The organism is Paractinoplanes rishiriensis, from assembly GCF_016862375.1.
Lineage (GTDB): Bacteria > Actinomycetota > Actinomycetes > Mycobacteriales > Micromonosporaceae > Actinoplanes > Actinoplanes rishiriensis.
Window position 1 is genome coordinate 1 of the sequence record NZ_BOMV01000101.1, and the last position, 57,059, is coordinate 57,059.

At 68.9% G+C, this 57,059-nt stretch carries 51 protein-coding genes and 1 pseudogene (1 of these 52 running past the window's edge); 25 read left to right on the forward strand and 27 right to left on the reverse strand.

The window, feature by feature from the left end:
- Positions 1–123: 123 nt before the first annotated feature.
- Both Ari01nite_RS43560 and tal read right to left on the reverse strand, forming a co-directional pair.
- Positions 124–1,401 carry an ANTAR domain-containing protein gene (locus Ari01nite_RS43560; protein ID WP_275410934.1) on the reverse strand — a complete coding sequence of 426 codons (1,278 nt, stop codon included), beginning with the start codon at positions 1,399–1,401 and terminating at the stop codon, positions 124–126.
- A gap of 257 nt (positions 1,402–1,658) precedes the next feature.
- The gene (tal, locus tag Ari01nite_RS43565; protein ID WP_203789901.1) at positions 1,659–2,765 is read right to left on the reverse strand and encodes a transaldolase; all 1,107 of its coding nucleotides are present in this window, start codon (positions 2,763–2,765) and stop codon (positions 1,659–1,661) included.
- Positions 2,766–3,247: 482 nt separating this feature from the next.
- Here tal and Ari01nite_RS43570 point away from each other — a divergent pair, with 482 nt between their 5' ends.
- From Ari01nite_RS43570 to Ari01nite_RS51145, 7 genes are all read left to right on the forward strand, one after another.
- Positions 3,248–3,799, forward strand: a complete 552-nt coding sequence (locus Ari01nite_RS43570) for a hypothetical protein (protein WP_203789903.1) — start codon at positions 3,248–3,250, stop codon at positions 3,797–3,799.
- A 398-nt stretch (positions 3,800–4,197) separates the two neighbouring features.
- Positions 4,198–5,223 carry a fatty acid desaturase family protein gene (locus Ari01nite_RS43575; protein ID WP_203789905.1) on the forward strand — a complete coding sequence of 342 codons (1,026 nt, stop codon included), beginning with the start codon at positions 4,198–4,200 and terminating at the stop codon, positions 5,221–5,223.
- Positions 5,224–5,257: 34 nt separating this feature from the next.
- Positions 5,258–5,791 (forward strand): hypothetical protein, encoded by a 534-nt coding sequence (locus Ari01nite_RS43580; RefSeq protein WP_203789907.1) that lies wholly within the window; start codon positions 5,258–5,260, stop codon positions 5,789–5,791.
- A 142-nt stretch (positions 5,792–5,933) separates the two neighbouring features.
- Positions 5,934–7,169 carry a low temperature requirement protein A gene (locus Ari01nite_RS43585; RefSeq protein WP_203789909.1) on the forward strand — a complete coding sequence of 412 codons (1,236 nt, stop codon included), beginning with the start codon at positions 5,934–5,936 and terminating at the stop codon, positions 7,167–7,169.
- A gap of 599 nt (positions 7,170–7,768) precedes the next feature.
- Complete coding sequence (locus Ari01nite_RS43590) at positions 7,769–8,770, forward strand: Acg family FMN-binding oxidoreductase (RefSeq protein ID WP_203789911.1); 1,002 nt, start codon at positions 7,769–7,771, stop codon at positions 8,768–8,770.
- A 273-nt stretch (positions 8,771–9,043) separates the two neighbouring features.
- On the forward strand, positions 9,044–9,238 hold the full coding sequence (locus tag Ari01nite_RS43595) for a hypothetical protein (protein WP_203789913.1): 195 nt from the start codon (positions 9,044–9,046) through the stop codon (positions 9,236–9,238).
- A gap of 350 nt (positions 9,239–9,588) precedes the next feature.
- Positions 9,589–9,717 (forward strand): hypothetical protein, encoded by a 129-nt coding sequence (locus Ari01nite_RS51145; RefSeq protein WP_275410932.1) that lies wholly within the window; start codon positions 9,589–9,591, stop codon positions 9,715–9,717.
- 199 nt (positions 9,718–9,916) lie between these two features.
- Here the strand turns inward: Ari01nite_RS51145 and Ari01nite_RS43600 are convergent, their stop codons facing one another.
- Positions 9,917–10,204: a hypothetical protein gene (locus Ari01nite_RS43600; protein WP_203789915.1), complete on the reverse strand. Its 288-nt coding sequence runs from the start codon at positions 10,202–10,204 to the stop codon at positions 9,917–9,919.
- A 583-nt stretch (positions 10,205–10,787) separates the two neighbouring features.
- On the opposite strand from Ari01nite_RS43600, the gene Ari01nite_RS43605 reads away from it, so the two are divergent.
- Positions 10,788–11,819 (forward strand): diacylglycerol/lipid kinase family protein, encoded by a 1,032-nt coding sequence (locus Ari01nite_RS43605; protein WP_203789917.1) that lies wholly within the window; start codon positions 10,788–10,790, stop codon positions 11,817–11,819.
- Between the two features lie 124 nt (positions 11,820–11,943).
- Here the strand turns inward: Ari01nite_RS43605 and Ari01nite_RS43610 are convergent, their stop codons facing one another.
- Positions 11,944–12,126 carry a hypothetical protein gene (locus Ari01nite_RS43610; protein WP_203789919.1) on the reverse strand — a complete coding sequence of 61 codons (183 nt, stop codon included), beginning with the start codon at positions 12,124–12,126 and terminating at the stop codon, positions 11,944–11,946.
- Positions 12,127–12,627: 501 nt separating this feature from the next.
- On the opposite strand from Ari01nite_RS43610, the gene Ari01nite_RS50490 reads away from it, so the two are divergent.
- Both Ari01nite_RS50490 and Ari01nite_RS43620 read left to right on the forward strand, forming a co-directional pair.
- A complete protein-coding gene (locus tag Ari01nite_RS50490; protein ID WP_239163520.1) occupies positions 12,628–14,268 on the forward strand; it encodes an AbfB domain-containing protein in 1,641 nt (546 codons plus the stop codon).
- 101 nt (positions 14,269–14,369) lie between these two features.
- Positions 14,370–16,118 (forward strand): RNA polymerase sigma factor, encoded by a 1,749-nt coding sequence (locus Ari01nite_RS43620; RefSeq protein ID WP_203789921.1) that lies wholly within the window; start codon positions 14,370–14,372, stop codon positions 16,116–16,118.
- 7 nt (positions 16,119–16,125) lie between these two features.
- Here the strand turns inward: Ari01nite_RS43620 and Ari01nite_RS43625 are convergent, their stop codons facing one another.
- The 5 genes from Ari01nite_RS43625 to Ari01nite_RS43645 form a co-directional block, all read right to left on the reverse strand.
- Positions 16,126–16,353, reverse strand: coding sequence for a DUF8691 family protein (locus Ari01nite_RS43625; protein ID WP_203789923.1), 228 nt, complete (start codon positions 16,351–16,353; stop codon positions 16,126–16,128).
- Positions 16,350–16,946 (reverse strand): DUF2306 domain-containing protein, encoded by a 597-nt coding sequence (locus Ari01nite_RS43630; RefSeq protein ID WP_203789925.1) that lies wholly within the window; start codon positions 16,944–16,946, stop codon positions 16,350–16,352. The genes Ari01nite_RS43625 and Ari01nite_RS43630 overlap by 4 nt, the downstream gene beginning before the upstream one ends.
- A gap of 86 nt (positions 16,947–17,032) precedes the next feature.
- Positions 17,033–17,713 carry a hypothetical protein gene (locus Ari01nite_RS43635; RefSeq protein WP_203789927.1) on the reverse strand — a complete coding sequence of 227 codons (681 nt, stop codon included), beginning with the start codon at positions 17,711–17,713 and terminating at the stop codon, positions 17,033–17,035.
- Positions 17,714–17,824: 111 nt separating this feature from the next.
- Complete coding sequence (locus Ari01nite_RS43640) at positions 17,825–20,533, reverse strand: winged helix-turn-helix domain-containing protein (protein WP_203789929.1); 2,709 nt, start codon at positions 20,531–20,533, stop codon at positions 17,825–17,827.
- A 120-nt stretch (positions 20,534–20,653) separates the two neighbouring features.
- Positions 20,654–21,718 carry a LacI family DNA-binding transcriptional regulator gene (locus tag Ari01nite_RS43645; RefSeq protein WP_239163521.1) on the reverse strand — a complete coding sequence of 355 codons (1,065 nt, stop codon included), beginning with the start codon at positions 21,716–21,718 and terminating at the stop codon, positions 20,654–20,656.
- 157 nt (positions 21,719–21,875) lie between these two features.
- On the opposite strand from Ari01nite_RS43645, the gene Ari01nite_RS43650 reads away from it, so the two are divergent.
- Positions 21,876–23,666, forward strand: coding sequence for an RICIN domain-containing protein (locus Ari01nite_RS43650; protein ID WP_239163522.1), 1,791 nt, complete (start codon positions 21,876–21,878; stop codon positions 23,664–23,666).
- A 40-nt stretch (positions 23,667–23,706) separates the two neighbouring features.
- Here Ari01nite_RS43650 and Ari01nite_RS43655 read toward each other — a convergent pair whose 3' ends face one another.
- Positions 23,707–23,871, reverse strand: a complete 165-nt coding sequence (locus tag Ari01nite_RS43655) for a hypothetical protein (protein WP_203789931.1) — start codon at positions 23,869–23,871, stop codon at positions 23,707–23,709.
- 6 nt (positions 23,872–23,877) lie between these two features.
- Positions 23,878–24,393 carry a hemerythrin domain-containing protein gene (locus Ari01nite_RS43660; RefSeq protein ID WP_203789933.1) on the reverse strand — a complete coding sequence of 172 codons (516 nt, stop codon included), beginning with the start codon at positions 24,391–24,393 and terminating at the stop codon, positions 23,878–23,880.
- A 194-nt stretch (positions 24,394–24,587) separates the two neighbouring features.
- On the opposite strand from Ari01nite_RS43660, the gene Ari01nite_RS43665 reads away from it, so the two are divergent.
- From Ari01nite_RS43665 to Ari01nite_RS43675, 3 genes are all read left to right on the forward strand, one after another.
- The gene (locus Ari01nite_RS43665; RefSeq protein WP_203789935.1) at positions 24,588–25,601 is read left to right on the forward strand and encodes a glycosyltransferase family 4 protein; all 1,014 of its coding nucleotides are present in this window, start codon (positions 24,588–24,590) and stop codon (positions 25,599–25,601) included.
- 154 nt (positions 25,602–25,755) lie between these two features.
- A complete protein-coding gene (locus tag Ari01nite_RS43670; protein ID WP_203789937.1) occupies positions 25,756–26,895 on the forward strand; it encodes a glycosyltransferase in 1,140 nt (379 codons plus the stop codon).
- Positions 26,892–28,010: a glycosyltransferase gene (locus tag Ari01nite_RS43675; RefSeq protein ID WP_239163523.1), complete on the forward strand. Its 1,119-nt coding sequence runs from the start codon at positions 26,892–26,894 to the stop codon at positions 28,008–28,010. Before Ari01nite_RS43670 ends, Ari01nite_RS43675 begins: the two co-directional genes overlap by 4 nt.
- Here Ari01nite_RS43675 and Ari01nite_RS43680 read toward each other — a convergent pair.
- Entirely contained in the window at positions 27,962–28,408 is a 447-nt protein-coding gene (locus Ari01nite_RS43680; protein WP_203789939.1) for a hypothetical protein, read from the reverse strand. The genes Ari01nite_RS43675 and Ari01nite_RS43680 overlap by 49 nt on opposite strands.
- A 418-nt stretch (positions 28,409–28,826) precedes the next feature.
- On the opposite strand from Ari01nite_RS43680, the gene Ari01nite_RS43685 reads away from it, so the two are divergent.
- Positions 28,827–29,189 (forward strand): STAS domain-containing protein, encoded by a 363-nt coding sequence (locus tag Ari01nite_RS43685; RefSeq protein ID WP_203789941.1) that lies wholly within the window; start codon positions 28,827–28,829, stop codon positions 29,187–29,189.
- Between the two features lie 249 nt (positions 29,190–29,438).
- Positions 29,439–30,584: an alpha/beta fold hydrolase gene (locus tag Ari01nite_RS43690; RefSeq protein ID WP_203789943.1), complete on the forward strand. Its 1,146-nt coding sequence runs from the start codon at positions 29,439–29,441 to the stop codon at positions 30,582–30,584.
- Here Ari01nite_RS43690 and Ari01nite_RS43695 read toward each other — a convergent pair.
- From Ari01nite_RS43695 to Ari01nite_RS43735, 9 genes are all read right to left on the reverse strand, one after another.
- The gene (locus tag Ari01nite_RS43695; RefSeq protein ID WP_203789945.1) at positions 30,573–31,046 is read right to left on the reverse strand and encodes a DUF5994 family protein; all 474 of its coding nucleotides are present in this window, start codon (positions 31,044–31,046) and stop codon (positions 30,573–30,575) included. The two genes, Ari01nite_RS43690 and Ari01nite_RS43695, sit on opposite strands and share 12 nt — an antisense overlap.
- A gap of 261 nt (positions 31,047–31,307) precedes the next feature.
- Positions 31,308–33,518 (reverse strand): transketolase, encoded by a 2,211-nt coding sequence (gene tkt, locus Ari01nite_RS43700; protein WP_203789947.1) that lies wholly within the window; start codon positions 33,516–33,518, stop codon positions 31,308–31,310.
- 656 nt (positions 33,519–34,174) lie between these two features.
- Positions 34,175–35,062, reverse strand: coding sequence for a TolB family protein (locus tag Ari01nite_RS43705; protein WP_203789949.1), 888 nt, complete (start codon positions 35,060–35,062; stop codon positions 34,175–34,177).
- Positions 35,063–35,200: 138 nt separating this feature from the next.
- A complete protein-coding gene (locus Ari01nite_RS43710) occupies positions 35,201–36,451 on the reverse strand; it encodes a serine/threonine-protein kinase (RefSeq protein ID WP_203789951.1) in 1,251 nt (416 codons plus the stop codon).
- Between the two features lie 26 nt (positions 36,452–36,477).
- Positions 36,478–38,652: a bifunctional polysaccharide deacetylase/glycosyltransferase family 2 protein gene (locus Ari01nite_RS43715; protein WP_203789953.1), complete on the reverse strand. Its 2,175-nt coding sequence runs from the start codon at positions 38,650–38,652 to the stop codon at positions 36,478–36,480.
- Positions 38,649–38,930, reverse strand: a complete 282-nt coding sequence (locus Ari01nite_RS43720; RefSeq protein WP_203789955.1) for a hypothetical protein — start codon at positions 38,928–38,930, stop codon at positions 38,649–38,651. The genes Ari01nite_RS43715 and Ari01nite_RS43720 overlap by 4 nt, the downstream gene beginning before the upstream one ends.
- A gap of 175 nt (positions 38,931–39,105) precedes the next feature.
- Complete coding sequence (locus Ari01nite_RS43725; protein WP_203789957.1) at positions 39,106–39,996, reverse strand: TolB-like translocation protein; 891 nt, start codon at positions 39,994–39,996, stop codon at positions 39,106–39,108.
- Between the two features lie 79 nt (positions 39,997–40,075).
- Positions 40,076–41,398 carry a nucleoside permease gene (locus tag Ari01nite_RS43730; RefSeq protein ID WP_203789959.1) on the reverse strand — a complete coding sequence of 441 codons (1,323 nt, stop codon included), beginning with the start codon at positions 41,396–41,398 and terminating at the stop codon, positions 40,076–40,078.
- A 46-nt stretch (positions 41,399–41,444) separates the two neighbouring features.
- The gene (locus tag Ari01nite_RS43735; RefSeq protein ID WP_203789961.1) at positions 41,445–42,452 is read right to left on the reverse strand and encodes a Gfo/Idh/MocA family protein; all 1,008 of its coding nucleotides are present in this window, start codon (positions 42,450–42,452) and stop codon (positions 41,445–41,447) included.
- Positions 42,453–42,927: 475 nt separating this feature from the next.
- Here Ari01nite_RS43735 and Ari01nite_RS43740 point away from each other — a divergent pair, with 475 nt between their 5' ends.
- Positions 42,928–43,812 carry a sugar phosphate isomerase/epimerase family protein gene (locus Ari01nite_RS43740; RefSeq protein ID WP_239163524.1) on the forward strand — a complete coding sequence of 295 codons (885 nt, stop codon included), beginning with the start codon at positions 42,928–42,930 and terminating at the stop codon, positions 43,810–43,812.
- A 13-nt stretch (positions 43,813–43,825) separates the two neighbouring features.
- Complete coding sequence (locus Ari01nite_RS43745) at positions 43,826–45,940, forward strand: PQQ-dependent sugar dehydrogenase (RefSeq protein ID WP_203789966.1); 2,115 nt, start codon at positions 43,826–43,828, stop codon at positions 45,938–45,940.
- A gap of 136 nt (positions 45,941–46,076) precedes the next feature.
- Here Ari01nite_RS43745 and Ari01nite_RS43750 read toward each other — a convergent pair whose 3' ends face one another.
- The 3 genes from Ari01nite_RS43750 to Ari01nite_RS43760 all read right to left on the reverse strand — a co-directional run bounded on the left by Ari01nite_RS43750 (position 46,077) and on the right by Ari01nite_RS43760 (position 48,509).
- Positions 46,077–46,448, reverse strand: a complete 372-nt coding sequence (locus Ari01nite_RS43750) for a hypothetical protein (protein ID WP_203789968.1) — start codon at positions 46,446–46,448, stop codon at positions 46,077–46,079.
- 236 nt (positions 46,449–46,684) lie between these two features.
- Positions 46,685–47,113 carry an SPRY domain-containing protein gene (locus Ari01nite_RS43755; protein ID WP_203789970.1) on the reverse strand — a complete coding sequence of 143 codons (429 nt, stop codon included), beginning with the start codon at positions 47,111–47,113 and terminating at the stop codon, positions 46,685–46,687.
- A 97-nt stretch (positions 47,114–47,210) separates the two neighbouring features.
- Positions 47,211–48,509, reverse strand: a complete 1,299-nt coding sequence (locus Ari01nite_RS43760) for a delta-60 repeat domain-containing protein (RefSeq protein WP_203789972.1) — start codon at positions 48,507–48,509, stop codon at positions 47,211–47,213.
- A gap of 463 nt (positions 48,510–48,972) precedes the next feature.
- Here Ari01nite_RS43760 and groL point away from each other — a divergent pair, with 463 nt between their 5' ends.
- Positions 48,973–50,544 carry a chaperonin GroEL gene (gene groL / locus Ari01nite_RS43765; protein WP_203789974.1) on the forward strand — a complete coding sequence of 524 codons (1,572 nt, stop codon included), beginning with the start codon at positions 48,973–48,975 and terminating at the stop codon, positions 50,542–50,544.
- Between the two features lie 70 nt (positions 50,545–50,614).
- Positions 50,615–50,788, forward strand: a complete 174-nt coding sequence (locus Ari01nite_RS43770) for a hypothetical protein (RefSeq protein WP_203789976.1) — start codon at positions 50,615–50,617, stop codon at positions 50,786–50,788.
- A 106-nt stretch (positions 50,789–50,894) separates the two neighbouring features.
- Here the strand turns inward: Ari01nite_RS43770 and Ari01nite_RS43775 are convergent, their stop codons facing one another.
- Entirely contained in the window at positions 50,895–51,620 is a 726-nt protein-coding gene (locus Ari01nite_RS43775; RefSeq protein ID WP_203789978.1) for an aldo/keto reductase, read from the reverse strand.
- A gap of 227 nt (positions 51,621–51,847) precedes the next feature.
- Between Ari01nite_RS43775 and Ari01nite_RS43780 the strand changes: the two are divergent.
- Positions 51,848–51,999: pseudogene (locus tag Ari01nite_RS43780) on the forward strand (IS1380 family transposase); the annotation flags it as partial.
- A gap of 38 nt (positions 52,000–52,037) precedes the next feature.
- On the opposite strand, the gene Ari01nite_RS43785 reads toward Ari01nite_RS43780, so the two are convergent.
- Positions 52,038–52,763 carry a GAF and ANTAR domain-containing protein gene (locus Ari01nite_RS43785; protein ID WP_203789980.1) on the reverse strand — a complete coding sequence of 242 codons (726 nt, stop codon included), beginning with the start codon at positions 52,761–52,763 and terminating at the stop codon, positions 52,038–52,040.
- Between the two features lie 37 nt (positions 52,764–52,800).
- The gene (locus Ari01nite_RS43790; protein WP_239163525.1) at positions 52,801–53,517 is read right to left on the reverse strand and encodes a GAF and ANTAR domain-containing protein; all 717 of its coding nucleotides are present in this window, start codon (positions 53,515–53,517) and stop codon (positions 52,801–52,803) included.
- An 831-nt stretch (positions 53,518–54,348) separates the two neighbouring features.
- Between Ari01nite_RS43790 and trhA the strand changes: the two genes are divergently transcribed.
- From trhA to Ari01nite_RS43810, 4 genes are all read left to right on the forward strand, one after another.
- Positions 54,349–54,783: a PAQR family membrane homeostasis protein TrhA gene (gene trhA, locus Ari01nite_RS43795; protein WP_239163526.1), complete on the forward strand. Its 435-nt coding sequence runs from the start codon at positions 54,349–54,351 to the stop codon at positions 54,781–54,783.
- 342 nt (positions 54,784–55,125) lie between these two features.
- Complete coding sequence (locus Ari01nite_RS50495; RefSeq protein WP_239163527.1) at positions 55,126–56,100, forward strand: ATP-binding protein; 975 nt, start codon at positions 55,126–55,128, stop codon at positions 56,098–56,100.
- Between the two features lie 19 nt (positions 56,101–56,119).
- Positions 56,120–56,509 carry an STAS domain-containing protein gene (locus Ari01nite_RS43805; RefSeq protein WP_203789984.1) on the forward strand — a complete coding sequence of 130 codons (390 nt, stop codon included), beginning with the start codon at positions 56,120–56,122 and terminating at the stop codon, positions 56,507–56,509.
- 278 nt (positions 56,510–56,787) lie between these two features.
- A protein-coding gene (locus Ari01nite_RS43810) for a TetR-like C-terminal domain-containing protein (protein ID WP_203789986.1) crosses the window boundary here: on the forward strand, positions 56,788–57,059 show its start. 379 nt of this gene lie beyond the right edge of the window; only the first 272 of its 651 coding nucleotides appear in the window; the start codon lies at positions 56,788–56,790; the stop codon falls past the right edge of the window.

The following is a 57,059-nucleotide window of genomic DNA, read 5'->3' on the forward strand; positions in this document are numbered from 1 at the left end:
ACCCGAAGACGTCGACGCCCTCATCGCCGACGAGCTACGCACCCCGCTCCGTTGAAGGCCAGAATCGGCATCGCGGCAATCGCCTCTGGGGTCGGCGGTACTCGATTGCTTCGTGAGGTGGGGTCAGGCACGCAAGTCCAGGTGGTGGTGGGACGCGCCCGCTCGCACCGCCGCCGTGACCTCGGTTCGCGGCGGCATCCGCCCTTGCCCCGGCAGATCGAGAGCCTGCTCCGCGCCGGGGGGCGCGGCGGTGAGGAGCAGGCAGGTGTCGGTGCGGTGCAGGACTTGTCGCACCAGAGGCTGGGGGCGCACAGCCCGGAACGAGGCGCCGGCATGCAGAGCCGCGGCCCGGCCCCGCAGCAGGACGCTCAGGGCGGCCATGTCGAGAAACGACACCCGGGCGAGGTCAACGACGACGCGGGTCACCGGGCCGGCGCTGAGCACCGCGGTAATCGCCGTCAAGAGTTCATCAGCGGTGTCCATGACGAGCTCCCCGACGACGGCGATGACAGCGATGCCGCATTGATCCACGTCCGTCGTGATCTTCACGGGTGCCACGGCGGCGTTCGGCGGTGACCCGGGTGCGGTGCCCGCCGCGGGTGCGGGTGTTTGACCGGTGGGACGTCGCGCTGTCATCGCTGCGCCGGCACGACGAACAGGCGTCGTCACCGGCTTGCCGAGCGAGTGGGGGGTGTTCGCGGCGCGGCGCGTGAGGGCGGCGGCGATGTCGTGCAGCTTGCGGTTGCTGTCCTGGGAAATCTTGACGAGTACGGCGAACGCCTCGTCCGCAGTGCAGCGCCGGTCACCCATGATGACGCCCTTGGCCTGTTCGATGACCGCCCGGTGCATCATCGCGGCCTGCAGGTGGCGCACCTCGGCGGCTTGCGTGTCGTAGCGGTGGATGGTCTTCAATGCCGCGGCAGCGTACCCGGCGAGACCGTGCGGGAGACCGATCGCGTCGTCGGGGAAGGCGTCGGGCTGGGTGGTGTAGACGTTGAGCGCCCCGGTGACCGCGTCGTCAATGCCCAGTCCGAGCGACAACACGCTGCGTGCGCCAGCGTCGACGCCTTGTCTGACCCAGCTCGGCCATCGGGTCTCGGCGCTCAGGTCAGCGGCGTACACGGTCGCCGCCGATGCTGCCGCTTGCAGGCAGGGTCCCTCACCTGTGCGGAACTGCGACCCGTCCAGGACCCACGCCACCTCACCGGTCGCGGCAACGGTGTACGCCTCATCGCCACGCAGCATGACGACGGACACCTCTGCGGCCACCGGGAGAAGACTCTTCGCGAGGTGCACGACGGCACCCGCGGCACCGTCAGGATCCGCGTCGACCGCGGTTCGTGGGCCCTGCGACGCCGCCACGACTCTGTCGGTACAGGTGGACGGTGAATACGATGTCATGGCCCTCCCCCAAATCGCGGCGACACACGCCGGGGTCTGGGGCGGCGGCCAGCAAGGCCGCACCAACGACAGTACGCGCCAAGCGATGCCGGTGCGCACTACCCGGCCAGATCGCCCTCATCCTGGCACTCCGACCACGACGGCTGCCGCTTTGATCATCGGCCTGCCCCTGCTTGACGCCGCCGCACTCGCAGTTCTCGGCTGGTTCGTCGTCACGCGCTGTGCCGAGGCCCCGCCGGTTGGCTGGGCATCGGCGCTCAGGAAGCGGCGACGCGCTCGCGGCCGACGGCGGCGGTCAGCTCTTCCCAGGACTTGTCGAACTTCTCGAGTCCTTCACGTTCGAGGAGGTCGGTGACCTCGTCCAGGTCGATGCCGAGCGCGGCGAGATCGGCAAAGGTGCGTTGAGCGTCGTCATGGGTGTCGCGAACGGTGTCGCCGGTGACGTGTCCGTGGTCGGCGAAGGCGTCCATGGTCTTGCCGGGCATGGTGTTGACGGTGCCTGCGGTGACGAGCTGGGTGACGTACATGGTGTCGGGGTAGGCCGGGTCCTTGACTCCGGTGGACGCCCAGAGCGGTCGTTGCGGGTTGGCGCCGGCGTCGGCGAGGTCCTGCCAGCGGCTGGTGGCGCACAGCTGCTCGTAGGCACGATAGGCAAGCCGGGCGTTGGCCAGCGCCGCCTGACCGCGTAGCGCCTTGGCCTGGTCGGTGCCGAGTTTGTCGAGCCGGGCGTCGACTTCGGCATCCACGCGGGAGACGAAGAACGACGCCACGGAGTGAATGGTGTGCAGGTCGTGTCCCGCGGTACGGGCTTGATCGAGCCCGTCGAGGTAGGCCTGCATGACCTGCTGGTAGCGGTCCAGCGCGAAGATCAGGGTGACGTTGACGCTGATGCCCTCGGCGACGACCTGAGTGATGGCAGGCAGACCCGCGACAGTCGCCGGGATCTTGATCATGACGTTGGGGCGGTCGACGGCCTGGTGCAGCTTGCGTGCCATGTCGATGGTCTTGGTGGTGTCCTGGGCCAGGCGGGGGTCTACTTCGATCGAGACGCGGCCGTCGATTCCTGCGGTGGCGTTGTAGACCGGCCGGAGTACGTCGCAGGCGTCGCGTACGTCGGCGGTGGTCAGCTCGAACAGGGTGGTGTCGACGGTCTTACCGGCCGCGGCACTTTCTCGCAGTTGCTGGTCGTAGGCGTCGCCCATGGCCAGGGCGCTGGCGAAGATGGTCGGGTTCGTGGTGACGCCGACCACGTGTTTGCCGGCGAGCAGGCGTTGCAGGTCGCCGGAGCGCAGCAGTTCACGGGAGAGGTCGTCGAGCCAGATGGACACGCCGGCTTCAGCGAGTTGTGCCAGTTGGTCATTCACGAGGAATCCTGTCTGAGTGGCTATGGGCGTTCGCTGGTGTCCTTTTGCGTTCGGCGATGTCCGCGAGGCCTGTCGGTTAACACGGCGACCCGGTCCGGGGTAGCGCGGACGGTGTGTTGCACGGTGGCCAATGGCGGGCGAGTACCCGTGGGCATGCGTTCCTAACTACGAAGCTCGTGGCAAGGAGAGCAGCGTGACGCCGGAGAATGTCCGCGAAATAGATTGCCGGCTGGCGTGGGAGCTCGGCTCTGGCCGTTTATCGCATCGATAGAGGGGCATGCAACGGCTACGACCGGCATGGCCTGGTCTGTTTCGCAGGCATTGCCGCTGAGTCGATCGGAGTCATCATGAGTACGCTTCCGTCTCGCAAAGATCCTGTGCCTCCCACCCGCGAGCCGCTTACGGATGCACCCGACAGTGCGGCCGCGCGCCCCGCCGAGACGGACACCGGCGCACATGCCCCGCGCGCAGACCAGCAGGCCGTGGTTTCACGTCAGAAGGAACGGTATGGCGGCATCAAGTGGGGATCAGCGTTCTTCGGCTGGCTGACCGCCACCGGCGCGTCAGTCATCCTGACCGGGCTACTGCTGGCCGTGGGAACGGCTGTCGGTCTCGCCGCCGCCGAGGACATTTCCGATGCACAGGGCCAGACCGGGCAGAACGCCGGCGAGCTCGGTCTCGCCGGAGCCATCAGCCTGCTGGTGGTGCTGCTGATCGCCTACTACTGCGGCGGCTACGTCGCCGGGCGGATGGCCCGCTTCAACGGCCTGCGCCAAGGGGCGGCGGTGTGGATCTGGGCCGTCGTCATCACCGCCGCCATCGCCATCGCCACCGCCGCACTGGGCGACAAGTACAACGTCCTCGACCGCGTCGGCGGGTTCCCGCAACTACCCGTCAGCAGCGATGACGCCACCACCGGCGCCATCATCGCCTTGGCCCTCGCTCTGGTCGCCGCGCTCATCGGAGCCATCCTCGGTGGTTTGGCCGGCATGCGGTTCCACCGCAAGGTCGACCGGGCCGGACTCGACCGCTGAACGAACTGCCGTACGCGGTCCCTGTGGTTCAGGGGACCGGCCGCGTAGTCAGCACCGGCTGGAACAAGTGGACGCCGGTCAACGCGGCAGCGATCGGCACACCTGGCAGGCAGCATCGGCGAGCTGATCGGCAACCGGTCCCGGCGGGGCCGCCCGGGCAGGCACCCGGTCAGCGCTGCAGACGGCCGCCGCCGGCCCGGCTCACCCCGGCCGGCCGCGGTCTCTTTGTTAGCAAATCCACCCCCGAGGCACCGACTTGAGCTCATGAACACACGCGGGGCGGGTTTATTTTCCGCCTTCCGAATTTGCACAAAACGCATTAGTTAGGGGTGTTAGCACCCCACAAAAGGGGACCCAGCACTCCTGACCCAATGCCGCGCGGAAGGGATCCTGAAGGAATGACAACAACTATCGAAAGACCGGCGACCGCCGCAACCGGGAGCGATTTCGCCGCGCTCAACCGGCGCATCACACAAGCCGGGCTCCTCGACCGGCGTCCCGCCTACTACGCCGTGCGGATAGGCGTCGTCACCGCGATGCTCGTGGGCGGATGGGCCGCATTCTTCGCGATCGGCTCGTCCTGGTGGACAATCGCGGTCGCGGCCTTCCTCGGCATCGTGTTTTCCCAGGTGGCTCTTGTCGCACACGACCTCGCGCACCGACAGGTGTTCCGCACCAAGAAGCCCAGCGAGCGAGCCGGGCGGATCGCGGCGAACGTAGCGGTGGGCATGAGCTACGGCTGGTGGATGGACAAGCACACCCGCCATCACAACAACCCGAACCACGATGACCTCGACCCGGACGTACAGCCTGAGGTACTGATCTGGGCGACCGAGTCGGCGTGGGGCCGGCGGGGGCTGAACGGCTTCGTCACCCGCCACCAGGCGGGCCTGTTCTTCCCGCTGCTGACGCTGCTGAGCATCGATCTGCGGGTGTCCAGCATCAAGGCGTTGCGGCACCCCGGGATGAAGCACCGCGCCCTCGAGGCCGGCTTGATGGCGGGCCACCTCGCCGCCTATGTGGCTGCCCTGCTGCTCGTGCTTTCGCCGCTGCAGGCGCTGGCCTTTTTCGTCGTGCATCACGCGGTCTTCGGGGTCTATCTGGGCATGACCTTCGCACCGAACCACAAGGGCATGCCGCACCCGGACGGCACCGAGGACTACCTGCGCAAGCAGGTGCAGACCTCGCGCAACGTGACCGGCGGCCGGCTGACGGACATCGCGCTCGGCGGCCTGAACTACCAGATCGAGCACCACCTGTTCCCCGCGATGCCGACCCCGAACCTCAAGAAGGCACAGCCGATCGTCGAGGCCTACTGCAAGCAGGTCGGTGTCTCCTACGAGACGACCAGCCTGATCGAGTCCTACCGTCAGGCGCTCCGCTATCTGCACGAGGTCGGCGCCCCGCTCCGCGCAGCACGCTGACGCGCAGATCTGCGGCCGCCGACACTAGAGTGTGGTGAGAATCGTCGTCCCAGACCCCGGCGGCACCTCACCGTTGGTCCGGTCGGTGTGGACCATCCTGAGCCGCAGCGACGCCGCTGCGGCAGTCATCGCGGAACGCCTCTTCACCCAGACGGTCTCCCCGATCCTCACCGCCATCCGGCGCCCGCACGACCGAGCATCGGCACAGGTGTTGTTGGCCTGCGCGGCCGAGGAACATCACACGTTGCCGCTGGACGTCCTGGCAGCGGCGCTTGCCGAAGACGGCATCAGCAGTTGCGTTCTCGGAGCACGGGTTCCATCACAAGCGCTCGCCACCGCGGCCGGCCGGCTACGCCCAGCAGTGGTGGCCGCCTGGTCCCAAACCCGCGACACGGCCGATCCCCGACAGATCACGGCATTGCTGACCGCCGGTCCCGCGATGATTGCCGCAGGGCCGGGCTGGACGAGCGCCGCGCTTCCCACCAGCGCGAACCTGTCCTCCAACGTAGCCGCGGCTTTGACGCAGACCCGCACCTTGCTCCGTACTTCACCTCCGACCCAAAGGTGAGACCGATGTTGTTAGAGCGCGACGCACTGGGTAGCCGCCGCGGTATTTCTCTCGCAGCTGACGGAGCGTCCCGTGTGCCGGGTTCAGGGCCAGGACTGAATCTGGCACGCATCGGAGCCGTCCGATGGGGCATCCGGGCGGCATGTCGCAACAGGTTTCCGGTCTTGATCCGGAGGAACAGGCCCAGCTCGACCGGGAGGACGAAGAGGGACGCGATCTTGTCCGCCCTCCCGACGTCAACGAGGAGTCGAACCGGTCCGCCACTCGGCTGGAGCTGTTCTTCGACCTTGCGTTCGTCTTGTTCGTCGCGAGGTGCGCCGACATCCTGGCCAAGGACGAGACCTGGCCGGGCGCGTTCACCTTCATCGCCGTCGTGGCGATCGGCTGGTGGTCGTGGGCCAGCGCTGCCCTGTACGCCAACCGATTCGACACCGACGACGCGATCTTCCGCCTGCTCACCCTGACCGGCATGGCCGGTGTCGTCGCGATGGCCGCCTCGGTCGACAAACTCGACGCGACCACCAGCCGGTGGTTCGCGCTGGCATACGTCATGCTGCGGGTCGTCCTCATTGTCGGCTACCTGCGGGCCTGGCGGGCGCTGCCGGATGCCCGCCGCACTATCCGGCCCTACCTGCTCGCGCACGCGGCCGGAGCCGCCGTCTGGCTGACCTCCCTGGCGGTGCCCACCCCGGGCCGGTACGTGTTATGGGGAATCGGTGTCGCAGTCGACCTCGTCGGGCCGACCCTGGCAGCGCGGCTCAAGGACGGCATCCCCCTGCACATGGAGCACCTGCCGGAGCGTTTCGGGCTGTTCGTGATCCTGGTGCTCGGTGAGTCGGTGGCCGCAGTGGTGACCGGCATCCACGACGCCGGGTGGCAGCCCGGCATCGTGGTCACGGCGGCGTTGGCCTTCCTCATCGCGGCCGCCCTGTGGTGGTCCTACTTCGCTCTGTCCGGCGGCGTAGCAAAGCGACGGCTCGTCCAAGAGGGCCATGAGCGGACCCGGCAGGGTGTCCACGACTTTTTCGTGTACGCCCACCTGCCGGTAGCCGTGAGCCTGGCCACGGTGGCGGTCGGCCTGGAACACGCCATCGTGCACGGCACCGAGGGCCACCTCTCATCCGGCACCCGGACGGTCATCGCCTTCGGCCTCGCCGGCTACCTGGCGAGCGTCGCACTCATCCAGGCCGTTCTGGCCCGGCATCTGCGCCCGGCGCTGCTGTGGCCGGGCGCCGGCGTACTGCTGATCCCGATCGTGTGCCTGTTCAACCTGCGGCCGCCGGTCCTGCTCGCCGTCCTCGCCGCCATCATGGTGGCCGGAGTTGCCACCGGCACAGCGCAGCACAGGGCGGGCCAGATCCACACCGCCGAGACCTGATGGCCGGATTTAGGCGACTTTCCGCTGCTTCGGCCTGCCAGTCCCTCGGCATCGAGGGCCGGAGCAGCGGGTCGAGGACGAAACGCCGTCCTCGGTACATCGAGCTCGGTACTGCTGTCACCGCTGGTGTGAAGGTTGACTCCCTCGCCTGACCGAAATGTGGGCTCAATGCCGTTCGGCGGCACGATGAGGGTCGGGCAAGGAGGCGTGTTGGACACCGTGCTCGCTGACGAAGCCGACGATCAACATTTAGGCGTAGTGTTGCGGTATCGGCGTTCGCACGGCGACGCCGATCTGCGTTCACGCAGACACGCATCTTCGCCGCCTGGACCCTGCGGGTATGACCTGACGTGCGGGGCATCACCTTGATCCGCGCTGGACCCGCTCGATATGCCCGGGCTCTACGCCATGAACCGTTCCACCTCGTCGCGGACGTCATCGACCGTTTCCCCGGTCTGGCCCGGCGGACCGTCGTCCTGCATCAGCTGTGGTTCGACAACGCGCCGCGCAGCAGCCTACGTGCGCCGAGCCGGCGCAGACTGCCCGAGATTCGCGGCAGGCCTGGCCGGCCACCTGACCGACACCGGAAGGAACTGACCATGGACACCGAGGCCCTCACCCATCCCACCGACCCGGAAATCGCCACTCACGCTCTGGCCGAGGCAGCGGCTGCCGCCGGATACGCCCCCTCGATACACAACACCCAGCCATGGCGGTGGCGGCTCACCGCCGACACCCTCGAGCTGCGTCTCGTCCGCGGCCGGATCCTGCCGGTCACCGACCCCGAGGGACGGTTGGCAACGCTGAGCTGCGGTGTCGCCCTGCACCACGCCCGCGTCGCGCTGGCCGCGCAGGGCTGGCACGCCACCGTGACCCGCATGCCTGCGGACGGCGAACCCGACCTGCTCGCAAGCCTGCACGTCGAGCGCCGGGCACCGACCGACTCAGCATCGACGCTGCACCTGCGGAGCATCCCGTTCCGGCACACCGACCGACGCCCCGTACCCGGCACGCCCGTCGAGCCGAACGACCTGGCAGCCATCACGACAGCCGTGCAGGAGCAGGACACCCAACTGCACACCCTGCGACCCGACCAACTCCTCGAACTGGCCGCCGCCACCGATCACGCACAGCACAGCGAAGCCGCCGATCCGGCCTGGCGAGCCGAACTCGCCTACTGGACCGGTCCCGCCCGACCGTCTGGCGCCGGCGTACCGGAAACCGCCATCCCCCAACGCGCCACCCAGACCACGGTGCCCGGCCGCGACTTCGGCCACCACGGTGAATTGTCCGTCAGCGCCGCACACGACAAGGCAGCCACATTCGTCGTGCTCTACGGCAGCACCGACGAACCGGTCAGCTGGCTGCGCGCCGGCGAAGCCCTGTCCGCCGGTTGGCTCACCGCCACCGAACACGGCGTCTCCGTCGTGCCGCACAGCGCCCCCATCGAGGTCATCGCCGCCCGCCAGGCGATACGCGCCATGATCGCCAGCGTCGGCCATCCCTTCCTCGTGCTGCGCCTCGGCACCACAGACCCCGCCGACCCAGCCGTACCGCACACGTCCCGGCTGCCCGCCGACCAGCTCATCGACCGCGCCTGAAATCGCCGAGTTCAGCGACTCCACCGTCCCGCGGTAGGCCCGTCAGTCGTCATCGTCACTTTCCGGATCATCGACGATGGCGAAGCCCGCGCGCTAACTGTGGCGGCGCACGACCAGTAGGCAAACCAGCCGGCGAGCGCGTCGGACCACATTTTCGCCCGGACCAGGCCTTTGTGGTCCCCACGCTTCATACCCGCCGCAGCGGGTATATCGGTTATGCCCCGTCCGGAGGCTCCCGACCGCGTCGGCGGCGCCAACCAAGTGAGGAAAGTCATGACTGCCACACACGTCCGAAGAGCCGAGATCGTTTCCATTCTGCGGTCCAGGGGAAAGTTCGCTCGTGCCGACTGGTTCGAACGCGAATTTCCCGACATTGTCGACACCGGTAAGAACAGCAGCCTGCTGACAACCCTTGAGATCGATGCGGATGCTTTGAGCTCGACCGACCGCATTCCCCAGGATGCGTGAGATTCCCGAGGCGATCGAGCGGGGCGGTCGGCGTTGCAACTGACGGCGAAAGCGGTCCTGCGGTCGGGCGTGATGGTCCTGCGGTCGGGCGTGATCAGGAAGTCGGTACGGAACCCCTGATGGCGCCTTCACCACGTCCGTCCATGCACGATCATCCCGTTGATTCGCGACCGATTGACACGCCGCGGCGAGGCTGGGCGGAGTACGTTGGTGGGGCAACCTGCGATCCGATGCAGACGTCATGGGCCGACGCGGAGTGAACGAACCGGCCTGACAGCCGCGGCCGAGAATGACCCACCCGACGGCCCGAACCGGTCGACCGGGGCACGCGCGAGATACGAGGAGCTCACATGGCTAACAAGTCCGCGCACAAGGAAGATCGGAAAAAGCAGGGCAGCACCCTCAAGGAGAAGCGCGCAGCGAAGAAGGCCAAAACCGCGAAGAAGTCTGCTTCGAACATTCCGTCGACCAGCCGCTGACCGACCGATCGGTCGAAAAGCGCCACCGGCCGCGGAACAATACAGCCGGAGCGCAAATGCCTGGGTAGCGTGAATGCAGAAGCTCACCACATCCATCCGGCGAAGGATTGGATATGGTGAGTTAGCGTGCCCGGCGACGCGAGGACCCACAGCGATCGCCAGAGGAAAGACGGATTCGGCCGGCAGCTCGGCCCTCGGATCAGAAGGGTGGCGCGTCCTCGCCCATCAACGCCAGCGTGACGCCTCCTTTCCCGCTTTTGAGACTCTGGACGACGACCTTGCCGGTACTGCCGTCGGGCAACTCCAGCGTGAAGGATTTTCCGACGGCATTCTTTCCGACGTTGCAGGCGCCGTTCGCGGGCCGGAAATCGCCCGCCCACGGCGGGATTCCGCCGTGGCGCCCGGGCTCGGTGAAGAGCGCGGCTGTGCCGTGCGTCCTGGTGCCGTCTGAGGACAGAAGTGTCGAGGCGGTGCGGTAGGTAGCCATATGCCGCAAGGCTATCTCGGATTGCCCTCGTTCGCAGGACGGAAATTACGCCATGACGCGAAAGGCACGCACCCACCACGCCGTGGAAGTAGCACATCCCCGGTCCAAACAGCCCGCCGCGCAGAGCTTCGGCTTCATGTTCTGCATCGATTTACCTGCGCTACGAGGGCGGTTGTACCTGCCGTTCCCATCCGGCGGGTCGCTGGCCGGGGCATGATCGATCGAGTCGATTAGTGTGGTGTTGTGAGACGTTGCTGATCGCGAATTCAGAGAATGTGACGAAATTCCGTCCGTGCGGGTGCGGAAACCCTCGGGAGGTGCAATTGTTGAGCCGTCGGGTGGCCCCGGACCTCGGTCACGCATTCAGCCGTGATGGGAGGTTCCCGATGGCTGGTCCCTGGCCTGAACACCATCGAGTCACTCCGGGTGACGCCGCTGACGAGGCCACGCGCTGTCCTGCAGAACGGCAAGCTGATCGCCGGCGCCGGACGGAAGCCCTCCTGGCCGTGGCCGCACGACCGGCTCACCTCCAGCGGTGGCGGTCAATTTTCTCCCACCGAACCAGACCCTGAGGACCTGCGTCATGGACGTACCAACACGCCCCGCCTCATCCACCGATCGCCCGCCCCTGGCCGATGCGCTGCGGTCAGCGGTCATCGTGAACCCCGTGAAGGTGCCCGACCTGGACCTGCTGCGCCGCACCATCGACGACGCGTTGACGGCCGCGGGATGGCCGGAGCCGATGTGGCTGGAGACCACGGTCGACGACCCCGGATCCGGCCAGACCTCTCAAGCCGTACGGGACGGCGCCCAGCTCGTCTTCGCCTGCGGAGGCGACGGGACCGTGATGGCCTGCGTCACCGCACTGGCAGGAACCGACGTCGCGCTGGCAGTGCTACCGGCCGGCACCGGCAACCTTCTCGCCACCAACCTGGGACTCACCGGCGACGTCGCGGCCGCCATCGAGGTCGTCCTAGAGGGCGGACGCCGCCGCATCGACGTCGGTTCCGTCGGGGCGCAGTGCTTTGCCGTGATGGCCGGTATGGGTTTCGACGCCCACATGCTCGACGCGACCAGCGACACCGCGAAGAAGCGCATCGGCTGGCTCGCCTACGCCGTCGGAGCTGCCCAGCACCTGCGGGACCGCCCCATGCGCATCCGCATCACCCTCGACGGAAGGCGCCCGTTCACCCGCCGCCCGCGCACCGTGATCGTCGGCAACGTCGGACGGCTCCAAGGCGGCGTGCGCCTGCTCAACGACGCCCAGCCCGACGACGGGCTGCTCGATGTGGCCGTCCTCAGCCCGAGGAACCTGCGGCACTGGATCTCACTCGGCTGGGGCGTCCTGCGCCGTAAGGACGCCATCTCCAACATGGAGACCTTCACCGCCTCCCGGGTGGAGATCCTCAGTACCCGGATCCAGCCACGCCAGCTCGACGGTGACCTCATCGAGCCCAGCAAAGAGCTGCTGGTCACCGTATGGCCGAAGGCTCTGCTGCTCTGCGTGCCGCACCCCGACACCGACCTCGACCTCGCCCACGACGCCGCCGCAGCGGACCGCCGAGCGGAGCGGCTCCGCTCCGGACCGGCCCGCGTCGTCTCCACGACGGTATGACGCTGGTCCGCAGTCGTGCCCACGCCCTCATCGACCGCTTCGCCGGGCTGTCGCAAGATGCCGTGAACGACCAACCCCGGCAGACCCTCGGACGGTTCGCCCCATTTGCCCACCATGGACCTGGTCAGGTCCACTGATCGGTGTCTTCCACACTGTCGACCACGATGTCCAGGTCGGCGTATTGCGGCTGGCGGGACAGTTCTCGGACCGCCTGGGTGAAGTGGGCCCAGGCGGTCCGATCCTGTTCGGCGTTGTGGTTCGATAGCCGCGCGTGTGCGGTCAGCGTGGCCTGTTTGGCATCTTCCATGGGAAACCTCCGGGTCGGCCTGGTCGGTCGCGGAGTTGGTAGCGCCGGCCGAGCGGGGCGGCACCGTCCGCATCGCGTTGACGCTGATCGGGGTAAGCCAGGGCGTTGTCGATCAGATCCAGCATCCCCCTGCGTGCCTCCCATGTTGCCACCGGGCGGGTCGCGGCTTGATGCGGCGACCATCCTGGGGCACTCGCGGAAGCTGCCCGTCGCCGACAGAGACCTCACAACGGCGTCATTACGCCAAGGTCAGCCAGACGGAAACCGCGTCCGCTAAATTACCGAAATCGACATTCACGAATTGTGGCATGACGCGGGACGGCAAGGGTTGACAACCGTCACCCCACCGCCAAGACTTCATCGCAACACGGCGTTGATGTGAACGTCATCGACTTCCCGCTCCGGCATTGCCGGATAGCGCCGCGGAAATCCCCATCCCCCAAACTCCTCGCGAAGCAGCATTCCCCGAGTTGGAGTTGCCAGCAATTCAGGAGACCGATCATGCCTTCCCAAGGAACCAGTCGGCGCGCCCTTCTCAAGGCAGCGGGTGTGGGCGCCGGCGTGGCCGCAGCGTCCGGACTGGGCATTCTCCGGGCGTTGCCGGCGCAGGCCGCGACCCACCCCGGCATGCTGCACACCCAGGCCGACCTGGACCGGATGCGGACCCAGGTAAACGCCGGTGCCCAGCCGTGGAAAGCCGGCTGGGACCGCCTGGTGGCGAACTCGCATTCGCAGAGTTCGTGGACGCCCCGCCCGACCGCCACCGTCATCCGCGGCGGCGAGGGACAGAACTACACCGCGTTCTACAACGACGTGCACGCCGCCTACCAGAACGCCCTGCGATACCGGATCAGCGGCAGCACCGCACACGGCGACAAGGCCCGCGACATCCTCAACGCCTGGTCCGGCACGCTGCAGGCGATCAACGGTAACGCGGACCGGTTCCTGGCCGCCGGTATCTACGGTTACCAGTTCGCCAATGCCGCCGAACTCATGCGCGGCTACTCCGGGTTCGACCTGGACCGGTTCAAAAACATGATGCTCAATATCTTCTACCCGATGAACAACAATTTCCTGAACAACCACAATGACGCGTGCATCACGAACTACTGGGCCAACTGGGACCTCTGCAACATGAATTCCATCCTGGCGATCGGCATCCTCTGCGACGACCAGGCGAAGATCAACCAGGCGATCAACTACTTCAAGAACGGCGCCGGCAACGGTTCCATCATGAATGCCATCCCGTTCCTGCATTCCGGCGGGCTCGCGCAATGGCAGGAGAGCGGCCGCGACCAGGGGCACACGATGATGGGCGTCGGCCTGATGGGCACCTTCTGCGAGATGGCCTGGAATCAGGGCCAGGACCTGTACGGCTACAGCAGCAACCGGTTCATGCAGGCCTGCGAATACATCGCCAAGTACAACCTGGGCCAGTCCGTGCCGTTCACCACGTATCGCTGGGGCAGCGGGCAGAACTGCGCCCAGCAGCAGCAGACCGCCATCTCGGCGAACAGCCGGGGACAGGATCGCCCGGTCTGGGCCCTGGTCCACGCGCACTACGCAGCGCGTCGAGGGTTGTCGGTTCCGAACATCACGGCCTACCTGAACCGCGTGCGCCCCGAAGGCGGCGGCGGCGACTACGGCTCCGCCAGCGGCGGCTTCGACCAGCTCGGCTTCGGCACCCTGGCACACACCCAGACCGGCGGGAGCTCCACCCCGGCGGTAGGAATCAACCGGGTGCAGTCGTACAACTTCACCGATCGCTACGTCCGGCACATCGACTACGACGTGCGCATCGACCCCGACGTCAGCCCCGCCGAGGACGCCCAATGGCGGCTGGCCCCCGGCCTGTCGAATTCGGCCAGTGGATACGTTTCGATCGAGTCGGTCAACTTCCCCGGCCACTACCTCCGCCACGCCGATTACGACTTCGCCCTGGTACAGAACGACGGCAGCGCACAGTTCGCCGCCGACGCCACCTTCCGCCGCGTGGCTGGGCTGGCCGACTCCGCCGCCGTGTCGTTCCAATCGGTCAACTTCACCGACCGGTACATCCGGCACTCCGACTACCTGCTCCGGCTCGACCCGGCCGACACCGACACCGCGCGAGCCGACGCCACCTTCCGCATCACGTCCTGACCGCATGACTGGGGAGGCCGGGCCACGGTTTTCGTAATCACGGGCACCTGCCGCCCGTCCTCCTCATACCGGCATGCCGTCGTGAAGAGGAGGTGACAGCCGTGCGCGGTAGTCCTGCCACCTCGATTGCCGACCGGGTGCGAGCCGCTCAACACGGCGACCGCGAGGCGTTGACCGCACTCGTCGAGGACCACCTCGACATGCTCTACAACGTCGCCGGCCGAGCCTTGAACGGCCATGCGGATGTCGATGACGTGGTGCAGGAGACGCTGCTGCGCGTCGTGCAGAACCTTGCCGCCATCCGGGACCCGGCGCGGTTCTCCGGCTGGATCCTCGCCATCGTGCATCGAGAAATCGCCGAGCGACTCCGGCGGCGCCGCACCAGCGCCGAACGCACCCACTCGCTGGATCTGGCGGCGGACCTGCCGGACCCGGGTGCCGACTTCGCCGACCTGATCGTGCTGCGCCTCGGCCTTTCCGGTCAGCGACGTCAGGTGGTCGAGGCGGTCCGCTGGCTCGAGCCGGACGACCGGTTCCTGCTCTCTCTGTGGTGGCTCGAGGTCGCGGATCGCATCACGCGCGCCGATCTGGTCGCCGCGCTCGGCCTGTCGGCCACCCACGCGGCGGTCCGGGTCAAGCGGATGCGAGACCAGCTTGACCTGGCGCGGTGCATCGTCGGCGCGCTCGATGCCCGGCCCCGCTGCCCGGATCTCGGCGAGGCGCTGGCGACCTGGGACGAACGGCCCAGCCCGGTCTGGCGTAAACGGCTCGCCCGGCACCTGCGCGACTGTCCCTCCTGCGCTGCCCACGAGCGGCGCCTGCTGCCGCCGGAAACGCTGCTGGCCGGCGTGGCAATGCTGCCGTTGCCACCGACTCTGGGCACCGCCGCAGTCTCCGGAATGCTCGCCGGACCGGCCGGTTATGGACTGCTGGCAAGCCTGGCCGGCTCCGCCGGCCAGGTCGCCGCTGCCGCCGGAGCCGGCTGGGCGCAAACCGTCGGCCTGTCGAAGCTTGCCGTCGCGGTGGCCGGGGCCGCCGCCATCGCCGGCGGCGTGGTCGCGGCCGTTGACGACGGAGACTCCCCCGCCCCTCGACCGCCCGCAGCCATCGCACCCGCCGACCCGCCGACGCCCAGCCGGGCCAGCACGCCGCCGGTGCCGTCGGCGGCGCCGTCCACCGCCGCCCCCTCGGTCCGATACGGCTCCGTCGTCGACGTCGCTGACCCGGCCCCGCCCACCAACCGCCGGCCCGACCGACTGCCGGCCCGGCCGGAGGGCACGCTGACCATCACGGCCAGCAACGACAACGACCCCCGGCCCGACGTGGTGTCCCTGATCCACCGCGGCGAGTCGGCCACCTATCGTGGTCGCGGCTACCTTCGAGTGGAGTTTGCCGTCGCGTTCACCGAACGTGTCGGCATTGTCGCGATGCCGGCCTGGACCGGGTTGAAGGGAAAACTGTTCCACGTCGCGTCCGGTGGCGGCCGGCGGCTCGACGACCGGATTCGGGGCGCCGCCGCCGGCTTCACCGGAATGGGCGACCCGACCCACGGGTACGCGCATCTGCCCGACGGTGCCCAGCAGATGTGGCATTTCGAGTACTACTACCTCGACGGCGAGGTGACCTACACCTCCAACGAACGGGGCGCTGACTACAACCTCTACGTGCACATCGTCGATCGCGTCGGAATCGACGGCGACCTGCGCACCCCGCCCGCCGGTCCGCAGGGTCCGATCCGGTACGGCTTCGTGCGTGATGACGCGACGAACGCCTGCCCGGTCCCGCAGTACGTGACTCGGCGGGTGGTCGCGGACACTGCCACCGTGCCACAGCAGAGCGACGTCGGGTGACACGGGTCTACTCCTGTCCTGGCGGGCTCGGGGCGGGTGTCGCGTCGAGCGAGATGAGGGTCAAGCCGAGGTCACGCACCTTGGCGAGCAGACCGTGCAGTGCGGCTTGGTCGGTGACGGTTCCGCGCAGGGTGGTGGTGCCGTCGGCGTTGCGGGACAGGGCCAGGTTGTCGAACCATGTCGACCAGTGCTCGTCGAGGTGCCCGCCGATGCGGAACTCGTAGTGCGGGCTCATCGTGGGACGGCCGTTCGTTCTGGGCCTTTTCCGCGGGCGATGACCCACTCGGCGACGGCGGCGTTGATGAGCCAGGCGACGCTCATCGATAGGGCGGTGCTCAGGTCGCCGGTGCCGAAGGCGGCCTCGCCGACGCCTTGGGTGACGGTCTGTGTGCCGGCGCCGAGGCCGAGGGCGTACGCGCGGATCATCCAGGCGCGGTGTGCGGCGATGTCGCGGCGGCGGATCGCGGTGAACCCGAGGACGAGTGCGGTGGCCATCGCGGAGCCGACAGTGAGCCGAACCGTCCACAGCAGCACACCGCCGGGTGCGTTCCGGTAGAACACCGTCATCCACAGCCCGGATACGGCGACGAGCAGGCCGGCGGCAACCAGTACCCGGCCGGATGTGCGATGCCACGTCCGGTGCCGGCGGCGCAGCCGGGCGGGGAACTGGAAAGCGCCGAGGATCGCGTAGACGGTGGCCGCGACGATGTGCACCATGACGGGTGCTGGGTCGGCGGCGATGCGCGGGTTCACGGGCATCAGCTGCGGGCCGTCGGCGACCTCGACCAGGCGCAACACGCCGGAGACGAGCGGGATGACGCTGATCATCAGTAGCGCCGCCGGAGCCCGCCAAGGCGCGGTGCCCGGTCCGGGCGCCGCAGCGCGCCCGGACCATGTCGCGCGGGTCGGCGCGGTCATTGCACGCTCGCCGTGGAGAGGCGTGCGGTGGCCGGCAGCGTCGCGGGAGTCTGGCGGGCGGACCGCCACAGCGACCAGCCCAGCGCCACCATCGCGATGCCGTTGGGGAAGGCCAGCAGCCGATAGAAGGCGTCCGGCAGGACGGCGATCGCGATGGTGACGGCACCACCGGCCGCGAGCAGCGCGGCCGCCCAGCGGGGGAACACCCGCGCCCGCAACAGCGCGATGCCGAAGACCAGACCGCCGGCCAGATACGTGAAGTTCTGAACCTGCAGGACGGTCCGGAGCACGCCGATGTCGCCGGACGGGGTGCCGCCCGTGGTTGCGGCGGCCACGTCGTTGACGAAGCCGGCGTTGCTCAGTGCGATCTCGGGAAGGACGAAGGCGGCCATGTAAGAGGTGCCCACGATGATGGCGTAGCCGGCACCGAGCACCAGGTACCCGAGCAATCCGAGGACACCGGTCTGCCGCACCTGGCGCAGGTACATGCCGGTGATGCCGGCGAGCGCGAGCACGGCCATCAGCAGCTTCAAGCTGTTGCGGACGGTGACGTCGGTGGTCATCAGCGAGGTGGCGTCCAGATGCGGATGATTGATCTGGACGCCGATGAAGATGAGTCCGGCGGCGACGGCGGCTGCGCCGGCGGCCCGGCTCAGCGTGCTGGCGGTGATGGTCATGTCAGGTCCCTTTCCTGGTGGTCCGTGACGGGCGCCGCGGACACCTGGAACTTAGGAACCGAGGGGGTGATGGGGCGTCACCACATGATGTGACCGAGGTGGTGACACGGCTCAGAGCAGCCCGTACTCGCGGGCGCGCCGCACCGCCGCCGCCCGGGTCGTGACGTCGAGCTTGGTGAAGATGCGCTTGGTGTGGGTGCGCAGAGTGTTGACGGTGACGTACAACCGGCGGGCGATTTCCGGTCCGGTCAGGTCGCTGTCCAGGAGCCGAAGAACCTCGAGCTCGCGGGAACTCAGCCGGTCCGCCACGGGCTGCGGAGGCTCGGCGGCCGGCCTCGATGCCGCGGACCGGCCGAGGAGGACCCCGAGGCGCTGCCGAGCCGGTGTCTCGAGACCGGCCACGGCGTCGCGCAGCAGTGCCTGCATCGGTGCGCCTTCGTCAAGGAACAAGCGCACGTAGCTGTCGGCTTCCGGCCGCGCGGTCAGGGCGTCACTCAAGGCGGCGAACGCGCGGGTCGTATCCCCGTCGGCGTGGTGGGCGAGGGCCCGCAGCAGATGAATTTCGCGCAGGCTACCGGCCCGGTCTTCGGCGGCAACGCGCAGCCGTTCCAGCAATGCGAGCACTGCCGGAACGGGCGCGTGGTGATCGCCGGCGCGGTGCCGCGCGAGCAGGACGCGCACGAGCGTGAGGAGCTCGTACTCGCGCAGGTAGGCGGGTTCGTCGTCGACGGTCACGCCGGCTTCCTCGGCCCACTGTCCGGCCGCCGTCAGGTCTCCAGCGCCGAGGGCCAGGCGGGCTCTGGTCGCGGCGATCGGGTGCACGTCGGGGTAGAAGCCGGGCCGGTACAACTCCTGCGCCCGGTCCAGCAGGTCTGCCGTGGCGTCATGGTCCCCGGCCACGGCGCGCAGTCGCGCCATGGCGAGGAACCATCTGTGCCGATTCTCGGTGATGGATCCGTGCTCGGCGAGCGCCCGGGCCGTCCGCAGGTGCTCCTCGGCCACGGCAAGTTCGTCGCGCTGGCGGTTGAGTTCGGCGAGCCCGACATGCAGGTCGGCGGTGGCCCTCGGGTACGGCTCGCCGCCCGCGACCGCGGTCCGCAGGGCCTGCTCGTAGAGCCGGCGGGCGCGGCTGGGCCACCCGGCGGCGACCCACATGTCGGCGAGCACCACGGTGCTGTCCAGCTCGTCGACCAGGTTTCCCGCCGCATGCAGGCTGCGCACCGCCTTAGTGAACATGGGCAGCGCCTGCTGCACGTCGCCGGCGGCCCAGGCGGCGAGCCCGAGAAACCCGGCGCCGGCGCCGCGGACGAAGTGGTCCTCCGGTCCGGCCAGGTCGAGCGCCACCTGGGCGTGGCGCACCGTCCCGGCGACATCGTGACGGGCCTGGGCCAGCGACGCGCGGTAGACCGCGATCATCGCCGGGGCGCTGCGCAGGTCCTCGGTGTCCACCCACGCTGCCCGCAGCTGTTCGTCGTGCTCGCCGGCGGTCAACGCCGCCTCGGCGTCGTCGAGCCGGGACTCGAGCCCGTCCAGGTCGCCGGATATCAGCGACGACCAGCCCGAGACGATGCTGAGGACGGGGCTGCGCCGCACGACCGCGTCCGGCAGCGCCCGCATCCAGTCCTGCAACAGCCGGTCCTGCCGGGTACGCCGCAGCTCCGGGACCGCCTGCTCCATCAGGGCGGCGGCGCGGGTGACATCGTCGGCGGCGAGCGCGTGCCGGACCGCGTCAGCCACCAAGTCGTGCGCCGCGTACCAGTCGCAGGCACGCCGGTGCAGCTGAGGAACCTCGCCCGGCTGCTCGCTGAGCAGCCGGGCCCGCAGCACGTCAGCGAACAGGTGGTGGTAGCGGTACCAGTCCCGCCGCCCGTCGAGCGGAACCACGAACAGGTTCGCCCGGTCGAGATCGTCCAACGCCAGCCTGCCGCCGGCGCGACCGGTGACCGCGTCACACAGCGGGCCGGTGAGCCGGTCGAGGACGGCGGTGCGCAGCAAGAACTCCCGGACGTGCCCGGGCTGGCGGGCGAGGACCTCGTCGGCCAGGTAGTCGATGACGAACCGGTGACTGCCGGTGAAGGCGTCGATGAACCCGGCGACCTCCTTCGGATCGTCGACACCGCGCAGCGACAACGCGGCGAGTTGCAGGCCGGCCGCCCAGCCCTCGGTACGCCCGTCGAGCGCGGCGACGTCCGCGGCGCTGAGCTCCAGCCCCATCACCCGGGTGAGGAACTCCCGGACCTCGGACGGGCGGAAGCGCAGGTCGGCGGCACGGACTTCGACCAGCTGGCCCCGGCTGCGCAGCCGGGCCAGGGGTAGCGGCGGGTCCGCCCTCGTCGCCACCAGTAGGTGCACGGTCGGTGGGAGGTGGTCGAGCAGGAAGGTGACCGCCTCGTGCACCGGAGCCGACTCGACGACGTGGTAGTCGTCGAGCACGACCACCCGCGGGCCGTCACCGAGGCGCGCCAGCTCGTTGACCAGCGCCGGCAGGACCGCGCCCGCCGACGCGGCCGGCACGGCGTCGAGAAGTGCGGCGCCTACCTCGAGGGCCGCGAGAAGGTGGGTCAACAGGCGCGACAGATCATTGTCGCCCGCGTCGAGCGAAACCCAGCCGATCATCGGTGCCGTCGGACGCTCGACCAGCGTCGCTCGCCAGTCGCTGAGCAGGGTGGTCTTGCCGAAACCGGCCGGCGCCGACACCACGGTCAGCCGGTGCCCCGGCGCAAGCGTCGCATCCAGCAGCTCCATCAACCGCGGCCGCGCAACGAGCTGAGCGCGCTGCGGCGGCGCGAACAGCTTGGTGGCGAGCACGGGCTGCGGCATGAACGAATCCTAGAAGCGGCACGATGATCGCAGATGAATCTCATCGGCTCAGCGCAAGTTCAGGTCGAGGGTTGCGCCCTGAAAGTGCTCAAGGAGCGGGTGCCTGCACGGACATCCAGGTCAGGCCCGGCGTGTCTCCTTCCGTCGCCTGGCCGGGCGCGATGTCGAATTCCGGATCACCAGCCGGTGTTCGTGTTGCGGCGGAGGCGCCGGCGGGCTGTCCGGGTTGTTCAAGAAGTCGACCAGATAGGCCAGGCCGACGGTGGCAAGCTCGGCGTTGTCGGAGCTGACCGTGGTCAGGGGTGGCCAGACGTGAGCAGCCACCGGAATGTCGTCGAAACCCACGACGCTGATATCGCCGGGAACCGACCGGCCGGCTTCATGCAGCGCGTGAATCGCTCCGATCGCCATCTCGTCGTTGGCCGCGAAGATCGCCGTCACCTCGGGATCAAGGGCTAGATGCGTGCCGATTTCGTAGCCCCGAGCCGCGGTCCAATCTCCTTCGAGGACCTCCGGAACGCCGGCACCGGCCGCGGTCAGCGTGGCCCGCCAGTTCTGCAGCCGTTCCCGCGCCGCCCACCAGCGTTGCGGCCCGGCGATGTGATGAACGGTGCGGTGCCCGAGATCCAGTAGGTGTCGCGTCGCCGCGGCAGCGGCATCGCCGCCCTCGGCGGCACGCACCGACAGCACAACCGGCGCCTGCACGATTGGTGCGGCGCCGAGGGTCAGGACCGGTACGTCGACCGTGAGCCGTTCGCCACCGTCGTCGACGGGCTCGGACAGGATGACCGCGTCGACGCCCTGCGCCAGCAAATTGTCGACCGCCGCCGCTATACCTGACGTGTCCTCCTCGAAGGAGTTGGCAATGCTCAGCGAGTAGTTGATGCCGCGCGCCGCCCGCTCCAGAGCCACCAGCAGGGACGACGGCCCGAAGTGCGAGGTGCCCAGCGACACCACACCGATCCGGTTCGTACGGCCGGTGAGCAGGGCACGAGCCGCACCGTTGGGCCGGTAGCCGAGCGACTGCGCAGCGGCAAGCACACGCTCGCGGGTTTCCGGCGTGACGTTGGGCTCTTTGTTGAAGACCCGGGACACGGTCTTCTGAGAGACGCCGGCCAGCCGGGCCACGTCGGTGCCACCCGGACGCCGATCGCCGCCCCAGCGCTTCAACCCCGTGTCGCTCACCGGACCAATGTCTGCGTAGTCAATGCGCTTGTCAAGTCCTCTTACCCGCCCTTGACAGCGCCGGTGACTACGTAGACAGTGTGCCCGTAACTACGTAGTCATCAGTGCTTAGCGCTCCCCCGGCACGCTCCGCCCCGTCCCCCGGAAGGAACCAAGGATGACTCTTGCGAAGAAAGCACTCGCAGGAACATTCGTCGCGAGCCTCATGCTCGGAGCGGTCGCCCTGTCGACGATCCCCGCTGCCGCCAGTCCGACGCCTCAGACGTTCTACCAGCTGCCGAGCAACGCCCAGTGCACCAAGGGCCTCGGCAACTGCGTCGTCTACCCGAAGGCCGCCTCGCTGCCGAACGGCCGCTTGGTCGCGGCGTTCGAGAAGGCGACAATCGGCCCGACCGGTTCTGCCTACGATCAGACGATCCCGATCTACAAGAGCGACGACAACAACACGACGTGGCAGCTGTTGGCGAATGTACGGGCACCCGCGTTCATGGGCGGCCCCGCGCGATACACCAGCAACTGGACGAACCCGTACCTCTACGTGATGCCGCAGACCGTCGGAAGCCTTACCGCCGGCACCCTGCTGCTGGCATCGGTTGTCTCCGGCGAGGACGAGTACTTCCGGGAGCGCAAGGCTGCGAACCCCAGCTGGCAGCCGTCCAACGACGGTGACCGCCGCGACATGGCCATCGCGCTCTACCGGAGCACCAACAACGGCGCGTCGTGGAGCTTCGTGAACATCATCGCCACTGGAGGCTGGCAGGGCGGCAGCGCGGGGGCCATCGGCACCAACGTCGCCACCGCCAACAACTCCCGTCAGGTCGACCCCGTGTGGGAGCCGTACCTGATGGTGCACAACAACGAGCTCATCGCGTACTACTCGGACGAGAACGACTACACGGGCTACAACGGGGACGGCTCACTCAACCTCCGCGGCGACAACAACTCCGCCCCGGACTCCCACGGCCAGGTGGTGGCCCACCGCGAATGGGACGGCAACACCGCAACGCCGTGGAGTGTGCCGTACGCCGACGTGGCCGGCGGCACGCAGACCGTCGCCGGGATGAACCAGATCGGTTCGGGCCGTCCCGGCATGCCCAACGTCGTGCCGACCACGAACGGCCAATGGCTGTTGACGTTCGAGTACTTCGGCGGCGGCCAGAACGTGAAGCAGAAGATATTCGCCGACCCGCTGAACTTCCGCGCGACCGGTGGCGCCGGTGGCACCGACATCGGCGCGCTTCCCGTGACCAGTGGTTCGCCGGGTCTGGCCACCGGCGGCAGCCCGGTCGTCATCCGGCTGCCCGACGGCCGGCTGGTCTACAACGCCGCCGGCAGCGGGGACGTGTGGGTCAACTCCAGCGGCGGCAGCACGGGCCCGTGGACCCGCCAGACCACGCCGGTCGGCGCCGGCTACAGCCGGAATTTGACGTGGCACCAGCCGTCCGGGCGAGTAGTCATCCTGTCGGCAGGGTGGCCCAACGGCGGAATCATCACCCAGGTCGACATCGCGCCGGGCAGCGGCAGCGGCGCCTACTACGAGCGGATCACGAACCGCCACAGCGGACTCGTCGTCGATGTCAACGAGCACTCCACGGCCGACGGTGGCAACGTCCAGCAGTGGACCTGGAACGGCACCGACAACCAGCAGTGGGAATTCCAGAACGCCGGCGGCGGATACTTCCGGATCGTCAACCGCAACAGCGGCAAGTGTCTGGACGTCAATACGGCCTCGACAGCCGACGGCGCGAATGTCGTCCAGTGGGCCTGCAGCAACGGCACGAACCAGCAATGGCAGGTAGTCGCTACCGGCGCTTTCGGCCAGCTCCGAGCCCGCCACAGCGGTAAGTGCCTGGACGTGAACGCCTGGTCGACGGTCAACGGCGGCAACATCCAACAGTGGACATGCAACGGAGCCAACAACCAGCTGTGGTCGTTTGCGGCCGCGTAAGTCTTGCTTCAGCAGCGGCCCCGCTGGTCACGTGGTGACGCTAACCGACGTCGATCTTGCCGTGGCCGGTGTAGAAGGCGCCCGCCGCCGCCGGCCACGGCAGCACCGGGAACGTGACGCCGGCCAGGACCAGCACGGCGCCGCCCGCCGTCAGGTACCTCGCGGCGGATGGATCGGGCGAGCCTCTCGTCCTGGTCGGGGTCACCCGTGCTCAGGTGCGGGCCATGATTTGGATGTCCTGCATCGCGCTGGCCATCATGTGCAACCGTTGCGCGGGCACGTGGCGGCGCAGCAGCGGAAACTCGTCTCTTTCCTGATCCGCGGCATGGTCGAGCATGGCGCCGGACAGGTTCGCGAACCCGGCGTCGAAGCCGGGGTGCCGCACGCCGAGCCGGCTCAGCTCGGTGAGCGACCGTTCGAGCCCGGCACCCTCCGACTGACAGGTGCGGGCGATGATGTCACCGTTCCGGCTGCTGTTGCGGGCGGCCGGGTGCGCGACGGCGGTTTCGCCGAGTTGGTGCAGGTGGACGGCCTGTAGCAGGGCGGCGAGCGGCCGCTTTTTCCGGTCGCGCCCGGCCTCTCGCACGGCGGTGCACAGCCGTCGGATCTGCTCGTGCTCATGACGCAGGACATCGACGATGTCCGGGAAAACTGTTACCTGAAATGCTTCCATGGCCGGCCCCCAAGGGTGACGGAATGGCGCCGGGGTCCAGGGCGGTGACACCATTTAGGGTACGCGTCCCAGCGGTCCTACTGCCGTGCGCGGCGAGCGTCAGTTACCTCGCTGGCCGGGCCAGGGGTAGGCTGGCGGCAGTCGCTCCAGATCCCGGTGGCTAGTGCCCGACGCCGGCACGTCAACTCAGGGGAGCAGACTATGACGATCGCAACGGCAGCTGCCCTCCTGGCCGTCGTAGCATCCGGATGAGGGTCGGCTTGCTGGGACCCGTGGCGTGGCGCACGCCACCGCGAGACTACGGGCCTTGGGAGCAGGTGACGGGATTGCTCGCCGACGGCCTCGTCGCCGCCGGGGTTGACGTGACACTCTTCGCGACGCTGGACTCGATCACCACGGCCCGGCTCGACGGCGTGTGCCGGCAGGGGTATGCGGACGATGTGTCAACGGACGGCCGGGTTGCCGAGGCGATGCACGTCTCGTACGCCTTTGCCAGGTCCGGCACGTTCGACATCGTTCACAATCATCTCGACTGGCTGCCGCTCGCGTTCGCGGATCATTGCCGGGCGCCGCTGCTGACCACCGTGCACGGGTTTTCCAGCCCGAGGATTCTGCCCGCCTACCGAGCGGCCCGTTCGTCGTACGTGTCGATTTCGGATGCCGACCGCAGCTCCGACCTCGACTATGTCGCGACGGTGTATCACGGCGTGGACGTCGACGGGCTCACGTTTGCTCCGTCCGGCGGGCCGGGCCTGGTGAGCTTCGGCCGCGTCCACCCGGACAAGGGCACCCACACGGCGATCGAGATCGCCCGGCGGGCGGGACGGACCCTCACCATCTGTGGCGTCGTGCAGGACGAGCGGTACTTCGCCGAACAAGTGGAGCCACACATCGACGGCGTCCAGGTCGTCTTTCTCGGCGCGGTCGGCCCGCGGCGTCGTAGCGAGGTTCTGGGCCGGGCCGCGGCCCTGCTGCACCCGATCGACTTCAATGAGCCGTTCGGCCTGTCTGTCGTGGAATCGATGGTGTGTGGCACGCCGGTCGTCGCCTACCGGCGTGGCTCCATGCCGGAGGTGGTCGACGAGGGTGTCACCGGCTACCTGGTGAGCAGTGTCGACGAGGCCGTGGCGGCGGTGGGCGCACTCCGGAAGATCGACCGGGCCGGTTGCCGTGCGCACGCAGGCCGGCGCTTCGGCGCGAATCGCATGGTCACCGACTATCTGGCTGTCTACGAGGGGCTCATCGGCGGACACGGGGTCTGATACCGCTCGCCGCACCGTTTCACCAAGCGTGGCCGGCTGATCGAGTTCGCCGGCCCCGTCAGCCTGCCGCACACGCTGGCCGGTCGACGCTGTCAGCGCGTGAGGTCGGCCGGCGCTCCACGCGCCGGCGGACCGATGACGGAAGGCACGGCACATGACCATCAGGTACGGATTCCTCAGCACCTCCCCGCCCACCAGGTGCGGGCTGGCGACCTTCAACGCCGCCCTCGCCGCCCACCTGAACCCGGACGGCGTCCTCGGCGGCATCGTGCGGGTCGCGACGGACGGCGACGACCCCCGGCCCGTCCCCGGCGTGGTGCACACCTGGGCAGCCGCGGCACCGGCCGGCTGGCGCGACAGCGCCGCGGTGCTGAACACCTTCGACGTCGCGGTCGTCCAGCACGAGTACGGGATCTACCCCGGCCGGGACGGCGGCGACGTGCTGTCCGTGCTGCGCCGGCTCACCGTGCCGAGCGTGGTCGTTCTGCACACCGTGCTGAGTCGTCCCACCCCGCGGCAGAAGTCGCTGCTCGAACAGATCGTGGCCGCCGCGGGCGCGGTCGTCACCAGCACCGTCGCGGCACATGACCGGCTGCTCATCGGCTACACCGTCGACCCCGCGAAGGTCTCCGTGATCCCGCACGGTGCCTCCGACCACGCCGGCGCCGCTGTCCGGCGCAGCGAGCAACCGCACCTGCTCACCTGGGGTCTGCTCGGACCGGGAAAGGGCATCGAATGGACGCTTCGCGCCCTGGCCCAACTGCAGAAGCTCCGACCCGCGCCGGTCTACACCGTCGCCGGCCGGACCCATCCCAAGGTGGCCGAGCTGCACGGCGAGGCGTACCGGGCGAGCCTGCACCGGTTGGGCGCGACCCTCGGCATCGGGCACACGGTGACATACGTGTCCGCGTATCTCGACGACGCGGCCCTCGGGAAACTCATCCGATCCGCCGATATCGTCGTGCTGCCGTACGACTCCACCGAGCAGGTCACCTCAGGGGTCCTCGTCGAGGCCGTGGCGGCCGGCATCCCCGTCGTCGCCACCGAGTTTCCGCACGCCGTGGAGCTACTCACCGACGGACCCGGGCTGCTCGTGCCGCACAAGAACCCGGCCGCTCTCGCCCGTGCGATCCGGCGGATCCTCACCGATCCCGCCTTGGCCGCCACTATGCGCGAACGCTCCGGTCCGGCCGAACTGACGCTCGGATGGCCCGCGGTCGCCCAGCTTTACCACGCCCTCGCCGCACGGCTGGTCACCTCCGGCACCACTCCCGTCGCGCAGGTCGGCGCATGACGGTCGCCGGGCCGGTTCTGATCACATCGACGCGTTCCGGCGCCGTTCCGGTTCCTACCTTCGAGCACCTCGCCCGGCTGACCGACGACACCGGGTTGTTCGAGCACGCCCGGCACGCCACCGCGCGCCGCGAACACGGCTATTGCACCGACGATGTCGCGCGTGGGCTGGTGGTGACCAGCCGCGAGCCGGACCCGGCCCCGGCGGTACTCCAGCTCACGGAGCGGTATCTGACTTTCCTCACCCACGCGCAGGACGCGCACGGCGCCTTCCACAACCGGCTCGGCTTCGATCGGAGCTGGACCGACCAACCCGGCCTCGGCGACTGGTGGGGACGAGCCTTGTGGGGGCTGGGAACCGCAGCCGCCCGCAGCCCGGCCTCCTGGATCCGCAAGGAAGCCGTCACAGCGTTCAACCATGGAGCTTCCTGCCGCTCCACCGCCGTGCGCGCCATGACTTTCGCCGCGCTCGGCGCCGCCGAGCTGCTCCGTGTCGATCCGGACAATGCGCTCGCCGCGGCCCTGCTGGCCGACGCCGCGGCGGCCATCGGGCAGCCCGGTCCCGACCCGAGCTGGCTGTGGCCGCACGAGCAGCTGACCTACGCGAACGCCGCCCTCGCCGAAGCCGTCATCGCCGCGGGCAGTCTCCTCGACCGGCCGCCGATTCTGGCCGCCGGCCTGCGGATGCTGGCCTGGCTGCTGGACACCCAGACCAGCGCCGACCATCTTTCGGTCGTCCCGGTGGGCGGCTGGCAACGCGGTGGTCCCCGGCTACGCCACGACCAGCAACCGATCGAGGTGGCCGCGCTGGCCGACGCCTGCGCGGCTGCCGCCGCCGTCACCGGTGAGCACGCCTGGCGGCGGGGGATCCGCCGGTCCATCGCCTGGTTCCTCGGCGACAACGACGTCGGCGCAGTCATGTGGGACCCGGAAACCGGCGGTGGTTACGACGGGCTGACCGTGCACGGACCCAATCTCAACCAGGGAGCCGAGTCCACCCTCGCCCTCATCTCCACCCTGCAACACCGGATCCCGCGGGATACTTCTCGATCTCCAATAAGCTCAGGTCAGGACCGGTCTCCGGATCGGCTGTCGAGTATCTCCGACAGTTCCTGAGCGAGCTGCCCGAGGGATTCTCCGCGGTATACGCCGGCCAGCTCGTCGAGCAGCCGGGCGGCGACCGTAGCGTGAGCGGCCGTCAGCATCATCGTTGGTTCCGTGGACCGGCCGGCGAGATGTTCTTGCAGGTGCTTGACGTATTCGTCGCGGTTGAGTGGGTTGCCGGCACGATCGCGTGCGGCTGCCGTCGGCCGTGGCGGGACGGTCCCGGCGGCCGGGGCCGTGCTGAACCGGGCGTGCTCCGGGCAGTAGTCGGTGTTGCGGATCGGGTCGGACGTCCACCCCGCGGCGTGATCGCGGGCCCAGGATCGGGCATCCGCATCATTGCGCCACGCCTCGATGACGGGCGGCTCCAACTGGACCGGACATCCGGCCACGTCGCAGCTGAGCACCACCCGCCGCAGTGTTCTTCCGCCCCCGGAAACATGAATGCTCATTGGAGCCCACTCTCTGGTCGCGCACCGGGGCCGGACGGAGCCGGTGTTCTGCTCGGCGGGACCGCTGCTGTGCAGGTCGCACAAGTCGCTCGAAGTCGATGCTACGCGCTCTGACCTCGCTTGCGCTCATCGGTGATCGGTGCTGCACCGCATCCGGCGAAGAGGCCCCGCCGCGGCCTGGAGCGGGGCCGCTCCCTGGCGACAGCGGTCAGCCCTCGACGCTGCGAGTAGTGTGACGATTGTTACCGCATCAACGTGCGCACCTTGTCGAGCCCGCAACGCCAGATCTTTGGACTGTTGCCTCCCCGGCCACGGGTCCAGCCCTTGCCCGCCCCATCACGCACTCCCTTGAAGTAGTCGTTGGGTCGGAGGAATCATGTCCACCACGTTCACGCCACCGGCGCTGCTGCACATCGACACCAGGTGCCCGCCGGGAGGAACCGCCCACGTCGCCCTGATCGGCGAAATCGACCTGTCGAACGCGGACGGGCTGCGCGCCAGCCTTCTCGAGGTCTTGTTCGCGCGGCATCCCGACCGCATCGAGGTTGACCTTGCCGGGGTTACGTTCATGAGCTGCGGCGGACTCAGTGCCCTCGTCGGTGTCGGCAACGTCGCAACCCGTACCGCCTGTCAACTGCGGATCAAGTACCCGCAACCCGTCGTGCGCAGGGTCCTGGAGCTGACCGGCCTGCTCGGCGTCCTCACCGCAGGGTACGACCAGGTCCGCCCCCGCAATTGACCCCGGCGTCGCAACGGCACCCGACGGCGCCCGGACGGGGCGGGGTTCCGTCGGCGTGTCGGCATCCGGAGAAGCGGGGTACGGTTCGTCAAGCCGTTCCAGGGTGAACAGCCCTCGTAGCGGGTAACAGCAGGTATGTTCTGGCCCCGCACCGCACGCATGAGCCCTGCCCAGAGGCGTATGACCCGTGCTGCCCCCGTCCCCGCCGGCGGATTCACCAGCGCCACGGGGACGGTGCGTGGTTTGCATATGCACGTACGGCAACACATCGATCCGGGCGCCACGGCCCCGGCGTGGTTGCTCCTGCACGGACTGGCGGTGTCGCACCGATACCTCATGCCGACCGCTGCCGCATTGCCCGGCTCGGTGTTCGTTCCCGACCTGCCCGGCTTCGGCCTCTCCGGCAAACCAGCCGGCGTGTTGACCGCCGAACAACACGCCGGGTTCGTCGCCGCCTGGATGGAGGCCGTTGACCTCCGCGGCGCCCATGTGCTGGGAAACTCGTTCGGCTGCCAGATCGCGGTCGAGCTGGCAATCCGGCGCCCCGACCTGGTCGCCTCGCTCATCCTGGTCGGGCCGACCGTCGATCCGGCCGCGCCGACCGCTGCCGCTCAAGTCCGCCGCTGGGCGTTCGACCTGCTCCGCGAGGACCCGCGCCAGATACCCATGATCCTCTCCGACTTCCGAGACGCCGGACCGCGGCGCATCCTGCGCACGCTCGAGCACGCCGTCGGCCATCACATCGAACGCCGCCTCCCGCTGGTCACGGCGCCGATCATGATCTTGCGAGGCCAGCACGACCCCATCGCCCCTCCCGAGTGGGCCGCCCGCGCAGCGTCCCTCGCCCGCACGGGAGATACCGCTGACGTGCCCGGGGCCGCGCACAACGCCGTGGCGACCGCCGGCGCGGTGGTCGCCGCGCAAGCTGCCGCATTCGTCGCAAGCCACACCGCACCCGACACTCCGCCCACCGCCCACCGCGTCGGGAAACCAGGCGGGCCCTCGCCCGACGACCGCAGTATGCCGCTGGAACACGCCACGCCGGCCGCCCAGGCCCGGCGCCTGGCCCAGCAGGTTCTCCACGACTGGAACATGAAGGACCGCACCGAGGAGGTCCTGCTGGTGACCACTGAACTGGTCCAGAACGTCACCCGGCACACCGACGACGGAGGTGAACTCCATCTACGCCGCCAGGACGACGCCATTCTGATCGAGGTCACCGACTCGAACCCGCAACCACCGATGGTGAAGGCCTCGTCTCCCGCCGAACCCGGTGGGCGAGGGATGCTCATCGTTGCCGCCACCGCACGGCGGTGGGGAAGCCGACCGGTCCGCTGGGCTGGTAGAGCGGGAAAAACAGTCTGGGCGGAGATCGCCCGACGGCTACCCAGTTGACCGAATGCCTCCGCTGACGCCGCCTGCTGCCGCGTCGCCCGGAATCTCGACGTCGTGCGGTGCGAGCCTGCCGCCCTCGTTCTCCCACCTGTCCTCGCCGCTCCGCGTGCCGGTGCGATGAGATTTAGCGGGTACGACCAGCAGCGTGACGGTGTCGCCGTCGGCGCAGATCGCGGTGAGCATCGTCGGTGACCGGTCGGCGAAGTAACCGAGACTGACCGCACGGTCGGCGACGGTGATCTGATGTGGTCGCCGGCTCCAACCGGCGGCACTCAGCAGCAGCCGGACGACCGGTCCGTGCACGCCGTTGAGGGCGGGCACCAGGCCCGGAAGTTCGGCTTCGGGGGTTGCGGAGCGCGGCCACCAGCAGCCGTCGAGCGTCATGTGGTGGTACCGGGTCGGACCGAGCCGCACCCGGACGGTCCCGCCCCGGCCGGGGCGGTCGTCGATCAGCATCGTCATCGGACTTCCTGTCGTCGGAACTCGGCTGCTCCGCGTCGGTGCTGCTCACCTTCAGGGAGCGCCATGCCGGCGAGAGAGAAGGGGCGGATGAACGCGGTATGCCGTGACCGCGAACTGCTGGCCACCAAGGTCCGGGGCGACACGATCACCTTACGCCGGTTAGCACCGCACCGCGAGGAGCGACCTCGACCGCGGCGACGCACCGGCGGCCGGTGCGGCCTCGTTCAGGTCCATCTTCGTCGGGGTCGGCGACCGGCGGTCTCAGCAGCGCTGGTCACCGGTACCACCGGTCGTGGGGGTGGCCGTCGACTGCAAGCCGCCGGGGCGGACTGTGCCCGTGGCGTCGCGGACGCAGTCGCGGGCTGCCTGAGCCATGGCTTCCGGGGTGATGCCAAACTCGCGGTAGAGCCGCTGATAGTCGGCCGACGCTCCGAAGTGCTCCAGGCTGACGATGCGGCCGGCATCGCCGACGATCTCGCGCCACCCCTGGCCGATGCCGGCCTCGACGCTGACCCGGGCCCGCAACGCTGGAGGCAACACCTCGTCTCGGTATGCCGCAGGTTGCTGGGCGAACCATTCGCGGCAGGGCATCGACACCACCCGGGCGGTGAGGCCCTCGGCGGCGAGCAGGTCGCGGGTGTCGAGCGCGATCTGCACCTCGGAGCCGGTGCCGATCAGCAGGACGTCCGCGTCGTTTCCCGCTCCGGCCAGGACATAACCGCCGCGCGCCGCGCCGTCGGCCGAGGCGTACGCGCCGGGGCCGCGCTCGAGCACGGGCAGGCTCTGCCGGGTCAGCACCAGCCCGGCGGGCCGGTCGCTGTGTTCCAGGACAGTCCGCCAGCACACCGTGGTCTCGTTGGCATCAGCGGGTCTCACGACGTCGAGGCCGGGGATGGCCCGCAGCGCGGCCAGATGCTCGATGGGCTGGTGGGTGGGCCCGTCCTCGCCGAGGCCGATGGAGTCGTGGGTCCAGATGAAGATGGCGGGTAGCTGCATGAGGGCGGCCAGGCGGACGGCGGGCCGCATGTAGTCGCTGAAGATCAGGAAGGTGCCGCCGTACGGGCGGGTCAGGCTCTGCAGGGCGATCCCGTTGAGGATGGCGCCCATGGCGTGCTCGCGGATGCCGAAGTGCAGAGTCCTGCCGTACGGACCGCCGGTCCACTCGCGGGTCTGCCGGCCGGCCGGGATGAAGGAGGGCTGGCCAGCCATGGTGGTGTTGTTGCTCTCGGCGAGATCTGCGGATCCGCCCCAGAGCTCGGGCAGAACCGGCGCGAGCGCGGCGAGGATCTCCCCGGAGGCCCTGCGGGTGGCGATGCCCTTGGCGTCCGGCTCGAAAGTGGGCAGGACCGCGGTCCAGCCCTTGGGCAACTGCCGCTTCCGCAGCCGGTCCAGCAGCGCGGCCCGGTCCGGGTGAGCGTCACGCCAGGCCTCGAAACGCGACGACCATTCCTGGTGCAGGTGGGCACCGCGGGCGACGACCCCCCGGGTGTGCGCCAGAACCACGTCATCGACGGCGAAAACGACGTCCGGGGCGAACCCGAGCATGCGCTTGGTCGCAGCGACCTCGCCGGCGCCGAGCGCGGCCCCGTGGGCCTTGCCGGTGTTCCGCATGGTCGGGGCCGGCCAGCCGATGATCGTACGCAGTTGGATCAAAGACGGCCGGCCGGTCTCCGCCTTCGCCACCTCGATCGCGGCATGCAGTGCGTCGACGTCCTCGACGTACGCTCCCGTGCGGGTCCAGTCGATGGTCTGCACGTGCCAGCCGTACGCGGCATAGCGGGCGGGGACGTCCTCGCTGAAGGAGATGCCGGTGTCGTCCTCGATGGAGATGTGATTGGCGTCGTAGAACACGACGAGGTTGCCCAGCTGCTGATGGCCGGCCAGCGAGCTCGCCTCGGCGGTAAGACCCTCCATGAGGTCGCCGTCGGAGGCGATCACGTACACGTGATGGTCGAAGGGGCTGCGGCCGGGTGCGGCGTCCGGGTCGAGCAGGCCGCGCTCACGGCGTGCGGCCATGGCCATGCCGACGGCGCTGGCGAGTCCCTGACCGAGCGGCCCTGTCGTGATCTCGACGCCGCGGGTGTGCCGGTATTCGGGGTGCCCGGGGGTAGCGGATCCCCAGGTGCGAAGGGCCCGCAGGTCATCCAGCTCCAAGCCGTATCCGCTGAGGTAGAGCTGACTGTAGAGGGTGAGGCTGGTGTGCCCGGCGGACAGCACGAACCGGTCCCGGCCGAGCCACTGGTCGTCATTCGGATCGTGGCGCAGCGTGTCGTGGAAGAGCAGGTAGGCCAGCGGCGCCAGGCTCATCGCGGTACCCGGATGGCCGTTGCCGGTCTTCTGTACGGCGTCGGCGGCCAGCAGGCGGGCGGTGTCCACGGCACGGACATCGAGGGCGGTCCAGCCCACGACGTCCGCGATCGGTGCCGGCACCTGCCGGGGGTGCGTGGTCGCGGAGTGGCGGAGCTGGGTCATGGCGATCTCCTCGGTGGTACGGGCTCCGTGGGCGGATAGTCCGGTCTGACTGGGAGAGGCCGGACGACACATCGCGCCGCGATCGGCAAGGAAGACATGGCTTCCACGATCGGACGAGGTGACCACCTCGACCGGAGAAGAGCGCCGAACGCGCTGGACACCGGGCGATAACGCCGCCTACCCGGGGGGTGCCCTGCGTTCGGGCTGATAAACACGCGTGCCGACGCCATCGGGGTGCGGATCGGGCATCAGGTTCGGCCGTGCGAGCGCGACGGGCGACTGCCCTGCGGGTCGGCGAGATCCCCCCTTTGTCGTCGACCCGCAGGACGAGCCGCGTTACCGAGGAATGCTCCGGGAACGTGGCCTCGAGCTCAGAAAGAACCCGATCCATCGATATGACATCGATGACACCAGGGTCTGGGGTGACATCAGGAGAGACAGGTGTTTTCCTGCTGTGGACCCTATCGGGCCGGGCTTCCCGTTGGGAAGCCCCCACCGTCGGCGGACCTGGTCGGGTCGACCCCGGAGCACGCCGCACCGTGGGCTACAGCGTGGACGATCGCGATCGGCGGCATCGTCCACGCCACCGTGGCTCTCCTGTCGTCGCTCCCTCAGCTGGGCGGGAACCAGCTTCCGGAAGCACGAAACCCGCTCGATCAGACGGCGGGCCGCCAACTGCTGGGGATGCCGGGCACTGCGGTGGAATGCCGGTGACTGCCGTCGCGGCGCATCAGCCAGATCACCGGGTCAGTGGTAACGCCGGGGAAGTCCGGGTCGTGGGCGCCCGGGCCGCGGCCGTAGGCCAGCCAGCGGCCGTCCGGCGACCAGACCGGGCTGGTCTCCTGGACACGCGGCGTGTTGGTGAGTCGGCGCACGGCACCCGAGGACGCCGCGACCAGCCACAGATCACCGAGCGCCTCGACCGCGATCGAACGGCCGTCCGGGCTCCAGTCCAGCCGGTACGCACCCGGCAGTGCGGCGAGTTCGCGGGCGCTGGTCCCGTCGGCATGGTATGTCCGGATGCCGAGCATGGTCGCGGTGGCGAAGCGGCGGCCGGCAGGTCCCCAGGCCGGGACCAGGTCGTCGTACACATTGGTCAGGTTCACCCAACCGGCGGCATACCCGTCCCGGTGGACCGCGACGATGGCGCCGCCCGACTCCGCGGCGATCCACCGGCCGTCCGGCGACCAGCGTGGGAACGCCGGGACCGACCCGCCGTCGACCAGCCAGCGGTCGTCGGTGCCGTCCGCGGCCATGCTGCGGATGCTCCATTCCTGTATGTATGCGATGCGGGCGCCGTCGGGCGAGTAGTCCGGTGAGGAACCCCAGAACAGCTGCCTTCCGAAGTCCTGTCCGCCGCGCCCGTCCGGCCGGACGCTCTTGAGCGCTCCGAAGCCGGCCGACGAACCGTCGAACTCGAGGTACAGGATGCGCCCGCCAGGTGCCGGACGGGCACCTGCCGCCGCGGGTGTCGCAGCCCCCGCTGTCACTGCGAGCAGACCCGCGAGCGCTGCGAGCGCGATGGCGCGCTGTCGACGGTTCATGGTCGATCCCCTCCTCACGAAGCAACACCGCGATTCGGGGTCCGGAAATCACGAGGACACGCCTCACACTGCTCCACGAATCGCGGGCGGACAAGCCCTGGACCGTGCCCGTAGGAAGTTGGCGCCACGCCGTGGCGATCAGGCCTCACTTCGGTCGGGGTCGGCCGCCGCCGACGGCGGCGGTTCAGTGGTCTCCGCCTGCGTGGGTGCTGTGGTGGGTGGGGGCGCCGTCGGACTCGGCGTCGGCGTCGGCGGGCGCGTGGACGGCGTCGGATCGGGGGTCCGTCTGGTGGTACGCGTCGGACGCGCCGGTGTCCGGGTGCTCCCGCCGTCAGCCGGCCGGGTGGAGAGGGCTGGCGATGAGGCGACCGACGGCGCGGACGGTCCTGATGTGGCGGGGTTCGGGGTGCGGGGAAGCCAGCCGAACGGGTCGGTGAAGGCCACGGCGGTGCCGGCGCCGAGCAGCACCAGCAACGCCGCCAGCGCGAGGACGACCTGCGGTCGGCGGTGGTTGTCCGGCGAACCGTCCGGGAGAACACCAAATGCGGCGGTCTCCTCGTTCCCCGGAGCCGCGCCCGCGGCGCGATCGGCGGCGGCGGCCATCGCGGCGGCCGACCGGAACCGGGCTGCCGGGTCCTTGGCGAGGGCAGTGGTGACCAGGCTGCGGGCCGCAGGCGGGATGTCCTCGGGCAGCGGCGGCGGATCGTCGTTGCGGTGCTGCATGGCGACTATCAGCGGATTGTCGCCGAGGAACGGCGGGTGTCCGGACAGACAGTGGTAGGCCACGGCGCCGAGTGCGTACACATCGACGCCCGGTCCGAGGGTGCGTTTCGACACCTGTTCCGGTGCGATGTAGTCCGCGGTGCCGATCACTTCCCCCGCGCCGGTGAGTGCCGCGGACCGGCTGGACCGGGCCACGCCGAAATCGACCAGGACGACGGTGCCGTCCGAGCGGATGATCATGTTGGCGGGTTTGACGTCACGATGGAGAATTCCGGCGTCGTGGACCGCCTGCAGCGCGCGAGCGGTCTGGGCCACGACGGCCATGGTGTCGGCCAGGGTGAGCCGGCCGCGCTCCGCGATGCGCCGGTCCAGCGACTGTCCGTCCACGTAGGCCATGACCAGGTACGCGCCGTTGCCGGGTTCCCGTCCGAAGTCGTACACGTCGACGACGCCGGGGTGGTGCAGTGCGGCCATGGCGTGGGCTTCGTGCTCGAACCGGGTCTGGAACTGGGAGTCGACGGCCCGGTCGGGGCGCAGTGTCTTGACCGCGACCTGACGGGCCAGCACGGTGTCGGTGGCCAGCCACACGTCGCCCATACCGCCGGAGGCGATCCTGGCGTCGAGCCGGTACCGGCCGGCGAGTAACACTCCGGGCTCGTGCGGCATCGCGGGTTTCTCCCTCCGCCGTTCGCTTAACCGGTCCCGGCCGGGACGGTGACCTCGCCGGTGCGGCGCATCTTCTGCCAGCGCAGTCGCCGCCCCGCCACGGCGGTCAGCGCCGAGTGGATGAGGACCAGATACATGAGCTGCCGGTAGGCCACCTGCTGCAGCGGCAAGGTCCACAGCGGGCGGAGCGGCTCACGGTCCAGGCGGAAGGCGACTACCGCCGTCACGGCCTGCACGACCATCATCGTGAGCCAGCCCACCGCGACCTCCCAGCGGTCGAGAAACACCAACCCGTACAGGGCCATGATGTCGAGCAGCGGCGCCAGCAGCGGCAACACCACCGTGAACAGGGTGATGACCAGGAGCCCTCGGCGCCCGAACCGGCCGGACGGCCCACCCTCGAGCACGGCCCGGCGGTGCTTCCACAACGCCTGCATCGTGCCGAAGCTCCATCGGTACCGCTGTTGCCACAGTTGACGCAGACCGGTCGGGGCCTCCGTCCAGGCGCGTGCGGAATCTTCGAAGACCACGCGCCAACCGGCCCGCTGGACGGCGATGGTGAGGTCGGTGTCCTCGGCGAGTGTGTCGACCTTGAGGCCGCCCGCGTCGATCAGCGCCTGGCGGCGGAACGCGCCCAGCGCACCCGGGATGGTCGCGATGCAGCCCAGCGTGTCGTAGAGCCTGCGGTCCAGGTTGAAGCCGACGACGTACTCGATGTGCTGCCACTTGCCGAGCAGGCCGCGCCGGTTGCCGACCTTCACGTTGCCGGATACCGCGCCGACGTGTGGGTTGGCGAACGGCTGCACGATCCGGTGGACCGAGTCGGGCTCCACCACGGTGTCCGCGTCCACCATCACGATCAGGTCGTGGCGGGCGAACGCTACACCGGTGTTGAGCCCGGCCGCCTTGCCACCGGGCGGGGTGCGGATCACCCGGACGTTTCCCAGGCGCAGATCCCGCACCACCTTCCCGGTTTCGTCGGTCGAGGCGTCGTCCAGCACGATCACCTCGACACCGGGATGCGCCGACAGAGCGAGCGAACGCACCGCCGGGCCGATCGTCGTCGCCTCGTTGAACGCCGGAACGATGATCGTGACCGGGTCGGTCACCGGCGGGCCCCAGGACCAGGACGCGCCGCGGCGCCGGCGGGCGTGACCGGCGGCCAGGCCGAGGAGCAGGGCAGTACGGACGAGGATCAGCGCTCCGGCGCAGAACAGCAGGATCCAGAGCAGCCGGAGCACCAGGTCCGCGGCGTGGATCATCCACACCAGCGCCCAGCCACGGGCCTTCGGCGCGAGGCCGGCGGGCGGGTTGGCCGGCGGGATCCGCCCGGCCAGCGCCTCGGAGACGGTGCTGAACCGGTAGCCGCGTTCCTGCAGGCGGGGGATCAACCGGTCCAGGGCGGCGACGGTTTGCGACCGGTCCCCACCGGCGTCGTGCAGGAGGACGACCGCTCCGGCGCCGGCGCGTGGTGTCGCCTGCCGGACGATCGTCTCGGCTCCCGGCCGTCGCCAGTCCTCGCTGTCCAGGTCGTTGAGCACGGTCAGGTCGCCCTGGTGGGCAGCCTCCCGCAGCGTCGGAATGTCGGCGTTGTCGAGGGCGTCGGCCACGGAGGAGTACGGCGGGCGGTACAGCGTCGTCGAGCGACCGGTGGTGTACGCGATCGCGGCCTGAGTCGTGGAGTGCTCCAGCCGGCGCAGCCAGGCCGGCAACCCCGGCACCCGCGGATGGGTGAAGGTGTGCACGCCGATCTCGTGTCCCTCGGCGACGACCCGGTCGGCCAGGCCGGCGTTCCGGACGACCTGCGAGCCGATCACGAAGAACGTGCCATGTACCCGGTGCCGGCGCAGCACCTCGAGAATCCGTGGAGTCCACTGCGGGTCGGGCCCGTCATCGAAGGTCAGCGCGATCGTCCGGGCCGGCATCCGATAGGTGCGTGGCGAGTCGCGGGAGAGGTCGATGACCGGCCCGCCGGAGCGTATGGCCGCGGGCACGGCACCGGCCGGGCGGCCGTCCTGGGCCGAACTGTCCGGGGCGAACTCGGCGCGGAGATAGGCCTCCACCACCAGCATGTTGCCGATCAGCGCGAACAGCGCGAAGACGACCAGGACCCGGAGCAGCAGCCGGCGCCGGCGCAGCGCCGGGATCTGCCCTGTCGTCAGTCCGGACTCGGCGGGACGTTCGCCGTGATAGATCGTCATCGGGGTGCACCGCCGCTGATCTGGCTGAGCCAGAAGGCCAGCAGCGCCAGCAGGAGCAGAAACACGATCCCGTACGACAGCCGCCGCAGGCGCCGGCGACGCACCCGGCTGTCGTCGGCGAACACCGGCGTCGGCAGTTCGTCCAAGCGAACCACATCCGTGGGGGCGTGCTCGTTCGGCCGCACCCGGCCGACCACCCGGCTGACCCGCACCCGCCCCACGACCCGTCCCACCGCGCGGGGCGTCGGTCCTCGTCGGGTCCGCCGTTGCAACGACATGGGTGATCCTGACTTCGGCCGCAGCCGGAATTGCGTGCTCGTGAACAGCCCCGTGCGAGGAACGCACCTGATCGCTGCGGTCGCGCCACGGTCAGCTACCTGCCACCGGGTTCTGGGGCGACACGTCCGACCCTACGCCTGTCCACGCCGGCCGGCAGCGGCGCCGGATGCCGCCTCAGCCGGCCGCGCGCCAGCTGCTGGGGACGCCGGGCACGGCGGTGGAATATGCCCCGCGACCGTCGCGGCGCATCAACCAGATCACCGGGTCGGTGGTGACGCCGGGGAAGTCCGGGTCGTGGGCGCCCGGGCCGCGGCCGTAGGCCAGCCAGCGTCCGTCCGGCGACCAGACCGGACTGGTCTCCTGCACCTCGGGGGTGTCGGTGAGGCGGCGGACGGCGCCGGAGGGAACCGTCACCACCCACAGGTCGCCGAGGGCCTCGACCGCCAGCGATCGGCCGTCCGGGTTCCAGTCCAGCCGGTACGCGCCGGGCAGCGCGGCGAGGTCTCGGCCGGATACCCCGTCGGCGCTGTACACCCGAACAGCGGCGTAGTTCGCGGTGGCGAACCGGCGGCCGCCGGGTGCCCACGCCGCGACGAGGTCGTTGCTGTCGTGCGCGCTGGTGAGGTTCACCGGCGGCACGGAGGATCCGTCCCGGTGTACGGCGACGATGTCACCCCAGCTCTCCACGGTGATCCATCGGCCGTCCGGCGACCAGCGGGGGAAGCCGATCCCCAGATTGGGCGCGCCCAAATTCCGGTCGTCACTGCCGTCGGCGGCCATGTGATGAACGTTGATGTCCCGCAGATACGCGATCCGGAAGCCGGTGGGTGAGTAGTCCGGTGACGACGCCCAGAACAGCTGCAGACCGAAGTCCTGCCGTCCCCAGCCGGTCGGCCGTACGCTCTTGAGCGTTCCGCTGCCGGCGGTCGAGCCGTCGAAATCGAGGTAGAGGATGCGGCCGCCGGGCGCTGGCCGAGGTGCCGCCGCGGCCGGTGAACTCAGCACCGTCATCGCCAGCAGGCCGCCGAGTGCCGCGAGAGTGATCGTGCGCTGTCTTGTGCCCATCGTGAACTCCTGTCGGTACAGCAGAGCGGCGTGACCCAGGGTCGGGAATCACCGGGACACCCGACCATCCTCCCCGCCGTCAGGTATTGCTGGAGTGCGGCCGCTCCTCCCGCGGGACTGCCGTTCCGGGTGCTTCCACAGTTGTCGTCGAAGCGTCCAGCGCCGTCGCCTCGGTCACCTCGCGCCGGTCCTTGAAGAGAATCAGGAACAGAATCATCACCACGCCGGCGATGGCGGCCGGGATGATCCAGATCTGTGTCCAGTTGTGGCCGTCGGCGGTGGCGAAGCGGTCGACGATGGGGCCCGCCAGGAGCGAGCCGATCAGGATGCCGACGCCGTATGTGGCCAGGGTGATCAGTCCTTGGGCTGCGCTGCGGAACCGATGACCCGCGAACTTGTCGGTGTAGATCTGCCCGGCGACGAAGAAGAAGTCGTAGCAGATGCCGTGCAGGACGATGCCCAGCAGGAGCATCCAGTAGAGGTTCCCGGCGTCGCCGAAAGCGAAGAAGACGTACCGCAGACCCCATGCCGCCATGCCGATGGCCAGCGTGAGCTTCACCCCTAGGCGTACCAGGAGGAGTGGCATGAGCAGGAGGAACAGTACCTCGGAGACCTGCCCGAGCGACTGCACCGCAGCGGCGGACCGTACGCCCTGCTCATTGAGGAAGAGGTTGGTGAAGTTGTAGTAGAACGCGAGTGGAATGCAGATCGCGATGGAGGAGAGGAAGAACACCAGGTAGGAACGGTTCTTCAGGAGACCGACCGCCTCCAGTCCGAGGATGTCCCGGACGGTCGCCTTCTCGCCGTGACGGGTCGGTGGGGTGGCGGGCAGCAGGAAACTGAACACACCCAGGATCAGCGACGCGACGGCGGCCATCCGGAAAGTCGAGGTGAGTTGTCCTTCCTGTTCCCAGGCCAGCCAGCCGATAGCCACTCCGGCGACGATCCACCCGATGGTGCCGAGCACCCGTACCGCCGGGAATTGCTTTTCCGGATTGGTCATCTGACGGAACGAAACGGAATTTACCAGGGCCAGCGTGGGCATGTAGAGAATCATGTACGCGAGGATGATGGGAAAGAACGTCTCGAACGTGGACTGGTTGGAAGCCCAGAACAACAGCGCGGCACCGGCGATGTGCAGGACGCCGAGCACTTTCTGGGCGGAGAAATATTGATCGGCGATGAGGCCGATGATGAATGGTGCAGCGATGGCGCCGAGAGACTGGGTCAGGTAAGCGAGGCTGATCTGGCTTCCCGAGGCCGACAGGCTGGTGTCGAGGAACGTGCCCATGGTGACGAACCAAGCGCCCCAGACGAAGAACTCAAGAAACATCATCAAGGAGAGCTTCAGGCGCGTGGCGCTGCTGATCCTGCCTTGAGGCTGAGCGGTCGAAGCCGTCATGTGGTGTCTCCTCAACGAAGTGGTCGGCGCGGTGGAGATCCGGGCCTCATGCGGGTACCTGCACCCAGCAGCCGCCGGCCGCGGAGGTCAGGACGGCGTCGGTGACCAGGGCGGCACGCAGGCCGTCGTCGAACGTGGGGAGCCCGTCGGGCGGAAGACCCGCGGCGGCGGCGTAGACGTCGGCGACGAACGCGGTGAAACAGTCGAGGTAGCCCTGCGGGTGGCCGGCCGGGACGACGTTGTAGCGGGCGGCGTCGCCGGTTGAGGACTCGCCGCCGCGGTGCACGACAGTGTTCTGCTCGCGCTCGCCCACCCACAGCGAGTCGGGGAGTTCCTGGTCGAACTGCAGCGATTGGTCCGCACCGTCGAGCGAAAACCACAGTCGGTTCTTCCGGCCGGGTGAGACCTGGCTGATCACCATGGCACCGATCGCTCCGCGGTCGGTTTCGAACATGACCGTGGCGGCGTCCTCGGTGTCCGGCTGGGGGTGACCGATCCCCCGTGGGACGGTCGTCATACGGGCGACGAGGCGGGTGATGCGGTGCCCGGTGGTGAATTCGACGAGGTCACACCAATGCACTCCGATGTCGCCGAAGGCGCGGGAACCGCCGCCGAGCGCCGCCTCGAGCCGCCAGTCGTGGTCGTCGGGACGCGACAGCCAGTCCTGCAGGTAGGACCCGTGCACCAGGCGCAGGGCGCCGACATCGCCGCGACGTACCCGTCCGCGTGCGTCCCGCACGGTGGGGTAGAAGCGGTACACGAAGGGCTTCTCGCAGATCACGTGTTTGCCGGCGGTGATCGCGCGCTCGGCCACCGGCGCGTGCAGGTGATTGGGCGTGCAAATGTGGACGACCTCGATGTCGTCAGCTTCGACAAGTTCGGCCACGGACGAGGCCGGTCGCTCCGCCGACAGCCGGACAGCGGCGGCTGCCGTCGAGGTCGCGTCGCGGGAGGAGACAGCGACGAGGACACCGCCGGCCGCCCGTACGGCGCGCGCGTGGACCTCGCCGATGAAACCGGCACCGACGATCCCGGATCGGGGGCGATCTGCCACTGTGCATCCCTCAAATCGTCAGTGATGGGGATCACACTTTGCATCCGTAATAGCACGTCCGGGTGGAGCGCGCACGCCGGCCACCTCGACGACCGCAAGCGAATCATTAGATATGGAGATCATTTCTGTCTCTTTATGCAGCTGCATGAAGGGAGCTGTCAATACTCGGACGTCGAAGTCGTCCTCTGTCGTGAAAGGTCACCCTGTTCACCCATCGCGAAACGTCGATCGAGACATGTGATGCCCTTCACAGGCATTGGCAATGGTGGTTAGCTCACACATGCGCCGCGTCTCTTTGCGGCTGCCGTTGATTGTCCTTTTGACGCACCTCCAGACCGCAGCGCCGACGTCGTCGCGGTCCGCCCTTTCGCGGGCCGGGAAGGAGAGGCACATGTACACCGCTCACACCGATGGGGTGAAGTCTGCCGAGACGGGACGGCCGGTCGGCCGACGCGATCTCCTACGCTCAGGCGCTGTGGTGGTCGCGGCCGCCGGCGCGGCGAGCCTGGTCGCCGCGCCCGCCGGGGCCGCGCCCGCCATCCGCTCCGCCTCCGCCGGTCGCCGGCGGGTCCCGGTCGACCGGATCAGCATCCAGCTCTACACCGTGCGCGACGCGCTCGCGGACGACCCGGCAGGCACCCTCGCGGCGCTCGCCAACATCGGCTACACCAGGGTCGAGGTCGCCGGGACCGCGGGCCTGACGGCGGCCGCCTTTCGCGCGTTGCTCGACGCCAACCAGATCCGGGCCACCTCCGGGCATTTCGGCATCCCGCAACCGTTCGACGCGGCCGCCTGGCGGGCGACACTCGCCGACGCCCGCACGCTGGGCTGCCGCTACGTCGTGCATCCGTTCTTCGGTGTCGGTCCGAACGGCCCGATCCGGGACGCCGCCGTCTGGCGTGCCTTCGCCCAGGACCTCAACCGAGCCGGCGCCATGGCCCGTGAGGCCGGATTCCGGTTCGGCTACCACAACCACCACTTCGAGTTCCTGCCGCTGGGTGACGAGTCCGGGCGGACGGCGTTCGACCTGCTCACCACGGTCACCGAACGGCGCCTCGTACACCTGGAACTTGATCTTTACTGGTCGTGGCGCGGTGCCGCCGACCCGGTGGACGTGATCCGCGCGAACCGCGGACGAGTACTGCAGTTCCACGTCAAGGACATGAACATCGACAGCGGATTCGCCGACCTGGGTACCGGCCTGATCGATTTCCGCCGCATCTTCGCGCAGTCCGACCTGGCCGGGGTCGAGGAGTACATCGTCGAGCGGGACGACGCCGGTACCGGCGACCGGGAGCCCGAGGACGCCCTGGACACCGCGGCCGTCGGCTACCGCTTCCTGCGGAACATCCGGTTCTGACGCGATGATGGCCATGGCGAACCGGAGCACACCGAGACGAAGCACCACCGTGGCCGTGCTGACCGCGACGTTCGCCGGGCTTACCGGCGTGACGTCGCTGCCCGCCGCCGCCCACCCCGGTCACGAGCCGGCACCCTTACCGGCCGACCAGTCCGCGTTCCAGAAGGTGACCCTGAACGACCGGCCCGGCGAACCGATGAGCCTGGCCGTGCTGCCCGACCTGCGGGTCCTGCACACCGCCCGAACCGGCCAGGTGCGGATCAACGACCCGCGCACCGGGCTCAACCCCATCGCCGCCGACGTCCCCATCTACCAGCACGACGAAGAGGGCCTGCAGGGCGTCGCCATCGACCCGGACTTCAAGCGCAACGGCTGGGTCTACCTTTACTACTCGCCGCCCGGCACCACCCCGGTGGACGACCCGGACACTCCGGACGTCAACGAGGGCGACGCGCCGACTACCGGGACCCAGGCCGACTGGGACCGGTTCAAGGGCGTGCTCCGGCTGTCCCGGTTCAAGCTGCGCGGCAACACCCTCGACCTGGGCAGCGAGCAACAGATCATCGATGTGCCGGTGGATCGCGGCATCTGCTGCCACGTCGGCGGCCAGATCGACTTCGACAGCAAGGGCAACCTCTACCTGTCCACCGGTGACGACACCAACCCGTTCGAGTCCGACGGGTACGTGCCACTCGACGACCGCGAGGGCCGCAACCCCGCGTTCGATGCGCGCCGCAGCGCCGGCAACACCAACGACCTCCGTGGCAAGCTCCTGCGGATCAGGGTCAAGCCGGGCGGCGGATACACCGTCCCGCGCGGCAACCTGTTCGCGGCCGGCACACCCGCGACCCGGCCTGAGATCTACGCGATGGGCCTGCGCAACCCGTTCCGCTTCGACGTCGACCCCAGGACCGACCGGGTCTACATGGCCGACTACTCACCGGACGCCGACCACCCGGACCCCGAGCGCGGGCCCGCGGGTCACGGCCGGTGGATGGTCATCGACAAGCCCGCCAACTACGGCTGGCCGTACTGCGTCACGCCGACCATCCCGTACCGCGACTACGATTTCGCCACCGAGACGGCGGGGCCCGCGTTCAACTGCGCCGCGCCGGTGAACGACTCGCGGTACAACACCGGCCGCCGCGTGCTGCCGCCGGTACAGCAGCCAGAGGTCTACTACTCGTATGACGAGTCCCCGCTCTTCCCCGAACTGGAGACGGGCGGTATCGGCCCGATGGCCGGACCGGCGTACGACTACTCGTCGCGGAGCCGTTCCCGGTTCAAGTGGCCGCGGGCGTTCGACGGCAAGCCGCTGTTCTACGAGTGGACCCGCGACTACGTCAAGGCGTTCTCGCTGACCCACGGTGAAGTGACGCGGATCGAGGACGTCGCGCCGGACGTCGTGTTCGACAACCCGATGGACATGGAGTTCGGGCCGGACGGGGCGCTCTACGTGCTCGAATACGGCGACGGGTTCTTCTCCGAGAACCCGGAGGCCCAGCTGGCCCGGGTCGACTGGACCCGGGGCAACCGGACGCCGGCGCCAGTGGTGGCGGCCGACGTCGTCGCCGGCCTGGCACCGCTGACCGTGCGGTTCAGCAGTGCCGGCACAGCGGACGCCGACGGTGACGCGTTGCGGTACGCGTGGGACCTCGACGCTGACGGCCGGGTGGATTCGCGGGAGCAGAACCCGTCGTTCACCTACACCGAGAACGGCGTTTACGAGGCGACGCTGATCGTCACCGACTCGACCGGGCGGCGGGCCTGGGCATCCGTGCGAATCGTCGTCGGCAACACGATCCCGGTGGTGACACTCACCGCGGAGCCCGCGGGCGGCACGTTCCAGTTCGGCGACCTGGTCACGTTCACGGTGACGGTCGAGGACGACGCACCGATCGACTGCGCGAGGGTCACCGTGGCCTACATCCTCGGACACAACGAGCACGGGCATCCGCTCAGCTCCACTGCCGGCTGCTCCGGCTCGATTCAAACGTTCGTGGACACGGGCCACGCCGGCGCGAGCAACCTGCGTGGCGTCTTCGTCGCCAGCTACACGGACGAGCCGGAGGGCGGGCTGCCGCCACTGAGCGGATCGGACGAGGTGGTGCTGACACCCACTCCATGACGTACCGATGAAAGGCGGGGCGCTGTCCGCACCGGGCGGCGCCCCGCTGACCAGTCGTTGTGACGGACTGCGCCGGTGGAGAGAACTGTTGGCCGAGTCCTCGCCCTGGCCCGGCTCGCTGAACGTCGCCACCTGGTCACACCGGCCACCGCGTGACAGGTCTGCCGAGCAGGAATGCCAGTTCCAGTTCGGCGCAACTCGGCCGCAGACCGGGAGCCGGATCCGAGTTGCTTGCTTGCTGCCGCGTGTCCAGGTCCGCGTCGGCGAGGCGCCGGCGCAGGATGTTCTTGATCCACTCCATCGCGTCGATCTCCGGACCGCTGTGACAGCCCGCAAGCCACCACACCTCCACATAGGTGGCCGCGAACACGGTCGCCGACCGGTCCGCGTCCAGGCGGGACGCGATTTCGGCGCGAACCGCACCGGACGTGCGGTCGAACAACAGGATGAAGGCGTCCCGGCTGCCGCGTGAGATCGCCGCGACTGTTCGCTGATCAACAGCGTTCATCGGCCTCAGCCGCACCGGCCCGGCTCGCGCCGGTGATCTTCGCTTCGCGGACGGCTGTTCGCATGATGCGCTCCCGAGACGAACGTCGGAGATTTGCCGCCGGGATCTGGAGCGACCTGAGCTCTGTCGAGCCGCCTGGAACGTTACGGGCTACTCGGCACCAGAGCCATAGGGATCCTCATCCGGGTGACGGACCGGTCGGCTCAGACGGTGCCGGGGATCTGCGGCGGTTTGTCTCAGTGGTGCACCCGGAACTGAATGCGTTGTTCGAGGTAGTCGATGTTGTACAACACGATGTAGGCGGTGCCGTCGGGAACGTTCCGGGCCAGGACCGTGCGGTGCCGGCCGCATGCGGTTACCGGTTCGGTGTAAGTGAGACTGCCGTCGACCAGCGGGTAGAAGCCGAGCAGGAAGGTCTGGCAGCGGTCGGGCGGATTGGCCGGGTCCTTGATGTGGGACACGCTGATCGTGCGGCATCGGGAGGCCGGCACGGTGAGGACCTCGGTGGCGACACGCCCGCCCTCGTAGAAGCCGGTCTCGGGCTGCACCGACACGCATTTACGGTGGCCGTGGTGACCGGTGCCGGTGGCGGAGGCTGCGGCGGGTACAAACGCGGTGGAGAGGACGGTTGCCAGGATGGTCAGAAGGTAGGTGATGCGTCTCATGGTGCAGAGCTCCGTTCGTGGCATGGAGGCGCGGCCGTACGACGGTGGTAGGCCCGCGGGACAACTCCAGCGGGGGCGCCCGTCGGCACCCCACCGGTCAGTCGTTCCGGTAACGGGCGAGGGCGAAGTCCGGTGTGTCCCCTGTCTGGGCATGGCCGGCGACGACGAGTCTGCCGTCGGGCTGGACGGTGAGCGCGTTGGCTTGGTCGCGATCACCGGCGAAGTCCGTGGTGACCCGGCCGCCGGTACCGAAATGGGTGTCGAGCGTGCCGTCGTGGCGGTAACGGGTCAGACCGACGTCGAATATGAGACCGTCGATCGGGCCGGTGATGACCGAGCCGGCCGCGACGATCCTGCCCCTCGACACGGCCAGCGCATTGATCTGGTTGATGTTGACGCCACCAGGGTGGAACGTGGTGGTGGTCCGGCCGGCGACGCCGAAGCTTGTGTCCAACGTGCCGTCGCTCATGTAACGGGCCAACGCGAAGTCGAGATCGGCGCCGGTGCTGGTCGCGGTGGTGGCATACCCGCCAGCCACCAGCTTGCCGTTCTGCAGGACCAGCGCATAGGCCGCGTCGGCGGCGTTGTCACCGCCGCCGAAGTCCGTGACGACCATGCCGTCGTTGCCGAAGCGGGTGTCCAGCGAGCCGTCGCGGTGGTATCTGGCCAGGGCGAAGTTGCTGTTCGAGGAAATGGCGCTGACGCCGCCGGCGACCAGTTTCCCGTCAGTCTGTACGACCAGCGCGTGGGCGCGGTCGTCGCCGGTGGGACTCGTGAACACGCCTCCGCCGGTCCCGAAGCTGGTGTCCAGGCTGCCGTCCGGAAGGTAGCGGGTGAGCGCGAAAATCGTTGACAGTTCTGGACCAGAGCCGCGCGTGGACTGCCCCGCGGCCACCAGCCTCCCGTCGGGTTGCCGGATCAGTGCGTAGGCGATGTCATCCCCGCCAAGATCGGTCCGGACCAACCCGCCGACACCGAAGCTGAAATCCAACGAGCCGTCGCGATGGTATCGAGCCAGGGCGAAGTCGGGCAGTTCCTCCGGGGAGGCCGCCGTGTATCCGGCGGCCACCAGCTTTCCGTCGGGCTGCCGGATCAGTGCGTGCGCGACATCGTCGAATCCGAGGTCGGTGGCCACCTTGCCCCCGGCCCCGAAGGTGCGGTCCAGAGAACCGTTCCGGTGGTATCGGGCCAGCCCGAAGTCCGACCCGGACGACCCCGCCGCCACCAGCTTGCCGTCGGGCTGCACGATCAGAGCATCGGCCGTGTCGCCCGCACCGAGGAAGTCGGTGGTGACCTTGCCGCCGGTGCCGAAGGTGCGGTCCAGCGAGCCGTCACGGTCATGCCCGCGGGCGTGGGCGGAACTCGGCGCGGCGAGTAGCCCTGCGACCAATGCCACGACCGGGATCAACCGGGTCGATGCTCGCTTCCCGGGGCCTGCAGGAATCGGCGCCTGCGCGGAACTGTCCGGCCACGGACCGGTCATGGGAGACCTCCTGTCACGGCTGCATGCGTGACCGAGGTCCGGGGTCACCCGACGAGCCTTAAGAGTTCCACCCATCACCGTTCCTACACCTCTTCGCAGAAACTCGTGACAACCGCGGGATGCGCTATCAGCAACGTCTCACATCACCACATCAATCAACTTCGTCTGGCATGCCTCCGGCGGCGGCTGGGCCTGGTGCCGACAGGCCCGTGACTTGCGCTTTTGCGAGATGGGTGGTGCACTGTGGTTAGCACTCGCCTGGTGTGAGTGCCAACCGAATGGGATGAACCCCCGGGAGGGGCCGCGGCAGCGGTCATCGCAGGTCGGGCCCGAGCAGGTGCTGCACGTGGGCACGACGATGGTGAGGATTCCGCAGATGGCTAAGTTGATCGCATTCGGTGAACAGGCCCGGCGCGGCTTGGAGCGGGGCATGAATGTCCTCGCCGATACGGTGAAGGTGACACTCGGCCCGAAGGGCCGCAACGTCGTGCTGGGCACGAAATGGGGCGCCCCCACGATCACCAACGACGGGGTGAGCATCGCCCGGGAGATCGAGCTCGACGACCCGTACGAGAGGCTCGGCGCCGAACTGGTCAAAGAGGTTGCGAAGAAGACCGACGAGACAGCCGGCGACGGAACGACGACGGCGACCGTGCTGGCCCAGGCATTGGTCCGCGAGGGGCTGCGCAACGTCGCCGCCGGGGCGAACCCGATCGGCCTCAAACGCGGCATCGAGCAGGCCGTCGCCGCGGTGACCGAGGCACTGGGCAGGCAGGCCCGCGACGTCGAGACCCGAGAGCAGATCGTGGCCACCGCGTCGATCTCCGCCGCCGACCCGGCGATCGGTGAGATGATTGCCGAGGCGATGGACAAGGTCGGCAAGGAAGGCGTCATCGCCGTCGAGGAGGGCAACACCTTCGGCCTCGAACTCGAGCTCACCGAGGGCATGCGCTTCGACAAGGGCTGCATCTCCCCCTACTTCATCACCGACGTCGAGCGGTTGGAGGCGGTCCTCGACGACCCGTATCTGCTGATCGTCGATGACCGGATCTCAAACCTGGACGACGTGCTGCCGATCCTGGAAAAGGTCATGCGGTCGGGTAAGCCACTGGTGATCGTCGCCGAGGACGTCGAGGGTCAGGCCTTGGCGACTATGGTCGTCAACAATGTCCGGGGCACGTTCAGGTCGGTGGCGGTCAAGGCGCCCGGGTTCGGTGACCGGCGCGGGGCCATGCTGGCCGACCTCGCCGTGCTCACCGGCGGGCAGGTGGTCAGCGAAACGGTCGGTATCGCCTTGGACAACGCCGGGCTGGACGTGCTGGGCCGGGCCCGCAGAGTGGTGGTCACCATGGACGAAACCACCGTCGTGGACGGCGGCGGCGACGCCGACGAGATCACCAACCGGGTCGCTCAACTCCGTGCCGAGATCGCCGACACCGACTCCGAGTACGATCGGGAGAAGCTGCAGGAGCGGCTGGCGAAACTGGCCGGCGGTGTCGCCGTGATCAAGATCGGCGCGGCCACCGAGGTCGAGCTCAAGGAGCGCAAACACCGCATCGAGGACGCGGTGCGCAACGCCAAGGCAGCCATCGAGGAGGGCCTGCTGCCCGGGGGCGGGGTGGCGCTGGCCAACGCCGCGGACACCGCGTTCGACAAGCTCGACCTGACCGGCGACGAGGCCACCGGTGCGAACATCGTGCGGGTCGCGCTCACCGCGCCACTGCGCCAGATCGCCGCCAACGCCGGCCTCGAAGGCGGCGTCGTCGCAGGCAAGGTCAGCGAGCTTCCGGCGGGTCACGGTCTCGACGCCGCCACCGGCCGGTACGTCGACATGATGGAGGCAGGCATCGTCGAACCCGCCAAGGTGACCCGCTCGGCGCTGCAGAACGCCGCGTCCATCGCCGCGTTGTTCTTGACCACCGAGGTGCTCGTGGCCGACAAGTCCTGACCGTTCACGACACCGTCCACGAAGGGAAGGCACCGTGGCTGTTGCAACGTGCGTAAAAAAGAACCTGGTGGTGGCGACACTTCGAGCACGGCACCTGCATGGCAGGGCGGACTGGGTCGAGAAGGAGCTACCCGCGCTCATCGACACGACGAGGAACGCCTCGCTGCTGCGCACTCTCGGCATCAACCTCGACACCCTCACTCTCGACGCCCGGCCCGATCACGGCCCGGCGTCGTGCGAGTAGTCACGCCCGGTTCGGCTTCGGTCAACGCGAACCGGGCCCGGCGGGGTCCTGGGCACGGCTGCGGCCCGCAGCCCGCGGCATGGATCCTCGGCGGTGGCGGTCGTCGTCACCTCAGCAGGTTGTACTCGTTCTGGATCGCCGTCAGCGGCTGCACCGCATGAGCCCGGCGGATCGTCTGCACGCCCGGCTCGGACAGACCCCAGTGCCGGACCTTGCCCGCCGTGATCAGCTCCTTCACCGCGCCCGCCACATCTTCGATCGGCACAGCGGGGTCGACACGGTGCTGGTAGAGCAGGTCGATGTGGTCGGTGCGCAGCCGCTGAAGCATGGCGTCGACGGCCTGCGGGATGTGATCGGGCCGGCTGTTGAAGCCCTCACCCCGCTCGCCGGTCTGCGGGTCCACGTTCATACCGAACTTCGTCGCGATCACCACCCGGTCGCGGACCGGTTGAAGCGCCTCACCGAGGATGCGCTCCGACTCCAGCGGCCCGTACACCTCCGCCGTGTCAAAGAAGGTGACCCCCTGGTCGACGGCAGTGCGGATGATCCGGACCATGTTCTCCCGGCTGCTGACCGGCCCATACAGGTTGCCCGGCATGGTCTGGCAACCGAGCCCGAGGCTGGACACCTCCAGCGAGCCGAGCCGGCGACGGGCGGCCAGGGTGATCGCCGTCGTCGCGGTCTCCCCACCACCGGCCGGTGCGGCGCTGCGCTCGGCCGCTGTCCCCGGCCCATCGGAGGTGCAGCCCGCCAGCCCGGCAACCAGCGGAGTCGACGCGATACCTGCCGCACCCAGCAGGAACCGGCGACGGCTGTAGTTATTGTCAGACATTCGGCACCTTCTCGTGTCAGGGATATCGACGTGGCTTTCCTACTCATCGAACCCGCACGATCGAACGTCTGGGAGCCTCTGCTGAAAGGGGTAAGGACAGTGACCCGGTGGCAGGTTTAAAATTCTCGAACTCAGCATCCGCGCTGTTCAAAGGTCAGAGGTCTGTCGCGGCACGGCGGACAACCTGGATCTGGCGGTGACGCTCGCTGACGGAGGCCAGGCCATCAGCCCTCGCCGGTATGTTGCGGGAAGGCCGAGCCGGGTCGAACATCACCGCAACCACATCACCGTCCTGGATCAAGCCCTCGCACAAATCCCCGACGAGTGCCGGCACGGCTCACCGCTGCTGCTGCGTTCTGATTCGGCCGGTTCCAATCACCCGGACTTCGGTCAACCGGATGTCGTGCGAACGCGGTTTCAGCTGAGGCGGTAGAGGGTGCTCCGGTCGGTGATGATGGCGTGTACTACGTCGGTGAGCTTTCGATTGTTGTTCCGGGCGTAGTTGCGGATACGGGTGAACGCCTCATCGACGTCGATCTCGTGAGCTTGGGCGACGGCGCCTTTGGCCTGTTCGATCACGATGCGGCTGTTCAGGGCGCCCTGGAGTTGTTCGGTCAGGACTTCACCGCGGTGGATCGCGCGTTCCTGCAGCAGCGCGATGGCGGCGACGTCGGCAAGGGCCTGGACGATCGGTACGTCCGGAGCGGTGAAGTCGCCGCCTAGGGTGTCGCCGAAGACGTTCAACGCTCCGATGCTCTGGTGGCGCAGCCGCATGGGGAAGGCGTGCACGGATTGGAATCCGCTGGCGGTGGCGTGGGGGGCGAAGCGGGGCCACCGGGTGGCGGCTTCGCCGAGGTTCACGTTGATGACCGGCTGCCCGGTGCGGAACGCCTCCAAACACGGCCCTTCATTGGTTTGCAGCTGGAACAGCTCGAGAAGTTTGACGTTCTCGTCGGAGCCCGCCATGAACTCCAGGCGGCCGTCCTTGTCAGCCAGAACCAGCCCGACCGCGGCGGCGCCGACCAGGGAGGCGGTGCGGTCGGTGAGCATGTGCAGGAACTCGATCAGGTCGAAGTCGTCGACCAGTGTGTCGGCGACCTCAACGAAGATCGTCGCCAGCCGTTCGGCGGAAACGGTGGTCATACCTGACTCCCGGCATCAAGGCGTGTGTGTGGCACGGTCATGGGCGATCTCGGTCGAACTGCAGCCGCCGGGCGACGACGTCGCGGGCGACCTCGTCCAGGCGGCGATTCTCGGCGTAGGCGTAGGCCCGCATCCTGGCCAAGGCTTCACTGATTGTCCCTCCGATCTGCACCATCACCATGCCTTGAGCCTGGAACAGTTGCGCCCGGTGGCCGACCGCGTCGGCGACACCGCCGTCGGTGCCGGCCTCGCTGGTGGCTTCGTGCTGGTCGAGCAGGGTCTGCATGGTGATCTCGGCGAAGGTCATCGCATCGTTGAGCTGGTCGCTCGACAGTGTCCCGGGGTGGTCGCGGAAAACGTCCAGAGCACCCAACCGGGCGGCGCCCATCTGGAGCGGGAACGCGAATATCGCGCCTATGCCGTCGGCGAGAGCGGCGGGACGGTACATCGGCCAGCGGGCCGGCCGTTCGTCGGTCAGGTCGGGAACCAGGACTGGGCGACGGGAGGCGAAGGCGTCGATGCAGGGGCCCTCACCGAAGACGAACTGGAGCTCCTCGACCCGCTCGCTGCGCGCGTCGGAGGCGGCGCACACTCCGCGTACCCCGTCGTCGGTCAGCACACTGATGCCGGTTCCGGACGCGGCCAGCGTCCGGGCGGCGGCCTGACACACCCGCTGGAGGTAGTCGGCGATGCTGTGGGACCGGCCCGGCTGCGCCGCGATGAGGTTCCTGATCGCGGTGGCCCGGTCAGCCACGACTTGGGCCTCGCCAAGGTAACGACACGGCTTTTCGGCACGGCGCCGTCGAGGAGTGGCAGGAAAGCGGAACGGGCATTGCTGCACCTCTGCGGCGGAAGAAGTAAACCGCCGGGTCCCGGGCAGTAGCACCAGATGATTCCGGTCCTGCCATGAGCCTACTCGCATCGACCTCTTGCAGCTGCGGCAACCGAAAGCGTCGCCCGGCTTGCAGGCCCCCACCGGGTAGGGTCATCGATACGGGCTCCGGTGGAGGGGCCGTTGCCCAGGACCCGGCATGTCACACGCCACCCGAGGCGGGACCATGCCCGAGAGCTCCGACAGCAGCGTCTACCGATCCGCTCACGGTGACGGCCGAGACCGGAGACCGAATGGGTGTTACGAGCCACTGACATGGCCGCCATCGCCACGTTCCGCAGCGAGCCCACCAGCCCCGCCATGTCCCGTGAATGCCGCCGACCACGTACGAAACAGACTTCTGCCGACCGACGATGCTACTGCCGTCGCTCCTGCTCAGGTGCGGGGTGACATGAACGCGGACGAATCTCGGCACGCAGAGACCAGCGACCGTCCGGATACCGGGCCGAACCGGCTGACGGACCGGGTTGAGAAAAGGCCTGGACCACCCGGCGCGGTGATCAAGCCGCGGCTGAGGGGATGGCTGCATGCCGGCGCCTTCCCGCTCGCCGCGGGCGCCGGAGGTTTGTTGACAGTAGTGTCCCCTGATGTCCGTACCCGGCTGGCCTTAGCGTTGTTCACGCTGTCGGCAGCGCTGCTGTTCGGTACAGCGCGCTGTATCACCGCGGCCGCTGGGCGGGGCGCGCGGAAGGCGTGCTGCGGCGGCTGGACCACGCCAACATCTTCCTGATCATCGCCGGCACCTACACCCCGTTCTGCGTGCTCGCGCTGCCGCCCGGGCAGTCCCGGACCCTGCTCTGGATCGTGTGGTGCGGCGCGCTGGCCGGCGTCGCCTTCCGGGTCCTGTGGGTCGGCGCCCCGCGCTGGCTGTACGTGCCGGTGTATGTCGCATTGGGATGGGTCGCCGTGATCTACCTGCCCGCATTCTGGCGGGCCGGCGGCGCACCGGTCGTCATCCTCCTCATCCTCGGTGGTGCTCTCTACACCCTCGGCGCTGTTGTCTACGGCCTCAAACGGCCCGACCCGAACCCGCGCTGGTTCGGGTTTCACGAGGTCTTCCACGCTTTGACCGTCGCGGCGTTCGCCGCCCACTGCATCGGCATCGCCATCGCCCTGAGCGCCGCCTGACATCCCGACCAAGGTCCGGCCATTCTGACTCTGATGGCCCCAGATCGGAAAGGCGCGTGATGAGGTGACGGCGGTGTCCCTCGTACGTGGAGGGGGGACGGCTTGTCATGTTTGTGTACGGTTGTAGATATTCGTCCGGGGGTAGGGTGAAGCCAATCCGCTGGCGGAGCGGAGGATTCCCTGTCTCGGTGGGATGCCGGCGTTGGTGATGCCGGGTCTGAACTCGTCACGGCGGTTACGAGTTCGGACGCGAGGCACCACGTCATGACTGGTGGACACGATTCTTCTCGGATTGCTGCATCGAGCGAGGACGCAGGGCGCGGTAACGAGCATCGGGATCGGGTGTGGGACCTGGTCAGCGCCTACGGCCCGGACGTCACCACGTTGTGCCGCGCGGGTACGTCGCTGATGTGGGGCATCGACGGGCTGGGCCTGTCGGCCGGGCCGGTCGGGACCGTTCCCGAGGTGCGGTTCTCCAGCGACAAGATTAGTTCCCGGCCGGAGTCCGCGCAGCTCACACTGGGCGAGGGCCCGTGCCGGGATGCGGCCGCAACCCGTGCGCCGGTGTGGGCACCCGACTTGGCGACCGGGTCGTGGCGGCAGCGGTGGCCGTGGTTTACCCGGGCCGCGCTGGACGCCGGAGCGCGGGCCGTGTTCGCGTTGCCGCTGCATGCCGGCGGGATGCGCCACGACGGGGCCGTGGACCTGTATCGGCCCCTGCCCGGACCGTTGAACAGCGCCGAACGGCTGGCTGCGACAACGTTCACCGCGGCAGTCGCCGAACTGCTCACCCTGGAGAGCCACGGCTTGAACCTGACGCAGGTCTTCGCACGAGGCTGGCGCGATCCACGGCCGGCCGGCACGGCTCAGGAGGCCGAGGGCGGTGCCGTCGCGCCGGCGGGTACGGAGGGCGTGCTGCTGGCCGGCTGGTTCGGTCCGGCGATGCTGGGTCCGGTCCGTGACCAGATCCGCACCCACGCACTTGGCCAGGGACTACGCAACGATCAAGCGCACCGGTTCGTGCTGGCGGTGCAGGAGGCCGTGGTCAACACGGTGCGGCACGGCGGCGGGCACGGTCAGCTACTGCTGTGGCGGCGAGCCGGGCATCTGTGGTGCGAGATCAGCGACCACGGCCCCGGCATATCGGCGCCGGAAACATCCGGCGCCGACAGCGCCACCGGTCCGGCACCCGTGTGGCCGGGCTCATCCGGGCTGCAGATCATCCGCCGGGCCTGCACCAGTGTGGACATCACCACCAGCCCGACAGGCACCCGCCTGCTGCTGAGTCATAGCCTGGCCCCACCCTCCCGGGCATGAAGGCCGGAGCGCTGCGACGATGAGCACGGAACCGGACGCGGAGGAGCCCGCCGCCGATGCCGAACCGCGCCTGATCGTCACCGAGGCGGTGCTGGTTTCGGGCGCCGTCCTGATCACGGTCACTGGCGAGCTCGACATCGCCACCACACCGACGTTGCGCCGCCGGATGTCCGAGATCCGCGCAGCCTGGCCGGACCGGCGCCTGCACCTGGACATGTCCGGCCTGCTGTTCTGTGACATCGCCGGCCTGCGTTCCCTGCACGCCTTGGACCAAGCCGACGCCGAGGGGCGGCGACAGCTCCGAATCACCGCAGCGGGGCAGTGCCTCGACGTACTACTGGAACTGAGTGATGCCGCCGCTGTCCTTGGCTATGCCCCGCCGCCGAATCACCGCGGCGACAGCGCCTGAATCCTTCCCCGCCGATGCGCAGCTGGTTCTGAGCGCGAGTAGCGAACCCGTTTGGGCGGGAGTTCGGGTCCCGGTATCGGCATGCGGATTTCACTGGGCGTGAGTTTGGGACCCACTCTGATCTGGCGTCGAGTGATGGTCGAGTCGGTACCCCTCACATAGAGGGTTTCCCGCTCGATGCTGTGGTGTGAGCAGGCGCCGCCATGCCCGCCCGCCGACTTCCCGTGGGGGCAGGGAGGTTTGGTGGCAGGGGCGGTGGATGCAGTACCGTCCCGCGTATGACCAGGTCGACCCGCCCCGCCGGACGTCAGCGTCCCGGTGGCGCTTTCGGGCCTGCACGTGACGAGACGCGGAATGCCCGCATCATCGAAGCGGTCCTGGACCTGATCGTGGAGAGCGGGTACGCGGATCTGACCATGGGTGCGGTGGCCGCGCGCGCGGGGGTGGCCAAGGCCACCGTCTACCGTCGCTGGGCCTCGCGCGAGGACCTGGTCGCTGACGCTTTGGAAAGTCTTTTGCTCCCTGCTGTGCGGGCCGAGGTGACGGCCGC

What these genes read in the sequence shown, in the direction of transcription:
- Ari01nite_RS43560 (WP_275410934.1), bottom strand. Translation starts at nt 1,401, where the DNA reads ATGACATCGTATTCACCGTCCACCTGTACCGACAGAGTCGTGGCGGCG.
- Ari01nite_RS43575 (WP_203789905.1), top strand. Translation starts at nt 4,198, where the DNA reads ATGACAACAACTATCGAAAGACCGGCGACCGCCGCAACCGGGAGCGAT.
- Ari01nite_RS43585 (WP_203789909.1), top strand. Translation starts at nt 5,934, where the DNA reads ATGTCGCAACAGGTTTCCGGTCTTGATCCGGAGGAACAGGCCCAGCTC.
- Ari01nite_RS43590 (WP_203789911.1), top strand. Translation starts at nt 7,769, where the DNA reads ATGGACACCGAGGCCCTCACCCATCCCACCGACCCGGAAATCGCCACT.
- Ari01nite_RS43595 (WP_203789913.1), top strand. Translation starts at nt 9,044, where the DNA reads ATGACTGCCACACACGTCCGAAGAGCCGAGATCGTTTCCATTCTGCGG.
- Ari01nite_RS51145 (WP_275410932.1), top strand. Translation starts at nt 9,589, where the DNA reads ATGGCTAACAAGTCCGCGCACAAGGAAGATCGGAAAAAGCAGGGCAGC.
- Ari01nite_RS43600 (WP_203789915.1), bottom strand. Translation starts at nt 10,204, where the DNA reads ATGGCTACCTACCGCACCGCCTCGACACTTCTGTCCTCAGACGGCACC.
- Ari01nite_RS43605 (WP_203789917.1), top strand. Translation starts at nt 10,788, where the DNA reads ATGGACGTACCAACACGCCCCGCCTCATCCACCGATCGCCCGCCCCTG.
- Ari01nite_RS43610 (WP_203789919.1), bottom strand. Translation starts at nt 12,126, where the DNA reads ATGGAAGATGCCAAACAGGCCACGCTGACCGCACACGCGCGGCTATCG.
- Ari01nite_RS50490 (WP_239163520.1), top strand. Translation starts at nt 12,628, where the DNA reads ATGCCTTCCCAAGGAACCAGTCGGCGCGCCCTTCTCAAGGCAGCGGGT.
- Ari01nite_RS43625 (WP_203789923.1), bottom strand. Translation starts at nt 16,353, where the DNA reads ATGAGCCCGCACTACGAGTTCCGCATCGGCGGGCACCTCGACGAGCAC.
- Ari01nite_RS43630 (WP_203789925.1), bottom strand. Translation starts at nt 16,946, where the DNA reads ATGATCAGCGTCATCCCGCTCGTCTCCGGCGTGTTGCGCCTGGTCGAG.
- Ari01nite_RS43635 (WP_203789927.1), bottom strand. Translation starts at nt 17,713, where the DNA reads ATGACCATCACCGCCAGCACGCTGAGCCGGGCCGCCGGCGCAGCCGCC.
- Ari01nite_RS43640 (WP_203789929.1), bottom strand. Translation starts at nt 20,533, where the DNA reads ATGCCGCAGCCCGTGCTCGCCACCAAGCTGTTCGCGCCGCCGCAGCGC.
- Ari01nite_RS43650 (WP_239163522.1), top strand. Translation starts at nt 21,876, where the DNA reads ATGACTCTTGCGAAGAAAGCACTCGCAGGAACATTCGTCGCGAGCCTC.
- Ari01nite_RS43660 (WP_203789933.1), bottom strand. Translation starts at nt 24,393, where the DNA reads ATGGTGTCACCGCCCTGGACCCCGGCGCCATTCCGTCACCCTTGGGGG.
- Ari01nite_RS43665 (WP_203789935.1), top strand. Translation starts at nt 24,588, where the DNA reads ATGAGGGTCGGCTTGCTGGGACCCGTGGCGTGGCGCACGCCACCGCGA.
- Ari01nite_RS43670 (WP_203789937.1), top strand. Translation starts at nt 25,756, where the DNA reads ATGACCATCAGGTACGGATTCCTCAGCACCTCCCCGCCCACCAGGTGC.
- Ari01nite_RS43675 (WP_239163523.1), top strand. Translation starts at nt 26,892, where the DNA reads ATGACGGTCGCCGGGCCGGTTCTGATCACATCGACGCGTTCCGGCGCC.
- Ari01nite_RS43685 (WP_203789941.1), top strand. Translation starts at nt 28,827, where the DNA reads ATGTCCACCACGTTCACGCCACCGGCGCTGCTGCACATCGACACCAGG.
- Ari01nite_RS43690 (WP_203789943.1), top strand. Translation starts at nt 29,439, where the DNA reads ATGCACGTACGGCAACACATCGATCCGGGCGCCACGGCCCCGGCGTGG.
- Ari01nite_RS43695 (WP_203789945.1), bottom strand. Translation starts at nt 31,046, where the DNA reads ATGACGATGCTGATCGACGACCGCCCCGGCCGGGGCGGGACCGTCCGG.
- tkt (WP_203789947.1), bottom strand. Translation starts at nt 33,518, where the DNA reads ATGACCCAGCTCCGCCACTCCGCGACCACGCACCCCCGGCAGGTGCCG.
- Ari01nite_RS43705 (WP_203789949.1), bottom strand. Translation starts at nt 35,062, where the DNA reads ATGAACCGTCGACAGCGCGCCATCGCGCTCGCAGCGCTCGCGGGTCTG.
- Ari01nite_RS43710 (WP_203789951.1), bottom strand. Translation starts at nt 36,451, where the DNA reads ATGCCGCACGAGCCCGGAGTGTTACTCGCCGGCCGGTACCGGCTCGAC.
- Ari01nite_RS43715 (WP_203789953.1), bottom strand. Translation starts at nt 38,652, where the DNA reads ATGACGATCTATCACGGCGAACGTCCCGCCGAGTCCGGACTGACGACA.
- Ari01nite_RS43720 (WP_203789955.1), bottom strand. Translation starts at nt 38,930, where the DNA reads ATGTCGTTGCAACGGCGGACCCGACGAGGACCGACGCCCCGCGCGGTG.
- Ari01nite_RS43725 (WP_203789957.1), bottom strand. Translation starts at nt 39,996, where the DNA reads ATGGGCACAAGACAGCGCACGATCACTCTCGCGGCACTCGGCGGCCTG.
- Ari01nite_RS43730 (WP_203789959.1), bottom strand. Translation starts at nt 41,398, where the DNA reads ATGACGGCTTCGACCGCTCAGCCTCAAGGCAGGATCAGCAGCGCCACG.
- Ari01nite_RS43745 (WP_203789966.1), top strand. Translation starts at nt 43,826, where the DNA reads ATGGCGAACCGGAGCACACCGAGACGAAGCACCACCGTGGCCGTGCTG.
- Ari01nite_RS43750 (WP_203789968.1), bottom strand. Translation starts at nt 46,448, where the DNA reads ATGAACGCTGTTGATCAGCGAACAGTCGCGGCGATCTCACGCGGCAGC.
- Ari01nite_RS43755 (WP_203789970.1), bottom strand. Translation starts at nt 47,113, where the DNA reads ATGAGACGCATCACCTACCTTCTGACCATCCTGGCAACCGTCCTCTCC.
- groL (WP_203789974.1), top strand. Translation starts at nt 48,973, where the DNA reads ATGGCTAAGTTGATCGCATTCGGTGAACAGGCCCGGCGCGGCTTGGAG.
- Ari01nite_RS43775 (WP_203789978.1), bottom strand. Translation starts at nt 51,620, where the DNA reads ATGTCTGACAATAACTACAGCCGTCGCCGGTTCCTGCTGGGTGCGGCA.
- Ari01nite_RS43785 (WP_203789980.1), bottom strand. Translation starts at nt 52,763, where the DNA reads ATGACCACCGTTTCCGCCGAACGGCTGGCGACGATCTTCGTTGAGGTC.
- Ari01nite_RS43805 (WP_203789984.1), top strand. Translation starts at nt 56,120, where the DNA reads ATGAGCACGGAACCGGACGCGGAGGAGCCCGCCGCCGATGCCGAACCG.